We start from the raw sequence: 57,671 nt of genomic DNA, 5'->3' as shown, positions 1-57,671 counted from the left end.
CTGATAGGATAAGCAAAAGAAATTTTGTCCACTTACTTCCTGACAATGGAATCATGCAATATCGAAGGATCATTTCTTCGAAAAATGGACCATAGGTTATCGCTGACAATAGATATATCCATGAAACACTCACATTCTCATTGGTTCTGCTCCCTGTGTCAAATAACCAATTGGTTAAACAAAGTAAAAGCATTCCTATGACAACGATAACTAGAATTTCTCTCCACTTGAGCTTTTTAAAATCTTCAATCAATGATTTTCCAAACAATAGAATGACAAGAATAAGAAAGGCCGGTGTAACAAGCACTCTCAAAGCAAATAAATTTTCTGGGAGCCCTATTCCCGGAATAAACCAATCCAACATAAAATAAAGAAACGCGATTCCCCACTTCAACGCCATCTACATTCCTCCTACTATTTTCTCATCCCCCCAAAAAAAGATGACCACGCACGGTCACCTTCTTTTACGCTAAATCTTCATCTAAAATTGTTCCTTTGACAACCATATTCGTGTCACCAATTAAATAAAGGTCATCCTCGACAACATTCACTTGAAGCTGTCCACCTAAGACTTCAATTACTACTGGATCACTTTTGACCAGACCTTTTTTAGTCAATGCATATGCCGTTGAGCCGGTTCCGGTACCGCAGGCCAAAGTGAAATCTTCCACACCTCGTTCATAGGTGCGCTCTACCACCGTTTGATCAGACAATATATCATAGAAGTTCACATTAGCGCCTTTTTCGAAGGCCGAATGATTTCTCAATTTTCTAGCGAATTTAACAATTGTTTCTAATTCAGTCATAGCTAAATCCGGTACGTGAACAACTAAATGAGGAATCCCTGGATTCCCCAATTCAACATAATCCACGGTTACCTCTTTTCCATCAACCTGAATCACTTTATCTCCTTCAAAAACGGTTGGTGAGTTCAACTGTACGCGATAGGCCCTCTTGTCCAAACGTTCTGCTGGCACATCACCTGCAATTGTTTCAATAACCATATTCTCTTTCGCAATACCCGTATCATATGCCCAGCGCGCCACACAGCGAGCGCCATTTCCGCACATTTCTGCTTCAGAACCGTCAGCATTGAAAAAGCGAGCATAAAAATCACCGGAACCGCGGGCTGCCTCTACCGCGATCAAAGTATCTGCTCCAACGGAGACACGACGAGTACAAACACGAGCCGCAAATTTGGTCAATTGTTCACTGGCAAAGTTCAGTTCTTGATTGTCGATCAAAATAAAATCATTGCCGGCACCTTGTAGTTTATAAAAAGGAATGTTCATTCATCCGCCTCATTTCAAGAGTCTTTATTTCAAAAATTCAGGAATTTCTTCATTTTGAATCATCTGATCCAAGGTCTGTCTTTTTACGATAATTTCGGCTTGTCCTGCTTTTGTTAACGCAACGGCTGGAATCGCTAATTTGTTGTAATTGCTTGCCATAGAATAGCCATAAGCTCCCGTTGAAAAAGTAGCAAAAATATCGCCAGCTTCAACCACTGGCAGCTCAATATCTTTGACCAAAATATCCGTACTTTCACAGGCCTTACCTGAAACCGTCACTTTTTCCGTTGCTTTAACATCTGCTTTGTTGGCTAAAATTCCTGTATACTCCGCATCATAAAGTCCCGGACGAATATTATCGGTCATCCCACCATCGATACTGACATATTTTCGCAATCCAGGAAGCTCTTTGATCGCACCAATTTTGTGTAGGCTGATCCCTGCTTCAGCAACGATACTCCGGCCTGGCTCAATCACAACTGCAGGCTGCGGTAAGTTTTCTGTTTCGCAAAAAGCCAATACTTTTTCCATCATAGGATCTGTAAAATAACTAAAAGGCTTTGGCTGATCTGCATCTGTGTAGCGAACACCGAAACCGCCGCCAAAGTTCAATTCCTTGATTGTATAGTCAAAACGGTCTTTTACCATTTTAACCAAATCTAAAGCAATTTCTACCGCTGCTAGATGGGCATGATTATCAAATAATTGACTACCTACATGGAAATGAAAACCTAAAAAATTCACTTCTGGTGTTTCAATCGCATGTTCGATTTGCGGGAACAAGATTGCCTCATCGATCGGAATCCCAAATTTTGAATCCTTTTGTCCTGTCGAAATAAATGAATGAGTTTGAACATTGACTTCAGGTGTGATACGGAACAAAATATCCACCACTTTTTGTTTTTCTTTGGCGATTGCCGCAATCAGATCAACCTCCTGCAGACTGTCGATGATGATTCGACCAACGCCATAATCAATCGCCATTTCTAGCTCTTCGATTGATTTATTGTTGCCGTTCATTTCAATATGCTCTGCGGGAAAATCAGCTTTGATCGCCGTGTACAATTCACCATCAGAAACAACATCTAAAGAAAAGCATTGCTTTTCAATAATTTTTAGCATCGCAAGCGTTGAGAAAGCTTTGCTGGCAAAAGCCACACGAACATTCTCATATTTTTCGACAAAATCTCGCTGCAGTTCTTGGCACTTCTTTTCAATCATGGTTTGCGAAAACACATATAACGGAGTTCCAAATTTCTCTGCTAAAGCAACAGTATCGCAACCATCCCACATTAAATGACCATTTTTAGTTTCAAATTCCATCGTAAGCCCCCTCAATTAATTCTCGTTCAATCCAGCAATTAAGTTTACATAGGTTTGAATCCCTAGTAACAGATTTACCTCATCAAATTTCATCTTTCCACTATGCAGCGGATACGTATAGCCCTTTTCTTCATCACGAATCCCTAAGAAGAAAAACATCCCAGGAATCTCCTGCTGATACCAAGAAAAATCTTCTGCGATTAAATATGGTGGAGTTTCCACGTAATAATCAGCCGCAACCTTTTCCAATTTCTTCACCATTTCCGGATCGTTATCAACGACTCGATACATATGATTGAAATCAACCACTGCCTCACAGCCATAGCCTTTAGCAATTTCCCCGGCTACTAATTCCGTCCTTCGAACGACTTCCTCATATACGGCATCATCAAAGGCCCGCATTGTTCCGTGTAAAACAACTTCCTTAGCGACAATATTCATCGCCTCGCCACCGTGAATTGTTCCAAAGGTCAACACCACGTTATCCAATGGTCCGATATTTCGTGCTAAAATACTATTCAAACCAGTAATCACACCGCCAGCAGCAACAATTGCATCTTCTCCGAGCTGCGGCTGTGCGCCATGTGTGCTGACGCCCTTGATTGTGATCGTCACCTCAGCATTACGCGCCATCATTGGCCCTGGTCGACAAGAAATTTTTCCTGCTGGAAGATCTGGAAAGACATGCAATCCCACGATTTCTTCTACACCTAGCTTTTGTAAAATACCGGACTTCATAATTAATTCCGCACCACCTGGTCCTTCTTCCGCCGGCTGAAAGACAAAGACAAGCGTTCCTTGAATTTTTTCTGGATACTTGTGTAAATAGGCAATGAAACCTAGCAGCGTTGCCATATGTCCGTCGTGACCGCAGGCATGCATTTTTCCAGGTGTTTTTGAAGCAAAATCATAGCCCGTTTGTTCTTCTACAGGCAACGCATCAATGTCTGAACGAAAGGCTAACGTTTTACCTGGTTTGGTGCCGTGTAAGACCGCGATCGTACCTGTCTCAATGACTTCATAAGTCTCTGTGACACCAAAGGATGCCAACTTCTTTCGAATATACGCTGCCGTTTGCTTTTCCTCCAATCCTAATTCGGGGATTTGGTGCAATTCGCGGCGCATAGTAGTGACTAACTCTTCTAACTCTTTGACTTCCGTATCGATCATCGTCTCACTCATTTCCATAAAAATTCTCAGAATCCTATTTTTTGATTAGAAAATCATTGATAGTTTCTCATATTATAGTACAGATTGCATCAGCGGTCATTAATTTGTTTTTGAAATTTTTCAAAATTAATACATGATTCTCTTTCGTTTAAACGAGTAATTGTGATTTTAAAGTCTAAAAATTTACAATTCATTTGATCTCCTCTCATTGTTCTCTTGAGCTTTACTCAATTTTTTAGTACCTATCCCTTAATTACTTGATACACTTAGTAAAAAGAAATTTGGAGGAACAAAATTGGAAAAAGAAAAAAAGATTATACCTGTCGACTTTTTATGGTTGGCACTTTATGCTTTTGCAGGGTTTAGTTTGGAATTGCTTCTTGGGTTGGTTAGCAGTGGTTTGAGTCTAGCTGTAAATGCCGGATTGACGGCAATTTTATGGTCAGCTGTTGCTCTTTTCTTAATTCATTATGCGAAGAGCCGCTTTAATTTTGATGTTTTTAGCATTTCTCGGTCTCTGGAAAATAAAAAACTTATACTAATTATTTGCTTAGTATTTTCTGTGATCGTAGTTTCTACAATCGGCTTTGGAGGATTCAAACCAGTCGTCGAGTTTAATGGGGAACTGGAGAAAAGTATTATTGCCTTTATTTTTCGTCTATTTTATTATTTTGCAGAATGTAGTTTGATTGTATTAGTCATCGCGTTTGGTCAGAAATTTTTCGAGTCTCAATTTGGATTGTCTGAGCGATTTCCTAGTGGAGGATTACTACTTGCGATCACTTGGGGCCTAATTCATTTTCTTCTTCAAGGGTTCAGTGGCGGTTTATATACGATCTTTTTTTCAGTAGTTGCCGGATGTATCTATCTTCTCTGCCAAAAAGATATTCGCTGGACTTATCTTTTTGTAGCGATCGCATTTATTCTTTAAAACGTCCATACATTGATTGCTTTTTCCTGATGATTTAGAATTTTCTACTACTTATAATGATAGAAATTTTTGTGGAGGTGCACCTTTTTGGCTAGTATTGTCTTAGGTATTCGATTTTTACTTGAAGTCGCAACAGTTGGCGGGCTTTTTAGTGGTATCTTTATCAAAAAAGGTATTTTACAACGAATTCTCTTCGCTGTTTTAACAATTACTGTCACACTAGTTTGGGCGAGATATGGTGCGCCAAAATCCCCAGCTGTTCTGACTGGCAACGGGAAACTTTGCTTAGAACTGCTCGTTTATTTCCTTGGTAGCCTTACCTATTTTTTCCTATTCGGTACCAAGATTGGTACGACTTATCTAGTGATTACCAGTCTTGATTTATGGCTGATGTATCAACTAAACTTACAAGGACATTAGACGTCCTTGTTTTTTTGACTTTCTTTGATTAAAAATTTCATGAGATTTTCGTTGGCAGGCACTCATAATTAAGATATAATTCTACTATTAAAGACCTTTTTACAAAGGCTTTGAAAAAAATGAAGAAGGAGTTGTTTCCCTTGAGAATATTTGAAGGATCTGGTGTTGCTCTAGTTACGCCCATGAAAGCCGATGGTGCTGTTGATTACAAGAAGTTAGAGGAGCTAGTCGAGTGGCAGATCAGTGAAGGAACCGATGCAATCATCGCTTGCGGAACTACTGGCGAAGCTTCCACTTTAGCCAATGACGAACATATTGCTGTAATCGAGACAGTCGTCAAAAAGGTGAACGGACGAATCCCAGTTATTGCCGGAACTGGTGTAAACGATACCCAGCATGCCATCGAATTATCGACAGGTGCTGAGAAAGTTGGCGCCGATGCTCTATTGATCGTGACTCCTTATTATAATAAAGCATCAGATGAAGGCCTCTTTTTGCATTATCAAAAAATTGCTGAAAGCGTGAAATTACCGATTATTCTATATTCTGTTGCTTCACGTACTAATATGAATATCACACCACAAATGGTGAAACGCCTAGGTGAAATTCCTAATGTGGTAGCAATTAAGGAAGCCAGTGGGAATATCTCACAAATTGCTGATATTGCACGAATCATGCCAGACGATTTTACGATCTATTCTGGAAATGATGATCAAGTCTTACCGATCATGGCCCTTGGTGGAAAAGGCTCTATTTCAACAATCGCCAATATTGCCCCACGGCAAACCCATGAATTAACACAAGCCTTATTAGATGGCGACTTTTCAAAAGCCAAAGAACTTCAGTTAGCACAAATTCCATTGATTCATGCGATCTTCTGCGAAGTAAATCCTATTCCAGTCAAAACAGGTGTGAGTTTATTAGGAAAAATCGAACCAAACTTCCGTCTCCCACTTTCTGCAGCGAAAGACGAAACCGTTGAAGGATTGAAAAAGGAAATGGCTGCTTATGGATTGGAGGTTGCTAAATGATCGATATTATCTTAAATGGTGCCAATGGCCGCATGGGCCAGGTTCTACAGACAATGATCGCGCATCAATCCAATATGCAAGTCGTTGCCGGAATTGATCGTGAAGCCTTCGAAGCGGACTTTCCTACTTTTCAAGCAATCAACGATTGTCAGGTAAATGCAGATGTAGTCATTGATTTTTCTCACTATACCGCAGTCCCTGCTGTTTTGGATTATTGTGCAGAAAAGAAAATCCCTGTTGTTGTAGCCACAACCGGTCTGACTGATGAAGTAAAAGAACAAATAGCTAAAACGGCAGAACAAACGGCCGTCTTCTTCTCAGCCAATATGTCTCTAGGGATCAATCTCTTAGCAAAAGCGATTCGCGAAATCACACCCGTCTTAGAGGAAGAATTCAATATTGAAATCGTGGAAAAACACCACAATCAGAAAAAGGATTCTCCTAGCGGAACTGCGTTATTATTAGCTGATGCGGTAAATGACGCGGTAGAGGAAAAGAAAACTTATATTTATGGCCGCCATGGTAATGATTTAGAAAATCCGTTATCAGAATTAGGTATTCACGCCGTTCGCGGCGGTACGATTCCTGGTGAACACACCGTAATCTATGCCGGTCCTGATGAAGTGATCGAGTTGAACCACTTGGCTTTATCCCGAAATATCTTTGCTAGTGGCGCAGTAAAAGCCGCAAAATATATCAGTGATAAAGCGACTGGTTTGTACGATATGGAAAAATTGATTGATGAGAAATAACAAACGAGACAAAATAATTACCTTAGTATGAGATAGGATGTCAGTCCAACTTTTGGCAGTTATACTTGAATTGCTATTAAGACATAAATCATTGTCTATTTTAATTCTAAATCTTTAGTTGGATGATATACGTGGCGAAAATAAAACTTATTTTTCGCCTTTTGAAAAATAATTACTTCAATATGAGATAGGATGTCAGTCCGACTTTTGGCAGTTATACTTGAATTGCTATTAAGACATGAATCATTGACTAATTTTAATTCGAGATCTTTAGTTGGATGATATACGTGGCGAAAATAAAACTTATTTTTTCGCTTTTTGAAAAAATAATTACTTCAATATGAGATAGGAGCAGATTCAATGACTTTAACCGATCCTTATGAAATTGCTAAATTTATTAAAAATGCCGAAAAAACGACCCCTGTAAAAGCCTATGTTCAAGGAAATTTAGCGGGAATCACCAAAGAAAAAGTTCAGTTTTTCGGTCAAGAACAAACCTGGATCTTGATTGGTGAAAGTCAAGCGGTACAAGAAGTATTAAACGAACAACAAACAAAAATTAGTGATGTTCATGTAGAGAACGATCGCAGAAATTCAGCAATTCCAATGCTGGATATCTCAAGTGTCAATGCGCGAATCGAGCCTGGTGCATTGATTCGTGATCGTGTAGAGATTGGTGATAAAGCAGTCATCATGATGGGGGCCATTATCAATATTGGCGCTTCCATCGGCGAAAGCACGATGATCGACATGGGAGCTATTTTAGGTGCACGTGCAACTGTTGGAAAACATGCCCATATTGGTGCAGGAGCGGTGTTGGCTGGCGTACTTGAGCCGCCTAGTGCTTCACCTGTTGTCGTAGAAGACAATGTTTTAGTCGGAGCTAATGCCGTTGTTTTAGAGGGAGTCCATATCGGAAAAGATGCCGTTGTTGCAGCCGGTGCTGTCGTTACCAAAGACGTTCCAGCTGGAGCCGTTGTCGCTGGCACCCCTGCCAAGATCATCAAGATGAAGGATGAAATCGATCCTGGTAAAACTGAATTTTTAGATGATTTAAGATAAGTAAGAAATCTCAGCTGTCTTCAGGTAAAAGCGGCTGAGATTTTTTTAACCTCCGTTCTTTCCCCTTTTCCCACACTAACAGTCATCGTATGCTAAAAAATTAAGCATTTTTAAGTTGAATTACTCAATATTTTATTTGAAAGTCGCTTTTTTTGAATCAAATAACCTATTTTATCGTATTCCTACTGCATTTTTCACGAAGTATGCTATAATACTAACGGATTAGTACAACTCTTAAAAGAAAGCGACTGAATTATACTCGTGAATTTAAAAAGTATCAAAAAATCACTCAAAATTCGTAACAAACAAATCAACAAAACCTTTGCTCAAGTGGAAAAAACACTGAGTGAGCACATCCACAGTGATGTAAAAATCTATTTTGATAAAGTGAACACACATCAAATCCACCTTGATGAGACAACTCCTGATGGAAAAACTCGCCATATTCAAAGTGCGGAGCATGACCATTCCTTTAGAGAATTAGTCAATGCTCATATTCAAAAACCACAAACAAATACCCTAAATCAATTGACCAACAGCATCTATAATTTATGGTCAGAAAGTTTTAAAACATCAGAACCTGTTGTTGAAAGTGAGGATACTGACAAAGCAGCGGAGCTTGCTCAAGATATCTTGGCTGATGTAGTCAAGGAACCTGTTAGTACTGATGTAACCGTAGACCAAGCAGAAGCATTGAATCAATCTTTAAAATCAAAAGCAAATTACTCTGCTGAATGGTCTGATGCTGATAAAGCGATCGAGGTATTTTATAACCCACCGAAGAAAGACCGTCAATTATTGGCAACCATCGCAGCAGATCAAACTGTTACTTATACAGATGCACTAAATACCAAACGTGTCATGAAAAAAGAATTGCCAGACATGATCGCAGCTGTCTTAGCTTAAGCAAAATCCCACTGTCGAAGATGGCAGTGGGATTTTTTTCGTTATTTTAATACACCATGGAAAAAAAGTTGAATTGCATTCTCCAAATTTTCTTGCCGCACATTCACAGGTAAATCCAAGTAAGCGGATATCAAGATAAACAATTGACTCACAGCAAAATTCGGATCAACCGTCTCCCTTATTTGAGATTCATTGTTAAATACCTTAAGAAAAGGATGTTTATAAGAGCTCTGCCAAAGTACAAATAACTTTTGAGCTGTTTCAGGACTCAGCGTATGCTGAATATCATGCATCATCATAAAAAGGCTGAAAGGATGCCTTTGTTGTAAATAGAAAGCCATTGCCAAGATTTTTTCCTCAAAACTGATATCTTGAGCTGAAAGCTCCGATAGGTTTTTCCCAACTTCATTTGCCAATCGCTGCATTACTTGAAAATAGATTTCTTCTTTATTTTTGAAATGGTAATAAATATTTGGTTGCGTAATCTCAAGTATTTTCGCGATTTGCCTAGTAGATGTGTCATTATAGCCTTGCTTCATAAATAATTCTTCAGCAACATCTAAAATCTCTTCATACATCCAATCGCCTCTTTTTTATTTGATACCATCATTATACGCGATAAGGTTATTCGTTCGCTTCTGAAATGTCTTTTTCTGTTAATTCTCCATCCTTCATCTCTAAAATTCGGTCACAGAATTTCACCAGCCGAGTATCATGAGTGACCATGATTGTCGCCTTATTTTTTTCTTTGGTTTCCTTGGCTAAAATTTTTACAACTTCATAAGCCTTCTCAGAGTCCAGACTGGCTGTCGGTTCATCGGCTAAAATAATCGTTGGGTCATGATACAACGCCCGAGCGATCGCGACTCGTTGACGTTCCCCGCCAGAAAGCTCTTCAGGATATTTATTTTCTAAACTGGCGATATCCAATTGCTCGAATAATTTTTCCGCCATTTCCGAATTATCACTTTTACTAACTTTGTCGACTAGCTTTAATTGCTTTTTGACGGTTAAAAATGGAACTAAGTTTGACGCCTGCAAAATAAAACCAATTTCCTTGAAGCGTAATTTTGCCCGTTCTTTTTCCTTCTTCTCGCTGAAATCATCATCGTTGATCAGAACTTCTCCTTCTGATGGGGCCTGTAAACCGCCTGCAATCGTCAGAAATGTACTCTTTCCCGAACCAGACGGACCAATAATGGCAACGAACTCCCCTTTTTCCACTGAAAAATTTGTTTCCTTCAACGCTTCAATCGTTGAATCGCCATCTTTAAATGATTTTTCTACTTGTTTAAATTCAATTGCACTCATTTTTCTTCCCCCTATCCGATTGCCTTCAATGGATCAATTTTTACAATGGTTCGCACTGAGAAGAACGCACCAATTAAAGCAACTAAGATCATCAATATGCTGATTCCGCCAAAGAACAACATATTAACCTGAAATGGCACTGCATCTGGTAATATCAGAGCTGTTCCTAACGTAGCTGCTAATCCAATCACTACCCCAACAGTCGCTAATAGGAATGTTTGCGCAATTACAGAATTTGAAATATAGCGACTTGAAATTCCCTGAGCCTTCATCACACCAAATATTTCTGCCTTTTGCATCGTTAACACATAGATGAAAATTCCTATGACGATTGCAGCAATTACGATCAAGAAACCGATCATAAATCCAAAGGTCAAGACCTGTGCACTGTAACCTGGTAGATCATTGATAAAACTCTTGATGTCCGTCTCCTCTAAATCATCTGGAACTGATTGAACATCTCCTCTAGTAATGATCGCGTTGATTCGAGTATTTTCACTAGTTCCTTGTGTTTCAAAGCGAATTTCCTGATACGCACCAATCGTTGTGTACAACACTGGTGCTACATTGAATTTTGCATTATCCGTGAACCCAACGATTTTTAATGTTTTATCGTTTCCTGCCATTTTAACAGTTTCACCGAGCTTCAGATTGTATTCATCCTTTAGCGAACGATCCGCTACTGCTTCATCATCAGAAGAAAACATCTTTCCGCTAGTCAGCTTTGGAGCCAGAAATTGATCCTTATCGATACCAAAAAAGCTGACATCAATTTTTTCTCCCCCATCACTTTTGATTACTCCCGCTGTTTGAGCAAGATAGGCTTTTTCATCTGCCTTTACATCATCAAAAGTTTTCAGCGGTATCATTGACATATTGAGATTATTATTCGCTTCCTCTGTTAAAAGAATGGAATCTGCATTCCATTTATCTACTGCTGTTCGATTATCTTGCGCCAGCCCATAAGCCAACCCCGTTAAAAAAAATACCAGATAGGCAATCAAAAACATGACTCCCATTACTAACGTGTAACGCAATTTCGAATGTTTGATTTCATTAATCGCTAAAAACATAAAAAGACCTCCACTTATCAGTTGATAAAATTACCCTAACACGATTATTTTATGAAGGAAAATAATCTGCTTAGCAGCCGATAAGTTCATTGTGATTAAAATCGGGCATCGCTCAATTATTTTGGCAATCAATCTAAACTGGACACTCACTGTCAAGATTTCTTTTGTATACTAAACTAAAGGAGGTCACAAAATGAATATCAAACAAGAAATTGAGAAATACGTAGATGAAAATGACCAGATTTATTTAAACGATATTAATATCGATCCAAAATCAATAAAGGCGATTATGATTAACGAAGTGGTTCCTGCTGATCCAAACAATGATTTCTACGGTTTAGAAGATGCTGCTTACATGGAAACTACAATACCATTATTTCAAAAAGCCGGTATCGAGGTTACAAACATTCAAGACATATTGTCTTACGGTATTTATCTAACTAACGCGATAAAAATTCCAAAATTAGAAACGACAATCTCTAATGACAGCATCGAAAAAAGTTTGCCTTATTTAGAAAAGGAATTGACCCTTTTTCCAAATGTTCAAGTAATTATGTTGATGGGCGATGTCGCAAAAAAATGCTTTAATCGGATCACCAAAAAGTCTACAAAAAGAAATATTGTCCCAGCAATCTCCACCTATAAATTGCGAAACACTGAACTTTACTATCAAAATATCCGAATCATGCCCTCTTACATCATGACTGACTGGTAAAAATATTTTGATTGAAAAATCAAAGGTTCGAATGGCGGCGGAAGATCTTGCCATTATGTATGAAATCATTTCTGATTAGTATCTCCATACAAGTTTTTCATTTACTAAAAATGACTATTCCAAAGAAGGAATAGTCATTTTAGGCTTATCTAGCTGTTTTATAATGCTTAGACAAAAAAGTCTGTGTATCCATCAATGCAAAAGCTCTTTAAATCCTGCTTCCAAACTCATTAGTGGTCTGCCTAATGCTTTTTCGAAATCCGTAGAAGTAACATCTAGTTGATTATTTTTAATATCATATTGGAAGGATAAAAATAGTTCTGCGACCGATTGAGGCATTCCGTTGGCAACTAAATGATTAATAAAACCTGAATCATCTGAACTTATTACTTCAAACTCTTTTCCTGTCGCTTTTTTTAGCGCGTTCGCCAAAGTGTTATAGTTTACTGGTTTTCCAGAAAGTTCTAAAATGGCTGGATAGTCAGCTCCTAGTAGAGCCTTTGCAGCCACCTCTGCGTATTCTCTTTTCATCGCCCAACCTGTTTTTCCATTTCCAGCCGCATAAACAAATTTCCCACTATTCATAGCCGCTTCGACTAACGGCAATTCATTCTCTAAATACCAATTATTACGCAAAAATGTATGCGAGATGCCTGCTTTTTCAATCAATCGTTCTGTAAAAAGATGATCCTCAGCTAAAGGACTAGTTGCTTTGTCCGCTTCAGCAAAACTTGTATAAGCAATGTAAGATACTCCTGCTTTTATCGCTGATTCAACCACATTTGCGTGCTCCTTCTGTCGATTGCCTGGAGCACCAGACACAAACAGCACACGATCAATTCCTTCAAATACTCTTTCCATAGCCTCCTTATCCCCATAATCACCGATTCGAACATGTATACCAGCCCTTTTTAAAGCTTCAGCTTTTGCTTCACTTCGAACCAAAGCAAAAATCTCCGAGGTTGAAATACTTTTTTTCAAGAAGTCCAATGCATGATTTCCGAATCCTCCAGTTGCACCTGTTACCAAATAATTCATATAATCCGCTCCTTTTCTTTTGCTGTACATTTATAATTTACACCTATAATCATAAGTAGTATGATAAGATATGTCAAGAAAGAAAATTACAAAAGGAGCTGAGGTCATGAAATACTCGATACAATTCAGTGATGCCATCCACATCCTTGCTTATATTGAAATCTGCAAAGGAACTGATGCGCTATCTAGTGAAATGATTGCTAAAAGTGTGGAAACGAATCCAGCAAATGTTCGAAAAATCATGAGCCAACTAAAAAAATCTGGGCTGATCCTCACACGAATCGGAAAACCAAACCCCACTCTCGCAAAACGACCGGAAAATATCACGCTATTAGAAATTTATAAAAGTATTGAGGGAAATACGAACTTGATTCAAGTAGATCCTAAAACAAATCCGAATTGTATCGTTGGCGCAAATATTCAAGAAGTGCTTAGCGAAAAATACGATGCGCTGCAGAAAAAAGTAGAAGAAGAAATGAATGAGATTACGCTTGATATGTTAATCCACAAAATCGCCAAACTGGAAATTGATAAAAGACCGGAAAATAAGAAGCTGATTCAAGATTTTTTATAAAAATCAAAAAAAGAGCTGTGACAAAAATTTCGTCACAGCTCCTTACTTGTTTCTAAATCCGTCGACTCATTTGAAGAACAGCGATCTTTCGACGAATATCCTCTCTTATCATAATTAAATAAGAAAAAAATATCAGTAGTCTTTATCTTTTTATAAAATCCCATCAAAATTTGCGGATACTCCTCTGCTTAGTTTTGAGTTTCTCGTGAATAGTCAATTACGTCAAATTCAGAGTTAGCAAGTTCTGTTAATAAATTTCAACATTACTCTTGAAAAGTGATATTGTCTGAGATTACGACTCTAATAGATTTCCTCCATACATTCTTTCATATTCGAGTAAAGCTATATACGAACAAATATATTATCTTTGAATAATCGTAAAAATCAACAGAGGCGAAAATCTTTCTTCTCCTCTGTCAATTATTTTCCGCGTTCTAATAAGCTCATTAATTCAAACCCGGTATTTACTTTTGAATAAATCGAGCACACAACAAACATCCGTTTTCCAGCAAATTCAACATTTTTGAAGCGTCTTGAAGATGCTGGGATATGATGATGTCCATGAATAGCGCCAATAATATTGTATCTTTCAAATAGTTTTTCTATCTGTGGTTCCGAACAAACATAATCTTTATTATATGCATCGCTTGTTTCTGGCAGTAGGCTCAGTTCATTGAACAATGGTGCGTGAGAAACAATTACAGTGGGTGTATCCACGTCCTCGCCTAAGATTTTTTCCAGCGCGTTTAAAATGAATCGTTGCAGCGCTTCTTTTCGTCTCACTAACGCAACAGGAATTGTCAAACCGACATAACGAATACCTTCATAAATAAGATACTCATTGTTCAAAAGCTTCATTTTTGGAAAGCGACTAGTGATTTCCGTTTTGACCACTTCATAAAATTCATGCTCACCAGTCGGTAATAAATACCACGCTTCATCCGTTTCTTGCATTAGTTCCTTAAACCATTCATAGTTGAAAAACGGTCGCCACTTATCCCATTGCTCATCAGATACATCGGTCGTTTCAGGTAGAACATCCATTAGTTCATGTCCTCCTATCACATAGATCCCTTCAATTTCTTCATCTTGAACATGAGAATCCGACACATCACCGACCAGCACATTAAAATGTCGATTAACAAATGGCAACTTTCCATCCTGCGCATGGATATCTGAAACCACATTGATCAGATTACGATTTTCAGTGGAATGGACGTTTTTGAAATACTTCTCTGCTTCATCGGGATGGACACTGTGAGCAACATAGTTTTCCCGCGTTCGGGAGAGTTCTTCCCCATATTGAGAGCGTAGAAGCGGTTGAGTATTGACCATTTGAGCTGAATCAGTAACAGCTAGAGCCTGTTCAACACCTTGCTTCACCTCTTGAGGCAATAAGGAAAGTGCCGATTCAATATCCGAATATATCGTCAGGCCTTTGTCGATCAGCAGTTGATCTTGCTCCACTGCATCTAACAACTGAACATCTTTTCCATCGATCATCAATGGCAATGAATTAGCCAGCTGAACAACGAAATTCAAATACTCAGAAATATAGCCTGCAATTCCGGTTTTTATATTTTCACTAAAAAGAAATTTTCCGGCCAGATTCGCTGATAACGGTCCGGTTTCATCGTGTTGCATCAATCGTCCAGCAACCTGAATTTCTAATAACGGATTTTGCAGGATCGCTTTATAAGCCTGCTTTACTTCAAATGATTTTTCATCCACACGATTTCCAGACACCTGAAAAATGCTCAACATCAAATATTTCTCTATTGTTGTCTGATGAAGCTCGATATAGCGTCGAATTTCTTCTGGATGAAGCAAGTATTGGATCGCGGCACGTTGGATATAGTTTCGAGCTGTATCATAAGGAATCGCTGAATAGACTAAATCGCCTTTTGAGGAAATTGCCATAGAATGATTTCTTGTATTGTAGGTCAATTGAAAATAATCATTTTTAAAAACCGTTTTGTTAACAGGTCGCCGTTTATTTTCTGGATAACGTTCTATTCTTTCAGCTAGAGCTGGTGGCAGCACAACCTTTGAGGTAGTTTGCAGGGAAGCTGCTCGTTTTTCAATCAACGAATTTGTCGTCTCTTTTTCTGATTTCATGGACTCACCTCTCATTCTGTTAATCATTCTTTTATTAAACCCATTATAGCGTGTATCGTCAAATCGGGTGAAGGATTTCTCAAAAGTCTTTAGCTTCATTGCTTTCTAAATGAGTAACAATCCCCAGATGCGTTTCATTCTTAAATCACTCTTTCATTTAGTTACACTCTGAGTATACCAATCAGTCAATGACTAAGGAGGTGTGTAATTGTATTTTTCTTTACTAGATTTTAGTTTCGGATGAATCATCTAAAAAAGTAAAATAACAAATGATACGCACTATTAATAATTTCGTTTCATAATAAATAATTGAAGAGAATGATTCCTTAATCAGTGGTAGGATGTCAGGTGAAAGGGATGGATGATTAATGGAATATGTTATTGGTAATGAAATTACTACCGTAGACTGCCATGGAGAAAAAGTAACAGGAATCATCGAACAAATCTATGTAAATACGATAATTGTCGGGACTACGACAATGAAATATGTCTGTCCCAAAAAATAGCTTAGTGCATAAAAAGCAGGCAGCGTATCTAAATTCTGACACACTGCCTGTTTTTTTACTCGATTACGATTTCTTCAACTTTTTCAGCAGAAACTTTTCGCTGAAAAAACTTTACAAATTCAACAATCGGAATAATCGAGAAGGACGCTCCAGCAACTACGCCCCATTGGACACCATTCAAAGAAGCTACACGGAAAATATCGTTTAGTCCCGGAACCAAAATAATTACACCCATCAAAGCAAAGGAAAGCAAAATCGCCCAGTTGAAGGTTTTGTTACGAAACAGCCCTACTTTGAAAATTGATTGCTTCACTGACTTCACGTTAAAGGCGTGGAATAGCTGCATAAATCCAAGTGTCGCAAAGCACATCGTCAAGGCATCTGCATGTTGCAAATTATAAAGTGCCTGAGTGGATAATTCCGGCATATTTAACGCTGTATGCGCTGGATTTTGAATCGCAAACCAATAAACAAACAACGTAATCCCGCCTTCTAAAATTCCTTGATAAATAATACTGCTGAACACTCCACCAGAGAATAGATTTGAACTGCGCCCTCTTGGCTTATGACTCATTAAGTCTTTTTCAGCTGGCTCCATTCCTAATGCGATTGCTGGAAAAGTATCAGTTACTAAATTGATCCATAATAAGTGAATCGGCAACAAAGTATCCCAAGCAAACAAGGTCGCAATAAATAAAGTCAAGACTTCACCTAAATTCGCTGCTAACAAGTATTGAACAGTCTTTTGAATATTCGAAAATACTTTCCGACCTTCTTCGACTGCAACGACAATCGTAGCAAAATTATCATCAGCCAGTACCATATCGGAGGCGCCTTTAGAAACTTCTGTACCAGTAATCCCCATACCAATTCCGATATCGGCTTGTTTTAATGACGGAGCATCATTGACACCATCGCCGGTCATCGCTACTACTTTTCCTTCTTGCTGCCAGGCCTTCACGATCCGGACCTTATGCTCTGGCGATACGCGCGCATACACAGAATAGTTATACACTTTTTTAGCAAACTCTTCATCACTCAGCTCGTTCAGCTCTGCACCAGTTAAGACAGCGTTGGAATTTCCAGCATGAATAATTCCTAGACGAACCGCGATGGCTTCAGCAGTATCTTTGTGATCTCCTGTGATCATAATAGGTCGAATCCCAGCTTCTTTTGCCATTCTCACCGCTTCGGCAGCTTCTTCTCTTTCGGGATCAATCATCCCGACTAATCCAGCAAAGCACAAATCATTTTCAAGTATGCCTGACGTCAATTCTTGTGGGAGTTCGTCTAAATACTTGAAGCCCATCGCCAACACCCGTAATGCTTGCTTCGCCATATCAGCATTGTTAAACAGAATTTCATTCTTTTCTTTTTCCGTCATGGAATGTTCTTGGCCAGCTACAAATACACGTTTTGTTCGTTGAATTAAGACATCTGGAGCTCCCTTTACCGCAACTAGATATCTTCCGTCAGCAAGTTGATGAACCGTGCTCATGAGTTTCCGATCTGAATCAAAAGGGAGCTCTCCGACACGAGGCTCTTTTTTCAGACTTTGGTGAATATCAAAATTCTGATCAATCCCAAATTGAACTAAAGCCGTTTCCGTGGGATCACCAATCAATGTTCCATCTTGAGCAAATTTTGTATCATTAGCGTAATTCATGATTTTTATCGCTAAGTTGTCTGTTCCAATAGTAGATTTAGCCGATTTTTGCTGAAACTCATCATACAGTTTTTCTACAGTCATTTGATTCAGTGTCAAAGTCCCTGTTTTATCCGAAGCAATGATATCCGTGCTTCCTAACGTTTCCACAGCTGGCAATTTGCGAATAACAGAATTACGTTTTGCCATTACTTGGGTTCCTAAAGCTAAAATGATTGTCACAATTGCTGGTAATCCTTCAGGAATTGCTGCAACGGCTAAGGAAATCGAAGTCAACAGCATATCTACGAAAGAAGTCCCATTGATCAATGTTCCAACGATAAACATAATCACTGCGATGGCAATAATCGCTATAGTCAAGAATTTACCCAGATCATTCAAATTATTCTTCAGCGGCGTTTCTGTTTCGTCTGCTTGAGCCAGCATATCAGCGATTTTTCCGACTTCGGTACTCATTCCAGTGTTCACTACAACACCTTTACCCCGGCCATAGGTTACATTGCTATTTGAAAAAGCCATGTTTACACGATCCCCAATACCAATATCACCAGCTGGTAATACGCCCGTTTCTTTTTCCACTGGTACCGATTCACCCGTCAAGGCCGCTTCTTCAATTTTTAATGAAGCCGCTTCTAATAATCGAATATCTGCTGGAACAACATCTCCCGCTTCTAGTAATACAATATCTCCAGGAACTAGCTCATCACTTTTGATTGATAAGGTATGCCCGTCCCTCAAGACGGTAGCATTTGGTGTCGACATTTGCTTCAACGCTTCAATCGCCTGCTCCGCTTTGGCTTCTTGAAAAACACCCATGATCGCATTAATGATCACAACGAGTAAAATGATGATTGAATCAACAACCTCATGAGACACAATTGATGAGATGATTGCAGCAGCAAGTAAAACCAGAATCATAAAATCCTTGAACTGTTCCGCAAATTTCATCAATAGACTCTTTTTCTTACCTTCAGCCAGTTCATTTTTTCCATATGCTGCTAAACGTTTTTTTGCCTCGTTATTACTTAATCCATCGCTTGATGTCTGCATTTCAGCCAAAACAAGTTCTGTAGCTTCCGCATAAAATGCTGTTGTACTTTGTTTCTTATTCGTTTCTGTCATAACTTCCTCCTAATTTTTCTTAAAAAAAGAGACTTGTGTATGTCTAAAAAGGCATACACAAGTCTCACCATTCAAGACAGCACCAGAAAAATTTTTTCGTTATTGGTGATACTGTCACAGCTGTTACACTGCTGGTTACTCCCTTATGTGGAAATTAAAATTCTAATGTAGAACGGTCAATCCAAACAAAACAATTACTTTATTTAAAATGGAAAGACTACGACTGATCCGATTGTCAGTGCAACGATTCGAATCAGATACATAGGCACTGAATATTTCCAGAACTCCGGCAGCTTGTATTTTCCCATCCCCATGATCATGGCTGGCATTCCATCTACAGGCATATACCCACCATTCCAACCAGAGATCACAACTGCTGTTGCCGCTGCAACTGGGCTTAAACCTAAACTAATCGTTGTCGCTATCGCGATTGGAGCGAAAATATAAACAGATCCCATGTTTGAACCCGTAAATGTTGCACAGGTACTAGTTAATAAAGCGAAGATCAACACTAAGAAGAATGGATGGAAATTCGTTCCGATCGTATCTGCCACTAAATCACCGATCATCGCTGTAAATCCAGTATTTGCTAAGGCATCTGCCACTCCGATAACACCAGCCATCATCAAGATTACTGGTGCTCCCATACTGTCACGCACTTCTTTGAAATCTAACACATTGATTACTAAGAGGATAGCACCTGCTAATCCCGGAATCACATAAGAAGCATCACCTAATGTATTCATCATCATCATGCCAGCAACACTTAACATGAATAAAGCAATCGTAAGATTTTCTTTCCACGCCGGCAATACTACTGCCTCAGCTTCTTCTTTTTTATCCTCTTCTCCTGGTTCTGTAATTGGATGATCTGGTAATAAACGATAAGCAATCAAACTCCAAACTAGGAAACCCATTGCTAAAATGAAGTTAACGATTGCAAATTTCGGCATTGAGATCGTCTCTTTATATCCCGCCGTTTCTAACACACTAACAGTTACGCCATAAAATAACGCGCAGTTAAAGGGCAGTAACGGATGGTTCGTCGCAAAACCTAAAGGCATCATTAATTTTGATGTAGGCATTTTTTTATTATAAGGAATCATCGATACTAACGATAAAATAAGAACATAATACCCAGTAGATCCAGAACCTGTCAGACTTGCACCAAGCATCACCACGATCAGCAGTAACACATAACTTTTATAGCCGCCACGATTAACCAATGAGATCATCGTGGATTGGACTCTGCCAATCAAACTGGTCTTCATTAAACCTGCCATTACAACCATAAATCCTGCTACCATAATTACACTTGAATTTACAAATCCTGCAAAAGCCTCTTGAACTGTTGATAAACCAGTAACAACCAATAACAAGCAGGCCAACAAAGGTGGAGCGCCAAAGGCCAATTTGTCAGACATGATCAAAACGATCATGAAAACCAAAATACCCAGGGCGAGAATCATTTCTATTGTCATTTTTGTATTCTCCTTTTTTGTTAAAATGAATTAATTTTTTACTTTCTGTTGATACATAAGGAAGATCAACGTCTTATGTATCAGCAGTAAATGTAATTCTAAGTCCTGAGCAGCGGTCGCTCTGCAGCGCAACACACTGATGCTGGAAACTTCAAATAGTTATTTTTTTCTGTTAGACGCCTTCACCCGAAGTTGGATTATAGACACCCTCTGCTTCTCTTTTTTCGCCAAATAAATCTTCCACTGTAAAACGAACGTACTTCACGCACAAACGATTCTTGTAGGCATAAACCAAATGCAACACCCCATTGCTGTCTTGATAAAGTGTCGGATATTCGTGCTGCGAGTTATTCGTTTTATTTTCGATTCCAATATAACCTTCTGCTGGTTCAAAGACTCTGCCGATTGGCCAAGTTTTACCATGATCTTCTGTAACTGAAACAGCAACTGGATTTCGTAAGCCAGGCCACGCCACTTTTCCGAATTCCGCACGATTGGCAGCGTTCACATTATAAGCTAAAGCGATTTCACCCGATTGCAGCTTAATTGCACTGACACTCGCATTATTATTCGGTAGCACCGTCGCTTCTGGAACTGACCAAGTATCACCGAAATCATGCGATTCACTCTTATAAACATGATCCGCAAATCGACTACGCATAAAGGCAACTAAATGTCCTTCTTCTACTTCAATTAGATTTGCATGTACTCGCCCATTGCTATCAGGCATCCGAACCGCTATCCACGTTTTTCCTTGGTCGTCTGAAACTTGAAATTCCGTTGGATCATTGGTCAATCCATCTGGTGAATCTTCACATAGCCATGTACTAAAAATCCAACGGCCGTTACTTAAAACTTGAATTGCTTGTCTAGAGAAGGTCCCTTCATTATCGAACAATACCTCTGGTTCTTTCCAAGTCTCTCCCTCATCCTCTGATTTTTGAACCATAATAATAGAAGTAAATTGCATATTATCTTTGCCTTCTTGACGGCTCAATTGAGACGTATAAATTAACCAAATCTCGTCGTCCGGTGCTCTGAAAAAGGCTGGATTCTGTTCACTGCGATCTTCACCCTTAGAAACAATTTTTGCCTCCGACCAAACCTGTGTCTTAGGGTCTAACTTGGAAACAGCGATGGAAATATCTCCGCTTCCTTCAAAACTTCCAGCAAACCACGCACACAACATCCCACCATCCTTCGTTTCAATTAATGCGGGTGCATGAGCAGTTGCTTTTCCGCCAGTGGGAATCAATCCAAAATCTACATTCATAAAATCATCCCGATAAACCACGCCATTTGGTTCAGATTGTCTTACTTTCGGTAACTCTGTCATACTTTTTCCTCCTTATTCTTCCTATTAATGTGTTAATTTTTTCTTCTAGAAAAACTAAGTAAATGATTCATGCCGCATACCATCCAACTAGTTTTTACCGGCAGTCGCTCACTTATTTTTCCAGAGTGCTTCCTTTTTAATTAAGTGCTAACTTAATGACTGCTTTCTTAAAGTGCAGCGGCTGATCGACATGAAAAACCGCCTTATGACCATCCCACGGAAAACAAATGTACGCCATGCCTTCTGACATCTTCATCTTATGCGCATCTTTACCCGTAAACTTTTGAACATCTTTTTCTGCGTTGTATGGGATCGCTTCGGTTAAATCATCAATTTTATTCCAAGCGATGTATTCTTCCCCTTCTAAGACAATCTGAAGATCTACGAAGTTTCGATGCGCTTCGAATTGTGTCTCTTCAATGGGTTTGGTCGCTCCTTCTTGAAAGAAAAAGTAACCACCCTCGAAGAAATACTTTTTGCCAAACTCCTGTTGCTCAATCCTATTCATTGCTTCAAGCGCTTCAGGGATATTAGGAAACAATTTCGTATAATGATGTAAATTTGCTACTGCATCAATAATCATTTCTCAACCTCCTAGGAATTCTCGGCTAAACGAATCGCATAGTCGATAGCATTTTCAAGACTGAATTCACTGGCTGTCCATTTCCCTGCTTGATCGAATGCTGTGCCATGATCCACCGAGGTACGGATGATCGGTAATCCAAGAGTGATGTTCACTCCTTTGACCGCTTCCCAAGCACCTGATTTTTGATCATAGACGAAGCCTAATGTTTTCAATGGAATGTGGCCTTGGTCGTGGTACATCGCAACCACGATGTCATACATACCGCCGTTCGCCTTAGAAAAGACTGTGTCTGCCGGTAACGAACCATAAGCTTTAATACCTTTTGCTTGTGCTGCTGCTACTGCTGGATTGATTTCCTTAATTTCCTCTTGTCCAAATAACCCGTTTTCACCACAATGAGGATTCAATCCTGCCACCGCAATCCGCGGTTCTGCAATCCCTAGATTTTTACATGCTTGATCAGCAATTCGAATGACATCCAAGACCCGTTCTTTCGTCGCGCGGTCGCAGGCTTCTCTTAAAGAAACGTGAGTCGAGACGTGAACCACTCGCAGATTCCCATCTGCCAACATCATGGTGTATTTCTCTGTTCCGGTTAGATCCGCGTAGATTTCCGTATGTCCGGCGTAATGGTGCCCCGCAGCATTCATCGCTTCCTTGTTTAATGGATTGGTAACCGTCGCATCGATTTCGTTCGCCATCGCTAGCTCGATCACTTTTTTCACATATTGAAAGGCAGCATTTCCTCCAACTTTAGACACTTCGCCAATCGGCAAATCTTCCATCCTTACAATAGCTAAATCAATCAAATCGATTGTTCCAAACGTGAATGTTCCTTCGCTAGGTGTTTTCACTACATTTATAGCTAGATCCAACTCTGGATGCTTTTCTAAATAATAGAGCAGCACACTTTTATCACCGATCAAAAGCGGCTGACAACGATCGTATAACGCTTGCTTATTTAATGCTTTGATGGCAATTTCTGGTCCAATTCCAGCTGGGTCGCCCATCGTGATTCCAACGATTTTTTTCATTTTGACTCCCCCATTCTATTTCATGCCTTTTTCTTGATTTTCTGCGATCACTTTTTTCAACGCCTCTGTTGCTTGCGGAGAAACTTGATTGAACGGTGCACGACATTTTCCAACTGGGTATCCCAATAATCCTACTGTATGTTTAACGATCGTATTTGGATTGCCAAATTTAAAGCAGTCTCTGAATGAACGAATCGAGTCTTGATAGATTCTTGCTTTTTCAATCTCTCCATTTAGGAATTGTTCGTAAATCTGCGCCATGACAAATGGATAGATATTCGAACAACCGGCGATTCCACCTTGTCCGCCTGCTAACAGTGTCCACAAAATCAAGGAATCATTCCCTGAAAGAACGGCAAAGTCTTCCTGCTCACGAGTCTGTTCAATGTATTGCAGGATATTGTCAAAATTTCCGCTGCTGTCTTTTACCCCAATAATGTTGTCAATCTTGCTTAATTTACCAACAGTCGCTGGTGCAATAGCATTGCCTGTTCGCGCTGGGATATTGTATAGAACGATTGGCATATCCACGTTTTCCGCTACTGTTTTAAAATGGGTATAGAGCTCCTCTTGAGAAGCTGCCGCAAACGAAGGGGTAATGATCGAAAGTACATCAACGCCAACTTCCTTCGCCTTTTGTGACAAACGGATCGTATCTTTTGTTCCTACAAGTCCTGTTGAAGCATACACAGGCACTCGACCGTTTACTTCTTCAACTGCTACCTTCATGATTTCAACTTTTTCTTCTTCTGAAAGAATGTACCCTTCGCCGTTGGTTCCAAAAACAAAAATTCCGTGGATTCCGCCATCGATCATCCGATTGATTTGTATACGAAGCTCTTCATAATTAACACTCTCATCATTTTTCATTGGTGTTAAAATCGGAGAAATGATTCCTTTGATTTCTACCATATTATTCTGCCCCATTCCTTTTTATAAAATTTCTAAATAGATGCTTCTTGCATCTTCAGGTGTCACTTCGCGCTTATTATTGACTAATAAGCGTGTTACTTCCATCCCCGCAGCTACTAAACCGTCCAAATCTTCGGCTGGCACATTAAACGTTTTCAAGCTAGTAGGAATTTCCAATACTTTGACGATTTCTTCTAGCTGATTGATCATGTAACTAGATTTTTGATCTACCGTTAAATTTTTATCGCTATTTTTTACTACTCGGTCGTATGCCACCGCTAGCAATTCTTTGATCGCTGGTTCATTGAATTTCATAACTGGTGTCAACAGCATCGCATTTGAAACGCCATGAGCGATATGATATTTCCCGCCTAGTGGATACGATAATGCATGAACGGCGGTCGTTCCTGAAGAAGTAATCGCAACTCCTGCGTAGAACGAGCCTAATAGCATGTTGCTTTTCGCTTCTAAGGCCTCAGAATTTGTGCAGGCTTCAATGATGTTGTTCATGATTAGATCAAGAGCCTCTAGAGCAAACGTATTGCTGATTGGATTTGCTTTAGCAGATGTGAAGCATTCAATTGCGTGACACAAAGCATCGACTCCGGTTGCAGCAGCGATTGGCTGCGGTAAATTTTTGATCATTCGACTGTCCAAAATTACGTAATCTGCGATCATTTCAGGATTAACGATCCCGATTTTTAATTCTTTTTCCGGTACGCCTACGATGCTGTTTGGTGTTGCCTCAGAACCGGTACCAGCAGTCGTAGGAATCATTAAGCTGGTGATTTGTTTTTTTGCTAATAATGGATCATCTAATAAATCTTTCACCGTGTAGTCATCCGTCGCAAGGATCGATGCGAGCTTCGCAACATCCATCACGCTGCCGCCGCCGATGGCGATAATGAAATCTGCGCCCTCTTTTTTAAATTCTTCTACCATCGCTTGCGCTTCATGATAATTTGGTTCTGCTGGAATTTCAGAAATAATCGTGTACGCCACACCGGCTTTTTCAATCACTGCTTTAGGTAAGTCGACAAGTCCCGCACCTAAAATTCCTTTATCGGTAAAAATCACGATCTTTTGAACACCTTTTGCAATGATATCTGCAAGTTGTTCAATCGCATGTTCGCCAGCAATAATATTCTTCGGCATTTTCAAGCTGTAATCTACAAGCATTTTATTTCCTCCATTTTCTTATCTATTCTGTTAATTGGCTGATTTCTTCAAAAAGTTCAACATTTCCGAAACCGCCAGATTTAGTAATTACCTGAATTTCTCGATTCTTCCATACAACTGAGGAAAGAACTACACCTGCACTAATTTCCGCCAGCGGTTTTATTTGATCGATCCCTAATACATTCATTGATTGAAACAATGTGTCACCGCCTGTGAATAAGAAGGTATTATCAGAATCCTCAGACCAAATCGCTTGTGTTAGCTCTCCTAAGGATCGACCGATTTTAAAACGAAAGTCTGAACTATCTGCCCCTTGCTCTTCTTTGTATGTCTCAATTCCTAAGCTAGTTTCTTTACTTAGTGTTTCAAAGAGAATCAACGGGTGTTTCTCCATCAATGACAAATAGTGTTCTACGTTCTTTTTCCCTTCTGAATCAAACCAATAATTCGATCGTAACAATTGATTATGCGTCAACGAAATTCTAGGATAGTTTCGCTGCTCAACATAATCGACCTGTTTTTTTGTAATCGGGTTAACACTTCCGCATATCACCACAAGAGGTTTTTTTAAAGAATAATTTTTAGGTTCGTACTCGGGAAATAGTTTTGTGGCTAATATCTTCGCAAACCCTGCACATCCTACCGTCATTGATAACAAATTCTGCTGTTCCAGACTTTCGACATGCCGTTCCATATCCTCATTTGTTTTAGCATCAAATACTAGAACCCCGTTAAAGCTTTGCGGAAACGTTTCTTTTATTAAGTGACCATCAATGTTCGCTTCTTTTTTTAATCGTCGCAATATATTGCTTTCATTCACCGGTTCATAGGGATCTTCTCCGAAAACACTCTCAGAAACTAGTACTTGATCAATATATAAATCCCCATTGATTAATACTCGATTCATTTCAGGATAAGCTGGTAAAAACGGTATCGCAAACTCTCGAGTTGCATCTAAAACTGCTTTAATCTCAGCACTGATATTCCCTCGCAGAGCAGAATCAACTTTTTTGTAAATGAAGGGCACGTTAGCATTTTTAGCGCTTACAATTATCCGATGAATTAAGTAGTATGCCTCTTCAAAGCTTAAGTAACGACTTTCCGTATCAATTACTAAAACGTCGACTTCTTCATTCATTTCATCGAAGTTAAGAGTTGTATCGGTCGAAACAATCGTTGGAATGCCTTGTTTAGAAAACTGAACACCTGTATCTAATGCTCCAGTAAAATCATCTGCGATAACTAATAGCTTTATCATCCGTTCACCACCTTAGATTTCATGGTTTCATTTTAGCTTGCATCTTCCTCTTTGGATATTTAAAAAAAGAAAAAAACGTTTATTATTGAAACGTTTTCTTTGTTTTAATGCTCTATCCTGACTAAAAGGTGTATAATTGTTTCAATATGAAACGAGAGGTGAAAAGAGTTGTCAGCAAAAATCAAAATTTTAGGTATTGCTCCTTATGAAGAACTAAATAATTCTATGAATATCGTTAGTAAACAATTTGCTGAAGTAGAATCCGATATCTATACAGCTGATTTGAAAGAAGGACAGAAAATTGCTTCGGAGCTTTTTGAAAATAATTATGACGCAATTATTTCTCGCGGAGGAACAGCTGATTTAATTCGTCAGGTAGTCTCTATTCCGGTGATTGATGTCTCTATTTCCATCTACGATATTCTTGGTACGATTCGTTTAGCTAAAAACTATACAGAAAACTTCGCGATCGTCGGCTATGCTAGTATTACTGAAACAGCTCATTTACTTTGTGATATTTTAGGATATACGATTAAAATCATCACATTAGATGAAACAACAGACACTAGTATGACCTTAGATATCTTAATCGAGGAACAATACGAAATGATTCTATGCGATGCGATCACGAATCGACTTGCATTGACGAAATCAATTAATACTATTTTGATCACCTCAGGATTTGAAAGTATCAAACATGCTTACCAAGAGGCCTTGACGATTGCTAAGCAATTAAAAAGAGTCATCCATGAGAAATCAGTCTTGGAAGAAAGTCTTCACCAGCAAAAACAGGATTTCGTCATTATTAATGATGCCTTTCAAGTGCATTATGCAAATACTCCAAATGATCTATCCAACTCGATCGCCAAATTTTTGAACACAAAAAAAGATATGACAGACGAAAACCAATACTATCATACCTTTAAAAATAAGGTCTATATGCTTAGTGTGAAAAAAATAATGGTTGATGAGCAAACCTACTATAGCTGTATCCTAAAAATTTCGACACCGCCAATCATTAATAATCGCTTTGGCATTTTTTACCAAAAACGCTCTGAAGTGGAAGAAATTTTTACAACAAAGCTTTTATTTACTCAATTTATTCAAGAGGAAACAAAAAGAAATCTGCAAAGAATCAAGAATTTCTACAATTCTGTCATCATTGTTGGCGAGACGGGAACCGCTAAATCCAGTATTGCGTATCAAACCTTTTTGAATCAAGAAATGCATAATAATCAACTAATCTCAATTGATGCCAAGCTGATGAATGAAAAAATGTGGAAATTTCTCGTGAATCCCACTAATGGTCCGTTAGTCGATGAGAATAATACCCTGCTCTTTCAAAACATTGAACAGCTTTCTGTAAGAGACGCTGAACAGCTAATTACAATTGTAAAAAACACCAAGCTCCTGCAACGGAATAATTTGTTGTTCACCTATAATACCAATAATGCTAGTGAAGAAAAAATCTATAATCGTTTATTATTTGAGTTAAATTGCGCCAGCATCTACGCACCACCTCTCAAGGAACGAAAACATGAATTGAGTGTGATTACTACATTATTGTTGAATAAAATAAACATCGAATGCAATAAAGATGTACTTGGTTTTGAGCCTAATGCCTTAAAAGAATTTCTAGCCTTCGAATGGCCAGGAAATTTCAATCAGCTGCAATCTGCTCTTAAGGAATTAGTCATCAATGCAACCACTCATTATATTTCCGAACATCAAGTGATTCAGTTGCTAAAAAAAGAACGGTTGATTCAACATTTCTCTGACTCGCACCTAGGAAGCTTTAACTTACAAACAAAAGTTGAGAATCCGACACTTTTTGATTATTCAAAAGAAATCATCTTGAAGGTACTAGAACAAAACAATGGCAACCAAACAAAAACTGCGGAACAACTAGGGATCAGCCGCACAACATTGTGGCGATATTTGAAGACAGACTAAGAATCTTCATTAATCGCCTCGATCTGAAAAACACTATAAAAGAAGCCGAACGAGCATAATCCTTCTATTAAAGAAGCTTATGCTCATTCGGTTTTTAATCGATGGGTTCAAGCCAATTACAGAATTTTAGTCTAATTGACTATTCACAAGTAAAAACTGAAGACCTACTAATGAGAAGAAACTAGCGGCATTTCCAACTAAAAATAAATCATCCGACCATTGAAGAACCGTTTTGCTTAGGATCGTGAAAAGCAACTGGATAACGCCGAGAATAAAAGATGAATATTTGGTAGCTACTTGCGCTTTTTTCCAATTCGTTGGATTTCTGACTGCTTTAGTTGAACGAATCCATAAACGGAGTTTGTTCGAAATCGATCCTCCTTTGCAAATCTTGTTTCCAGAATAGGTATAACAAACAAAAAAACAAATGACGCAGCAGACCAATCAGCCAAGCCAATTCCATTGTCCTCCTTTTCAATAAAGCAGTAATATTGAGGCAGCAAATTTATTCCAATCATCTATATGTAATTAAAGAAAAAAGAGAGAGTGACCTATTATAATTCCATTAGGATTGGTGCCTTTCGCTTTTCCCGTTTTTTTAATGAAGGCTAAAAAAAACGACAGTAAAATATGTATAAACCCCATCAAGTTCGCATGTTGATTTCGTATAATAAAAGGAGAAACTAAATAATTAAAGGAATCAGGTGATCATTTTGGAAAAATATGTCTACGCTGTCGTGTTAACTTCTTCCATTTTTCTGAAGCTTACGTCCACCATCAGCCTTTCACTGTTTCTACTATTATTCGGAATTGTTGCTGGGATTGTTGCAGGTCGCGTCTTCCTTTTTCATAAATATGATTTATTCATCCCTGTTTTCAAAGCCAATATTCTTAACGAAAACGGAAAATTAATCATCCTTTGCACCAGTGTCCTCGTCTATATCATTGCTTTATCTTTTATCGCCATTGGATCGTGGCTTTATTTTCAATAATATAAAACATCTTTGAATCAATAAGAAAGAGGAACTCTACCTATAGATTTTCCTCTTTCTTATTGATTTTTTCGTCCAGAAAGGTATCTGCAAAGTCGACCACAAGTACATTCTCTTCTGCTAAACACAACTCTTTTGTTAACAGTCTTTTCATTTCTTCTTTTGTTAAAATAGACTTTCCTTTGTAAACACCTTCACCATAAATTTCCCAATCCGCAACGTCTTTTATCTTCTCATGTTGAATGAAATTTGGTGCGGGGTCTACTTTTATCGAGACAATCAGTTCATATACGATTGCCTCAGCTCCTGCTTTCTTCGCTTGTATACCGAAATTACTAAGAAATGACTTCAAATATCGCGAGGCCTTCACCATCTTTTCCACCCCCATATCCCTTTCTTCATTCGTTGAAAAATCACTTGATTATATTTGCTCACTTAATTATACCAAAGTGTGAACAAAAGTAATAAAGACGCATTAATTATCTCATAAAAGTTTACTATTTCGTTTTCTTTAATTTGTAAGGTTACTTTAAGGTTAAGTCCAGTTCCATGCAAGTTTCCCTCTCTATACTGTAATCATAAGAAACAGGAGTTCAGTTCAACATCAAGATCAGCTTAGTTATTATTTATCTACGTTGATTGAATGGTGACCAACATTTGAACCGACCTACTTTAAAACAAATGAGGAGGAAAAATCATGACTACAACTATTTTAGAAATTAATGATTTGCGAAAAAGTTACGGACGAAATGAGATCTTAAAAGGAATTGACCTGCAACTGCTGCCAGGGAAAATTACTGGATTGCTGGGGAGAAATGGCGCTGGAAAAACAACCTTGATGAAATGTATTTTAGGATTAACAGCAAATTATCAGGGGGAAATGACTTTTAACGGACAATACTTAAATACAACAGATACACAGACAAAAATGAAAATTGGTTCATTAGTGGATGTTCAGTTTTATGAGGATTTAAATGCTTATGACAACTTGATGCTTTCCATTCGTTTAATTGATTCAATTCCGCGTAAAAAACGAAAACAAATGATTATGGAAAGTTTAGAGTTTGTGGAACTGAGCAACGCGGCTAAGAAAAAGGTCAAAAATTTTTCTTTTGGGATGAAGCAACGTTTAGCTTTGGCACTATCACTGATTACAAAGCCAGAATTATTGATTTTAGATGAACCATTTGTTGGCTTGGACCCAATTGGTGTGGAAGAAGTTAAAGAACTATTGCAAAAGCTCTGTTGGGAGCATGGTACGGCAATTCTCTTCTCCAGTCATCAAATGCAGGAGGTTTGCGATTTAACTGACAATATTTTGGTATTGAGTAACGGGGTCATCAGCTATTCCGATCAAAACACACATTTTAAAAACCAGCAAGCTCAACTAATTGAGTTAATGAGATAGGAGGAATTATCATGGAAATATGGACAATTTATAAAATGGAAATTATCAAAACATTGAAACGAAAAAACAGTTTAATTCTGTTGATCCCATCAATTTTAATCGTGGTCATGGCATTTGGTATTTCGACAGGTGGATTAACATTTACTGGTGAAGGGTTATCTAATGATGGAACATTTGCTTGCCTTGATTTTGTTACAGCTATGTGGGGATTTTTCAGTACTCTGGGAATTTGGGGGATTTTACTGATTTTAGTCACAGCTTTTCAATTTTCTGGTGAAATTACTAGCGGACAGATTAAGATGACCTTGCTTCGAATTGGCAAACGAGGTCCGATCATCATCGCCAAATTTTTAGCACTCATAACTACAGAAATTGGAGCTTTTGTTCTTTTTACACTCACTGCAGCCGGCAGTTATTATCTCTTTGTTGCCAAATCATCCGTTGGAAATGGTGACTTCTCCTCTGCGACGATTGATTTTCCTAACTTAGCAGCAATGATTGGGTTTATCTTTTTACACCTGGCACTATTTATGGCGATTACTTTACTTGCTGGATTATTTTTATCTCCTTTTATCGCCTTCATCCTTTCTCTGGTTAGTTTGTTTGCGGTCAATTATTTAATTAACAGTAACTCATTTGAACTAGCGAAATATACAGCACTGTCGGTTAGTAATCATTTGCTTAGCGGAAATGCGGAGAATTTAGTCCCTGCACTTCTCACTTCAATCTTACTCATCGCTTGTCTATTAATACTGACCTCTCTGCTTTTTAAAAGAGTAGATATAAAATAGCTTCTTTGAACGGTATAATAGAGAATAATAAATGAGCAAAGGAGTGTTGTTCAATGGGATTCTCAATTTTAATAGCAGATGACGAACAAGGAATCATTGATTTCGTCACTTTATATTTAGAAAAGGACGGCTACACCGTTTTTACTGCAACAGATGGTGAAAATGCATGGGCGTGTATTCAGCAAGAAAAAATCGATCTGGCGATTTTAGATATTATGATGCCAAAAATGAATGGCTATCAACTAATCAAAAAAATCCGGACAGAAAAAAATATGCCGATCATTTTCTTAACTGCTAAAGACGCAAGCGCAGATAAAGTCTTAGGATTGGATATTGGTGCAGATGATTATGTAACGAAGCCTTTTGATCCTTTAGAATTGGTAGCTCGCGTCAGCGCCCAGCTTCGCCGCTTCTACTCTTTGGGTTCACAAGAAATAAATATTCCAGAAAAAATCGAACTTCATGATCTGATTCTCGATCTCGAGCAATGCCTCCTTTTCAAAGGAAATGAACAAATCGCATTAACCTCGATTGAATTCAAAATCTTACGGTTACTAATGAGCTCCCCTGGTCGTGTTTTTACTAAAAAGCAAATTTATGAAGCCGTCTGGGAAGATACCTATATTGTTGATGACAACAACATCATGGTTTATATAAGCCGTCTTAGAGAGAAATTGGGAACCAGAGAGGAGGAATCTTATATCCAAACAATCCGCGGATTAGGATATAAGATACTGCCATGAAGAAGAAGCCTAAAACAATCGGACGTTTTTTGACTAAAAAATATATTACGACTTCGCTTCTTTTATTAGGATTATTATATATTTTAGTCTTCATTGCCCAATTTTTCTCGATAGGTACAAGTAAGATTACACTTGATTTATGTGCCGAAAAAATCGTCCGAACAGATTATACAAAAATTGATACTTCTACATTAGAAGACGTAGGAGGCTGGTTGGAGATTTTAGACGAGAACAATAATGTTGTTTACACCAAAGGCACAGTAGCGGAGAAAAAGACTCATTATACTCAAAAACAGTTACTGGAAATGGATGGACTTCAATCAGTAATCCAAAGAAAAATTTATAAAATAGGGCCTTCAACATTGAGTATCAATAAAAAAGGACCTCCTTATATTGCTACTTTTGCCTCCTTTAAAGGATTAGACAACCGTGAATATATTTGCATTGCCAAGTTTCCTCAAGGAAGTGTCCTAGGAAAACTTGAGCCTACATTTAGAAACTTTCGTTCATCTACTCTCTTTCTCATTTTTAAAGACCTTTTATTAATTCTCATTCCTGTATTATTAATTTTTGTCTTCTGTCTGAACCGCTACTCTAAATCGGTCAAGGATCATCTCATCGCCCCGAATACTGTTCTAATCAATGGGTTACGTACGATTAAAAATGGCGATTACTCAAAGAATATCCACATGAACGCAGAATATGAGTACGTAGAAATTGAAGACTCCTTCAATCACATGGCGAAACAGTTGGAAGAAGCGGAACAGCAGAGAACTTCCTATGAAAAAGAACGACAACTGCTTTTTGCTAACATGGCACATGATTTGCGAACCCCCATCACTACCATTCATGGGTCCGCAAAAGCAGTGGCTGATGGATTGGTCAGCAAGTACAAGCTGAATCAAACAATGGAAACGATTATTACAAAAACTAATCATATGAATGAACTAGTCAATCGCTTATTAGTTTTTTCAAAATTAGAGAGTCCTGACTATCAGCTTCAGCAACAAAAAATCGATATTTCTGAGTTGCTTCGCGAAGTTTTGTTGGAACATCTGGATTTAGCTGAAAAAAATCAGATTGACATGATTATTGATTTACCAGATGAATCGTTGGAAATCATTGGTGATCCAATTGAACTGCGACGAGTATTTGATAATCTGATTGGTAACAGTATTCAGCATAATTCAGCAAATACGACTGTTAAAATTCGACTCTACCCATTAAATAATCAAGTGATTTTTGAAATCAAGGATAATGGCGACCCTATTCCAAAAGAATTACAAGAACATTTATTTGACCCCTTTGTCAGCGGAGACAGTTCTCGCACTACAAAAAATGGCAGCGGCTTAGGGCTAGCAATTAGCAAGAAGCTCGTTGAGAAACACGGTGGAAAAATTTCTTTTATTGAATTAAACAAGCACGAGAAAATGTTTCGAGTAATTTTGTAAAATAAGTGAATAAGGCTGAACAAAAAAGATAATTTACGATAAAGACTAGATCAGAAAAATAAATTCATTTTCTGCTATCAACTCAATAGGCTTTTGAATTATCCCTTATGGTTGAAAGACCCAAAAATCAAAATTTACTCTGTCGCTTTATGACAAACTAAAACGCTAGCGAACTTCTTCCAATCAAGGAGAAGCTCACTAGCGTTTTATCATTATCGACCTTGTGAAAGGCACCCAACCATTCACAAATATGCTGAAAAATCGACATATAGGATTGACTTTTCTCGGTCAGCGAATATTCTATTTATGGAATTAATTAGTGACTATTCTTTTGGAAAGTAGAGAAACTATCCTTCAAAAACATGAGGTTCTTGACTCCGCATATCTGCAAACGCCGCATACTCTGTCACACCCATGTATGGCATCAACCACAGTAAAGAGAGACCCAAGGTCAAAATCGACAGTGTGATCCAGCCTAACCAAGACAACTGTAAAACGAATAGATGAGACTTTCTTCCATTACTTAAAGATTTCCAGATCGAGCGACATCCAAAAAGAAAACATAATCATGTTTTTTTCTACTACATTCGAACCATTTTCAATAAGGGGAAGCAAAAAAAGCCGACAAGATTCCTCAATCTCATCAGCTAGTCCTTCAAAGTTAATTTCAACAAATATGATGGATGCTCCAATCCAGTTGGTTCATAATATTCCTTCCTTTGAAATTCGAACCCTAATTTTTGCAATAATTTCTTAGAGGCATGATTCTCCGGATGATGTCCCGCAAATAATGCCTTCAAATCTGTTTGAGCCTTCGCATAAGAAATCACTGCTCTAGCAGCTTCGTCAGCCAACCCTTTTCCCCATGCTTCAGGAACTAAATGAAAGCCAAGTTCAGCAATTCGATTTTCTAAATCATAATGATGCAAGCCACAACAGCCAACAAACATATCGGTTTGTTTAAGAAAAAGTGGCCAATACTGAAAACCAAACTCCTCTTGACTCTGAATTTCTAAAGATAATCGTTGAATCACCTGATCTTTTGAAAGGCAGCCGTTCTTCGCAATAAAATGCGTTACTTTTTTGTCACCCCATAGCTGTTCCGCTAAAGCCGTATCGGTTTCTAACCAGACAGAAAAGAAAATACGCTCTGTTTCGAAAAAACTTTTTCGCATGATGTGTTTCCTCCATTTTTAAAAATGCCCTTTCTTAATTTTAAAGGATATTATTTCTACTAATCAATAAAAAATATCCAAGGAGGCTAACGAAGATTAAGCCTCCTTGGATATTATTTTTAAGTTAATTTTAGTATACGCGAACACCGAAGTCTGGTGCGTAGTATTGAGTTGAACCGTACTTCACGTTTTCACCTGGTTGAGGTGCGTGAATGTATGAGTCGCCTCCAGCTGAAATGGCTACGTGGTAGCTAGATCCCTGATCGCCCCAGAATAATAAATCTCCTTGTTGCGCTTGGCTAACATCGATTGTTGTACCTGATGATTCTTGTGCAACTGTCCAAACGCCGATATCTTTGCCAGTTACTTGTTTGTAAACATATTGAGTAAGACCTGAACAGTCAAAACCGCTAGTATCCTTTCCACCCCATACGTAAGGTGTGCCGATATATTTTTCAGCTTCATTAACGATTTGTTGTCCGCGAGAATCAGTCGTTTGCTCTGGAGCTGTTTGTTGTTGTTCATCTGAAGTTACTGGTGCTTCAGGTGTCGTTTGTTCTTGTTGTGCTTGGTCAGTTTGTGTTTGATCTGGTTGTACTTGATCAGTTTGTGTTTGGTCTGGCTTTTGTTCCGGTGTTTGTGCCTCAGCCGGTGCTTGTTCCTCTTGAGTTGGTACTTCTGGTGTTGGCTTTACTGCATCCGGTGTCACAACTGATGAATCTGGTACTTTATTCGTTTCCTCTTGTACTTGTGTATTATCTTGTATTGGTGTATTATCAACAATCGGTTCGTCTACTACTTGAGTTGTATTTTCGATTGGTGTCACTGGTTCTACTGGAGTGGTCGGAACAGCAGGAGCTGTTTCTTCACTTACCGTACCATTGCCAACAACTACATTTTGTCCTTCATAAATGATATTATTGTCAATGTTGTTCCATTGAGTAAACTCATCAACACCAATTCCGAATTGATCCGTGATAGAATTAATCGTATCACCAGATTGAACCGTATATTCTTGTGGTTGAGCAGGTGTCTCTACAGCAGGCTGTGCTACTGGTGGTGTCACTGGTTCAGTGGCATCATAGCTAGCCAAATCATTTTCTTGAATTACTGAAACCAATTTTTGAACATAACTTTGGTCGTCATTGAAGCGTCCTTTTAATGCTTCAGCAGCTGTTTGGTAATCTTTCGCATTACTGCGCCATGTTCCACTGAAGTAATTTTCGTTACCATCACGAGAAGTTGTCTTGATGATTTCGATATAATCTTGAATTGCTTCCTTATAAGAACCATAGTGCTTCATTTCTTTCTTTTCAGTCGCACCAGTATCTTGGTTCTTTTTGTCTAACATTGCAGATTGACCTTTGTATTGACCTTCTAAACCAAATAGATTGTAATAAGGGGCTTTAGCAAATTCGTTTTGTCCCCAATCACTTTCAACAATGGCTTGTGCGATCATAATTGAAGCATAAAGATCGTGTTTTTCAGCTAACGGTTTGATTTCATTTGAAATCTCATTAATGAACGCTTTCTTATCAACATTTGACGTGGTGGCAGTTGTTTTTCCTTCGACAGCTTCAACTTCATTTGTGTTTAGTAGTGGTGCCGCTACTGAAACCGCTACTAGTGCCGTACCTACTACAGCAGACCCTTTTTTAATGTTACGATAGTTGATGGTCTTCTGTCGTTTCTGTTGACGTAATTCACGTCTGGTCAAAACCTTATTTGACATTTAACATCTCTCCATTTCTCTCTCTCATTGCTTTCTTAACGTAATTAATTATAACACAATAGAAATGGATGGTCATTGTTTAACAACTGCATTTCTTGATATTTTAGATTATTTTTTCAGAGAATAGACCAAAAACACCTATTTTTCAATTATTTTCAAATTTCTTAAAAAATTGATTCTGGAATAGACTTTTAAATAGTTTGTTAAAAGTCTTTTTTGTCAAATTGAACAATCGGAGTGAGTATATGCTAAAAGAGAAAATTAAGGATTTACCAAAATCCCCTGGAATTTATAAGATGAAAAACATGAACGGAGATATTATATATGTAGGGAAAGCAAAAAATTTGAAGCAGAGAGTCAGTTCTTACTTCGTTCAGAATAAGCAACATTCACGGAAAGTTTTAGAAATGATTCGTTGGATCGATGATTTTGATTACGAAACGGTTGATACAGAATTCGATGCTCTCTTATTAGAATGCCATTTAATTCATCTAATTCGCCCCCGCTATAATCGAATGATGAATTATTATGAAGGATACGGTTATTTTCAGTTTATTGATAAAGCCCCGTATCTAAGGGTCTTAGGTGAATGGTCTGAGGATGGCTTAGTTATCGGTCCTTTTTTCAAACAAAGCAAAATCCAAGAATTAAAGCAAATTATTAACAGTACCTATCGTTTAGATGGCCCGTTAAAATACGTAGCAGGAATCGTTAAAAATTACGATGAAATCACACCAGAAGCAGAATTTGAATTGCGTATTCAGGAAATTAAACAGACCCTTTTAGGTCAATCTACTGCTTTACTGACACGCATTGATCAGCGAGTGCAAGCTGCTAGTGAACGACATGATTATGAAGCTTCTGCTCAATGGTGGAATTATTATCTAACTGTACAACGCTTTTTGCGGCGTAATAAGCAACTGATCCAGATTATGCAGAACCAGACTTTTGTCGGAATTTTACATGAAAATAAAACCTACTATTGTTATCTCTATGCTAAAGGAGAATTGCTGAATCGGGTGGTCTATCAGCGCAAACCTTCTTTCCAACAGGCAAAAAAAAGATTAGAGAAGGATATCTCAGCACAGACCTGGCAACGACTTGAATCTAAAGAACGATTAGAAAAGGCAGATGTAGACCTATTCCCTATCTTCTTTAATTACCTAAACCAGCATGGCCAAGTTTTAGGTTTTGAGTCACAGAATGAATAGTTCCCATTTGTATTCGATTTCAATCCTTGTTACAATCATCGTAAGTGTTATGAAACGGGGGATAAGAATGCAAATTGAGAAGATCACCAAACCAGCGAAAACAATCGTTTCGATGTCTACGCACATTTCACATGAACATCTGCCAAATTACATCGGAACTTCTTTTGTAGATCTATTAGAGTACATCAAAAAAAATGGAGCCGAACTGGTAGGCACACCGTTTATCTCCTATCTAAATCTCGACAGCAATGGACAACCAAAAGACGAGTTATTAGATGTAGAAATCGGCTTTCCAATAAATAAGGAGATTCCTTCTACAGAGAAATTCCAAAGCTATGAACTACCTAGCTATCAAGCTGTTCGGACATTATATGTGGGAGACTATGATGACCTGACGGATTCGTACAAAGAACTGATCGAAGCAATCAAACAGGAAAACGGCATCTTTACCTTCCGTAGTTATGAATATTTTTTGACGGATGCTTCCGTTCCATTAGAAGATCAGGAAACGATGATCGAGTTGACCTATCGTCTAAAAAGGAAGGACCTATTAACAAACTAAATTCTATACATTAAAATAAAATGAGAGGCCCTTCGAAAGAAATTTCGAAGGGATTTTTTACTTTTTTCTTTTCATTCTACTTTCTTCACTGTTCAATAGAATGGCTTTTTTGAAGTCAGCTAAAAGGATTTATGTAAAATAAAAAAACACTCTAGCATATACCGCTAAAGAGTTTTTTAAAAGTTATTTGTAATGTCCATTCTTCAAAACAGAAGGTTCTAGACCATTCTTTGTCTTAGTTATCGTTGGTTTGATCATTTGTAATTGAAAATTAAGTATTTTATCACGAAATCGCCTTAAAATGCTAGGTTATTTTTTTGTGTTTTATGACAATAAAAAAATCAACAAATAACTGTTTTTATCATTTAGACTTTTAACGACCACATTTACCAGTAATTAACAGGTTCTTTTTAATAAATTCCTTAAATAAACTAAATATTATAAAATTTGCATCGGTTAAATTAGAATTACTCCGACAACAAGCATTTATTCATTATTTATTCATTTAAAATGATTGTCCCCACGTCTCAAAAAAAACATCCTTATTCGAATAATTTAGAATGGTCAAGCTGGAGTTATCTACGATTCCACTCTCACGGATTTTTGCTAACGGAACCCCTTTTAACGTATTTAGTAAAGCCATCAATAAAATTCCGTGGCTCACTACTAAAATATTTCCACTTGGCTGTGCATTTTTCGTTTCTTCAATTACCCTTGTACTTCGCTCAATCAAATCAACATAAGATTCTGCATGGAATTTTTCAGCATTGAACAAATCGGGACGGGTTCGATAATTTTTTAAATCTTCTGGATAAGCAGCAGTAATCTCATCAATCTTTTTACCATCCCACTCTCCCAGACGCATTTCTCGCAGACCCTCAACGATCTTCAGCTGTGGTGGATTTTGATTTTCCTCAAGAATAAGCTTCGCTGTCGTTTGTGCACGTTTTTGTGGAGATGCCAAGGCCAAATCAAATTGGACAGTCTTCAGATGCTGACCCATCCGCTTTGTAGCTTCCACTCCAGACGGAATCAAGGGAGAATCAACGGTTCCTCCGTTAAAAAGCCCTTGCTCATTGTTTTCAGTTTTCCCATGTCTTACAAAATAAAAAGTTGTCACACGCTCACATCCCATTCATTAATAACTCTCCATTAATATGTCCAGTTCTATTTTACCCATCAAGTATACACTACTATTCAGTATTTGATACCAAAAACTTATTCGTCGTCAATAAAATCAAAAAACAACTTTTTTATTAAATAGTAAATTCTTAAACACGTGACATTGTAATCGGCTTCAATTATAATAAAAAGAACAATACTCATGATTTCGTCTCAATTTCACTTTATTTAAGCTCGAGAAAACTAAAATAAACTAGAAATTTAACTCGAAAATAACGGCTAAATTAATTTGATAGATGAATCCTATAGATTGGAGGGATACGGATGGAGAAAAATCGAAAACAAACAAGTACAGATTTGGCTTTAGCAACGGCAGGAATATTCAGCATGATACTTTTTAGTATTTTATTAATGGCTCGTATTGTTGGAGATCGGGAAATAATGGATCTGGTCAGTCTTGTCACAGGAGCTGCAGCGTCATTTTGTTACGGAAAGTTTCTTTGGATCAAACAAAAATCATGGTTGACCTTATCCGTCATCCTGTTTGCTTTATGTATTTTCTTTTTCATCCGCTATCTATTTTAACTATTTGCTGTTGGTAAGATTTGCCAACAGTTTTTTTCTGCCTAATTTTTTGCTACTATTATATAAGCTATTATTCAACAAAATACTAAGGAGGTCACTATGTCTGATCTTGCTACAATCGTAGATTTTCTCACAACGATCCAAGATAATCCGCAATTTAAATCGGATACTCTCATTATTGCCGGCAATAGTTTGCCTTATTTAATTGTCTCAGCTGCTAAGTTTTGCGAAGAGGAGCTTACGATTCAACGTGTCGTTTTTGTAGGTGGTATCGGTCACGGAACCGCGCCCTTGATCGAAAATTGTAAAAAGATGTATCCGCAATTTGTTCGACCAGAGTGGAACCAACTTTCTGAGGCAGAAATCACTCAAGAAATTTTTTCACACTATTGCTCACGTGATCTCGAGTTATTATTAGAAAAGAACTCAACAAATACGGGAGAAAATGCTCGTTTTTCTTATGAGCTATTTGAGCGAGGTACCCCGAAAAACTTTTGGCTCGTACAAGACCCTATGGTACAAAAGCGTAGCCATATCACCTTTTGTAAGGAATGGGGATTACGATTGTCTGCGATTCAACCACTTTTCTTTGAACAACCAAAGCTGATAGACTTTGATAATCGTCCCCATTTTGAAAATCCACAAATGGACACATGGTGGAAGCCAGATTATTTCTTGTCTCTAGTCATTGGTGAAATTCGTCGTTTAAATGATGATGAACAGGGATACGGTCCGAATGGTACGAATTTTATCCCTCATGTTGATATACCTGAAACTGTTTTAGCAAGTTATCGAAGATGTCAAAAGTATTTAATTCACGTGGATAGAAAATAAGTTAGAGCGAGTCTCTACTTTCATTAGGAAGCAGAAACTCGTTCTAGCTTTTTTAGCGATTTTTTCTAAAAAATATTCTGCAATTCATGATTCTTTATTCTGAAAAACTCATTTCTTCAAAAAGTTTAGGTTTTCGAACAAAAAAAGAAGCCCTCACCTTGAGAACTTCTTTCAGTCTATTCAATTACTGTGCTTACAAATCCTGCAACTTTATCAAACAAATCTCCGAAGAAACTTGAGACACTCTGCCATAATCCGCCAAAATTGGGGTCAGCGATAAAATTCTGAACCTGCGAGATGACTTGATCTTTATACACATAAATGATAAATAGCAAAAACAATACGCCAGCGATGCGCCACAAAACTGATCCAACTTTTACAACAAAGAAAACCAATAATGCGATAAATGCAATAGCTATTAATTGATCCATCTCTGATCACTCCTTCTGTTCTATGTATACTTTAATATCCATCAATTTGCACGACAATTAACTTATAGGAACAGTATGCCTCTTTTTCCACCATTTTACATGGGTCGAAAGACCGATATCTGATCGGGAAGACCAGAAAAATCATTCTAAGAATTTTGTAAGCGTTAACTTAGTTGCTATATCAGTCTTAAAGGATAATTCGAAGAAAAAACACCCTTTATTTCTTTGTGTTTTAACAGAAACTTTCTCATAAACTCTAAGCGTATTTACGCTGTATTAAAAACAATTCTCGTTACTATAGAATCAAAATACAGTGTAGAAGGAGTCGTATTTGTGTCAACAATTACTGAACAAGCCTTAGAAGAATTAAGTCCCTTTGAATTAAGTCTCTTTTTGGAACAAAAGATTCATGAAAATAAAAATGTTACCAACCTACTAAATGCTGGACGAGGAAATCCTAACTGGACCGCTCCTACTCCGCGAGAAGCCTTCTTTTTACTTGGTCAATTTGCCACACAGGAAACACTATATGGTACTGGCGAATTAACAGCTGGAATGATTCAATCAGATACTGGACGTGGTCAGCGGTTTACTGACTTCTTGGAGTCTCATCCGGGAAAAGGTGCCAACTTCTTAAAAAAAATCTGGTTTTCTGACAACAATTATTTAGGAATGCCAAAAGAAGCCTGGTTAACAGATATGTTGGATCATATCATCGGCGATAACTACCCGAATCCAGTACGCTGTTTGAGTGCCTGCGAAGGACCGATAAAGGCCTATCTAAATCAAGAACTATTCTCTGATAGCACTATTCCCTTTGATATTTTCGCGGTGGAAGGCGGAACAGCGGGAATCTGTTATATTTTTGATACTTTATTTAATAATTTTTTATTGAATCATGGTGATAAGATCGCATTGATGTTACCGACTTTCGCACCTTATTTAGAAATTCCCGAATTGCCAAAATATGCGTTTGAGATTGTTAAAGTTCAAGCCAAACAAACGATGATTGATGGCAAAATGACGTATCAATACCCAGACGAAGAAATCAATAAACTGCGTGATTTCGATATCAAAGCAGTCTTTGTAGTAAATCCAAGCAACCCGACAGCAAATGCCCTAGCTCAACCGACCATTGATTTGCTAAAAGAAATTGTTGAAACAGATAATCCTGAATTAATGATTTTAACTGATGATGTATATGGTACATTCGTCCCTGTCTTCACTTCCCTGTTTTCGGAGATTCCATACAATACGGCCTGCATTTATTCTTATTCGAAATATTTTGGCGCAACAGGCTGGCGTGTAGGAACAATCGCCGTTGCTAAACATAATTTATTTGACGAACTGATTGCTAACTTACCACAAGAAAAGCTTGAAAAATTAAGTGAACGTTATGCTTCACTGACCGCTGATCCGACAACAATCACCTTTATTGATCGAATTGTAGCTGACAGCCGTGACGTTGCTTTAAATCATGCTGCTGGTTTATCCGCTCCTCAACAAGTGATGATGGTGATGTTCAGTTTGTACAGCTTATTAGACGAAGGTAAAGCTTATAAAGCCGAAGTAATGGATATTTGCCGCCAACGAGAAAAACTACTGTTTCATACTTTAGGTTTGCAAGAACCACTTGAAGATCTAGACACCGCTTATTACTGCGAGATCAATTACGAAGATTGGACCCGTAAGCGTTACGGTAATGCCTTTGCTGATTATCTAAAAAATAAGTGGACCGTCACAAAAGTTCTAACTTCTCTGGCTGAAAAAGAACAATTGATGTTACTGAAGGCTAACGCCTTTGGCAGCAGCGAGTGGGCGGTACGCGTTTCCTTAGCAAACCTAGCAACGAATCAATACCCCGAAGTTGGAAAACGAATCATCCGCTTGACCGATGAAATCCGTGACCAATGGATGAAAACAAAATAGACAAAAAGTTCAACACTCTTTTTAGAATGTTGAACTTTTTTGCTATTTATTGATCCGTCGATAGGTTTCATCAAAATATTTGCCATTACGGATATCATCCGGCATTCCTTCATAAGGCGTTTCGCTGATAACATCTTCGTTGTCTTCCCCTGCTTCACCAATATAAGTGATGTTCGCAAATTCTGGAACAACTAGCTTAGGATAGGTTTCATATTTTTCTCTAGCTTCAAGCATTTCATCAATGTGTTCATTTTGGAATGTAACAGTAATTTCTGGATGTTCCTCTACCCATTTTGGGAAGAAAATGGTGCCATGAAGTTTCTTTTCATTTGGAAGAAAATCTAGTGCAACGTCGGTTCCAGTTGGTTCTGTCCAAGTAATTTTATAAACACCTTCAGTTAAAAGATCCATTTGTACTTCTTGATCTTTCACCCAGCGTCCTGCGACCATTCCTCCATGAATCCGATAATCCACAGTATGATCATTTTTAGCGTACCATTCGTATTCCCAACCATTATCATACGTATAAATAAAGTGTGTACCGACAAAATCTTCCATTGTTTTAAATTGTTTCAATTTAATCCCTCCAAATAATTAATTAACAACATGTAATTATTTACATGTTTTAGATTACGTGATTATGATAAAATGATTTTATTCAATTGTCAAGGGAGATGTTTAACATCGCACAAAAAAATACATTACAATACATTATTCTAGGAATGCTGCAAGATGATAAAAAAACTGGATACGATATAAAAACGGCGTTTACTACAGAAATTGGCGAATTTTGGCAAGCGAAGCACAGTCAAATTTATCCTGAGTTATCGAAACTTACAAAAAAGGGCTGGATTGATTTTCAAACAGAGATTGTTGGGACGAAACTTGAAAAAAAAGTTTATTCTCTGACAAAAGCGGGAAGAATCGCCTTACATGAATGGATTAATGAACCCTTAACGGAATTACCAACCAATAAGGATGAGTTTGTTTTGAAATTATACTTTATAAGAAGTATTGATGATGAGCGCCTACCGGAAATGATTCAACAGCAAATCGACTTGCATCAAAAAAAATTGGAACATCTAGAAGACAGAAAAATAGCTGTTTTTCCTGATAAAAAGATTAAAGAAAACTATGGCCATTACCTTATCCTGATGCATGCGATTCATCGCGAGGAGGAATATTTAAGCTGGCTGGAAAGCTTGACAAAGAGAGCCTGAGTATTCAATCTCCAAATAAAAATTGGATGAGGAAAAACAAATCCAATTGGCTGTTTTCATAGGTACGACAAAAAGATATGCTATTAAAAAACAAATGGAGTATTACTATATGAAAAAAGTTGCAACAATCGCTGGTTCAGATGCGACCGGCGGCGGTGGATTAGAAGCTGATTTGAAAACTTTTCAAGAATTCGGAACGTTTGGTTTTGCCGCAATTACTTCGATTGTTAATTTAGATCCGAATAATGGCTCACACCATTTACAGATACTTCCTTTGGAAATGCTGCAAGAACAGCTTGTGTCGATCTTCGCAGGAACAATCGATACCTTAAAAACAGGACTGTTACCTTCTCAAGAAATGATCGAACTAGTTAGTACGCAGATTCCTAAAGATATCCCATTAATCGTTGATCCTGTGATTGGCGGCAAAGGAACGCAGGATTTCATTAAAAATGATCAGGTTCAAGCTTTACGAGAAAAATTAATCCCTCGCGCGGTGATTGTAACGCCGAATCTACGAGAAGCTGGTATTTTATCTGAACTGGGAGAGTTGACTTCTAAGAAACAAATGCAAGAGGCCGCTAAAAAGATCACTCTACTTGGTGTAAAGCACGTAGTAATCAAAGGTGGCGCACGGTTAGATACGAAGCAAACGCTTGATCTTCATTACGACGGGAAAAACTTCCACAGCTACCCGCATCCTGTGATTGATACTCCTTATAACCATGGGGCTGGATGTACATTCGCAGCTGCCATTACCGCAGCCGTCGCAAAAAATTATCCGGTGGAACAAGCTATCAAATTAGCGATTGATTTTGTTCAGGCAGCCATTTCAATGGGAGAACAAATCAACCCGTATGTTGGTCATGTCTGGCACGGTGCCTACACCCACGGAGAAAAACGATTGGAGTATTCAGATGAAAAGTAATAAACGAATTCAAAACCTGGTGTTGATTGCCTTATTTGCGGCACTTACCTTAATGGGGACGATGATCAAAATTCCTTTGCCTACCGGTGCTTTTCTACATTTTGGAAATGCGGTTGTTCTCTTAGCAGTGCTATTGATTGGTTATTGGCAAGGAGCCTTAGCTGGTGGAATTGGCTTTTTTATTTTTGACATCCTAAATGGCTTTGCTGCTGAAGCACCCTATTTTTTAGTCGAAAGCTTTGTTGTGGGTGCCGCAGCCTATCTCGCCTTCTCATTTTTCAAACGCAAGCCAACTCGGATTCGTCAAATCATCATTATCGGAATCTGTGCTGGCATTGCCAAGTTTATTATGTCTGTAATCAAAGCAACCGTTATGTCAATGATCGCTGGTGCTCAATTGAAACCCGCTTTCTTCGCAGCTTTAGCTACAATGCCCGCAACGGTAATCAATATTTTTTCAACAATTTTAATCGTCAGCCTGGTCTATTTTCCACTAAGACATGCAATGCAGGTGATTTTTCACAATCAACCTGTGTAAATTATGCTATAATAAACGTCCTTGGCAGGGGCGAAAGCTTATAAAAGAGAGACTAACAAATCAATTGATTTGTTAGTCTCTCTTTTACTCTTTCATCAATGGTACTTCAAAATAGTCTTTACTCATAATGTCACGATAAACCCCTGGAATGGATTTCCATGAAATGAATGAGATTCTTCTTACATAGGTTCCTTTGTGCTGCACCAACGCATAATTCTTGCCTTCTGGAGCCTGTCCACCTTGAAAATCCAGCAGCATCCCCTCTCCAAATGGATCATCTGCCACCCAAATATTCTTATATGGATCAGGATACTGTTCTTTCTTCCCATCTTCTTTGTATTTTTTTCCATTGTTATAAGTAACTGAAGTTGGCAGCGTTGCATAGCCGATCTTCATCTCCATAAACGGATTAAAGCGATCTACCCATTGATTTTTGTTCTGATATTGGGTAAAGAATATGATTCCTGAAAAAACGATTAGTAAAGTCGCGATCAATCCATACTTGTAAACCTTTTTTAATTTAACATCTTTATCGATCCTTTTCACAACCTCTTCATCTCCTTTCAGAAGCTCATCAAGCGACGTATCGAACAGCTCGCTTAAATCCACCAGAAGTGACAATTCAGGATAGGTCCTTCCTGTTTCCCAACTTGATATGGTCTTGTCAGAAACATTGAGTTTTTCTGCCAGTCCCTTTTGTGTCCAGTCCATTCTTTTTCGGTGTTCTTTGATTTGTTTTCCTATCTCCACTTCATGTCCTCCCTTTAATTTCATCTTAAATAAAATGGACGATTTTTCTACCTAAACTTTGTAGAATCCCTCTATATTAAGGTCTATGTTTTGTAGAATCGCTATTTCAATGAATCTAGCTGCTTTTTTGAATCGCAGAAAACCTGCCAAGTCGCTATCTGCCGCCCTTGCCCGACAACTACTTTCCAAGCAGCTGGAATTTCCCAATGCTTGTCCATTTTTCCTAAATAAGATCCACTTGCTTTGCCAATAATCATCGTAAAATCATCATTTCCAATCCATTCTTCAACTTCAACAAGATAATCAGGAAACCAATCAAAATACCCTTGCCAACCAGTCTTCATCGCTTCTTTATTTTCACAGTTGCCATACGTATCAATGAACTGGAAATCCTCTGACATCATTTGGATAATCATTGGTAAATTTTGCTGATTAATAGCTCTTACAAATTGTTTGATGATTTCATCATTCATTCTTTATTACTCCTAAAAGTTCGTTTCTTTAAGTATAACAAGAGAAAATCGTAGTACCCCAAATTTTAAATAATTAGAATACTTTATGAATGCAAATTTATTTTATTATTTTGTTTTAATGTGTTATACTTTTATTTGTAAGTGTGTTATTAAATGAAAGGAGGAAACTGAATGACTTTTTTTGAGCAAGAAAAACCATATCGTGTAACTTTTGATTTAGAACAAAATGTTTTTGTTGTTTACTCAACAATCACTGGTCAACAAGGAACTGGAATCACCATTGAACAAGCGATCTATGACCTAAAAAAATCTGCCTAAGGAGCGCGCATCTCAATGAATGAAGCCTATAATTAAAAGCCTCTGCTTAAAATTAGAAAGCAGAGGCTTTTTTGTATACTCAGCTTACATATTTGTTCGTTAAAGATAAGGTGAATCTATGTCTTCTTCTGTTTACTTCACGTTATACTGAGGTAACGAAAATTACGGAGGGAGAATACTCATGAAACAAATGTTATTTCCATTCTTCGCGATAAGTTATTTGCTGGCACATATTACCTTACATCTGTCTCTTTATCCAATCGACTGGTTGTCTGGTTTATTTAAATAGGTGGAGGGAAAAAATGCTTGAAATGATCATTCAATTCTTAAAAAATCTAGCAGATTTATTTTGTCAGGTCGTTGATGTGATTTCTGATATTGTTCTTTATTTGTTCTCTGCTCAACTATAATAAATTGAAGAGTCCTGAAAAAGGGCTCTTTTTTTCTTGACTATCTGCTTCTTTTATTAGATGATGGGGATTTGAGTAAGAAAGTAGGAGAAACATGAGTATCTTAGATTTAACAGGAATCGCGCAACAATTTGGCGATAAAATCCTGTACGAGGATTTAGAATTACATTTGAACAAAGGGGAACATCTAGGCCTGATCGGACAAAATGGCGCCGGAAAAAGTACCCTAATAAAAATTATCACTGGCGAACAATTACCGGATGAAGGTACGATTGCTTGGCAGAAGAATATCCATGTGGGCTATTTGGATCAATATGTCGAAGTCGATCCAACCTTATCTATCAAAGATTTTCTAAAAACTGCCTATGCCGCAGATTTTGTTAAAGAAGCGAAAATTGGCGAACTGTATATGGAATACAGTGAATCGATGGATGATAAATTGCTAGATAAGGCTGGAAAGCTGCAGACAGAATTAGATCAAGGTGATTTTTATCAGATTGATACGTTAATTGCTGAAATGAGCAGCGGTTTGGGATTAGATGTTTTGGGTATGGATACGCCATTGGAGGATTTAAGCGGTGGCCAGCGATCAAAATTAATTTTGGCAAAATTATTATTAGAAAAACCGGACGTGCTGATTTTGGATGAGCCAACGAATCACTTGGATGATGAACACGTAGCCTGGCTGAGTCAATTTTTGCAGGGTTTTTCCGGTACTTTCGTAGTCATTTCTCATGATCGCGATTTTTTGAACCAAATTACCACCCATATCGCTGATATCGAGTTTGGGAAATTGACCAAATATACTGGTAATTTAACGAAGGCCTTGAAACAAAAGGAACAATTCCAGGAAACATACATGAAGCAATATGCTGCTCAAAAACGTCAGATTGAGAAAACAGAAGTCTACATTCGTAAATACAAAGCAGGCTCACGTTCGACTATGGCGAAAAGTCGCCAAAAGCAGCTAGACAAAGTAGAACGCTTAACGCCGCCTTCTTCTAATGCAGTCGCTCACTTTGAGTTTCCGTATGCACCGATCGTTACAACATTAGCAATGGAAACAACGGATTTGGAAATTGGTTATCAACGACCGCTGCTGCCGCCAATCAATATCACGCTGCGTTATGGCGAAAAAGTCGCTATTCGTGGGTTCAACGGTATTGGTAAATCAACCTTGCTGAAGACCTTGATCGAGGCGATTCCTAAACTTGCAGGTGAATTTCACTTTCCTGCAAATACGAAAATTAATTATTTCGAGCAAGATCTGCAATGGGAAAATCCTTACCAGACTCCCCTACAGTATTTGAGTGAACATTTCCCTAAAGAAACTGTTAAGGAGTTGCGGAAACATCTCGCCAAAGCAGGTTTGCCGAATCAATTAGCTCAAGAACCACTTAGCACCTTAAGCGGTGGTGAACAAACCAAAGTCAAGCTTTGTCAAATGACGATGCAAAAGGGCAATTTGCTAATTCTCGATGAACCAACAAATCACATCGATCAAGCAACAAAAGACAGCTTGCGTGACAGCTTAGCTACTTTCGCAGGTACTGTCATCGTCGTTTCCCACGAAGAAAGCTTTTATCAAGACTGGACTGATCGGGTTATTGAGATTAGTCAATAAATTGAATAACAATAAAAAGTCACATGGTCATCTACTTTACATTAGAAAAGTAAATGACTTTGTGGCTTTTTAAGTATTTTCTACTTTACTAACTACTTCCTTTTATCTCTACTTCCATTGAAGTGTCTCTATTTCTGCAACGGTCAAACCAAAACTTTCGTAGTGTTCTAAAACGCGTTCGCGCAAATTGGGAGTCCGAGAACCCCTTCTTATTAAAATATCTACTCCAGCTGGTGTGATGAATGATTTTTCAAAACGAATTACTAATACATCCCCTTTGATCGTCACTACTTGCCAACGACTGCTCAGAATTCTCATTATTCCTATTCCACGCCAAACAAACTGGTCACCGACTAAACGATCAATTCCTTTAATTTGCTTGGTTTTGCCATTTACTTCATATTCTACCAAATCGAGTAACTCTACAGCGTTTTTCTCTGCTCTCTTGTAGGTAATTCGGGGATTTTTTCTTTTATCTGTTAACCACATTGGAAAATTTGTTCCTTTGATTTCCCATGTACTATCTAATTGTGTATGCCAATCTGCCATACGCTCACCTCTTTTTCTTCTGTTTAGTGTAAAATAAAACCAGATTATGCCAAATAAATATGCTTTTCAGAAATTTTAGGCATGCCGAATCTTTTTCTTTTCATTTCCTGATTTTGGGTGTATGATTGCATCGTAGAAAAGTTTAGAGAAAGGTGGGAGCGTCTTGAGTACGAATAAACATCCCATTTTAGAACATACAAACGGACTTTCTTTAGAGGAAGTCAACGGTACGATTAAAGTACCAAAAGGAAAAAGCTTTTGGCGGACACTACTCGCCTATTCAGGTCCGGGAGCATTAGTCGCTGTCGGATATATGGACCCAGGAAACTGGTCGACCTCCATCACCGGTGGACAAAATTTCCAATATTTATTAATGTCCGTCATCTTAATTTCCAGCTTAGTGGCTATGCTTTTACAATATATGGCAGCAAAGCTGGGGATCGTTACTCGAATGGATTTGGCACAAGCCATTCGGGCGAGGACAAGTAAATCGTTGGGGATCGTTCTTTGGATCTTGACTGAATTAGCCATTATGGCAACCGATATCGCGGAAGTTATCGGCGCCGCCATTGCTTTGTATTTATTGTTTAATATTCCATTGGTTATCGCTGTTTTTATTACTGTCTTCGATGTCTTTCTACTATTATTATTAACCAAAGTCGGATTCCGTAAAATCGAAGCCATCGTTGTTTGTTTGATTTTTGTGATTCTCTTTGTTTTTATTTACCAAGTTGCTTTGTCCGATCCTAATTGGGGGGACGTTTTAAAAGGATTTGTTCCAACTAGCGAAACATTTTCCAATGATAAGATGATCGGCGGACAAACACCACTAACTGGAGCATTAGGAATTATCGGAGCGACTGTGATGCCTCACAACCTTTACCTTCATTCAGCGGTTTCTCAAACTCGCGAAGTTGATCATGATGATGAAGAGGATGTCGCAAATGCCGTCCGCTTCACCACTTGGGATTCAAATATTCAATTATCATTAGCTTTCCTTGTTAATGCACTACTTTTGATTATGGGTGTTGCTGTGTTCAAAACGGGGACTGTCAAAGATCCATCCTTCTTTGGATTGTATGAAGCCTTATCGAACCCAGCCACGATGAGCAACGGAATCCTAATGAGTGTCGCAAAAACTGGTGCTTTATCAACCTTATTCGCTGTGGCGCTTCTAGCTTCTGGTCAAAACTCTACAATTACTGGTACTTTGACTGGGCAAGTAATTATGGAAGGGTTCGTTCATATGCGTATGCCGATCTGGTTGCGTCGTCTAGTCACTCGTTTGATTTCGGTTGTTCCAGTATTGATTTGCGTCCTGCTTACTCGCGGTGATACAGTCGTTGAAGAACATGAAGCATTGAATAATTTGATGAATAATTCGCAAGTTTTCTTGGCCTTTGCCCTACCATTTTCTATGCTGCCCTTGTTAATGATGACAAATAGCAGCGCGGAAATGGGGGAACGATTCAAAAATAAACGAATCATCCAACTGTTGGGTTGGATCTCAGTCATTGGCCTGACTTATTTGAACTTAATAGGTCTGCCTAGTCAAATCGAAGGCTTTTTTGGAGACAATCCTTCAGCTTGGGAAATCACAACAGCCGATAGTATCGCTTATGTTTTGATTGTTGCGGTTCTTGCTTTGTTAGTCTGGACAGTCGTTGAACTGCATAAAGGAAATAAACGTGTCGCACTCGCTGCGAAAGAACTAAATGAAGATTTATCTGAATAAATAAAGAAGCAGAAATCCGAGTGATTTCTGCTTCTTTATTTACTTGGGTACCAATTGATATCCGCTTTTTTTGCTTGTGAAAACAATTGGCGGTAACTCAATTGATACTCCTGTTGATCCTTAATAAAGTGCGTCCCGCATTGCCGAAACTCAAAAGCAACGCCTTGCGCAATCGCCTCTTTTCGCAGTTTCAAGATCCAATCATAATTTAATTGTCGGGCATTTTTATGGTATTCCCCACCTGCAACGACTAACTCGATATCCGTCAGATACTTAGCTATGGAAATTTCTTCAATCAGTGGCTGACAAGCGATATTTTTATGTTTGATTGGCAGCTCTTGTAACAACGACAATCGTTGATCTGCTCGGGCTTGATTTTCGACTGAAACACCAATCGTGACATTATCGTACCCATCGCCCCAATCCTCAGGCACACAATCCATTAAACGCTCGATCCGCTTAGTTAAGAACATAAAATGCAAATCAGTGCGTTCCTTGATCATTTGCCAACATTCCGCACGCCATGAATCGGCCTCTTCTATAAGAAAATCACTGGAAAAACAAACAAAGACGAGCTGTCCGCCTTTCATTTTATAGCCATTCTTTGTTTTTTTAATAGGCGCATCGAACTGAGCTGTCTTTTCAATCTTGCTTGTATCTACTGCTCGCTTTTTATCTCCCTCATGAATAAAGCAATATTTACAGCCCTCACTAACACGACGGCAGCCTCGCCACGGATTCCACATTCTCATTGATTCACCTACTTTTTTTCTTTTATCTTATCAAATTTACTAAGTATAACGCGAGCTATTTCGTTATCAAAGTAAAAACAGGACTCGCTTCACGAATGAATGAAGCGAGTCCTCCTTTAGTAAACCGAATGAATTTCTGATAAATACTCTTTGATGCTAGAAATTCCTCCCTCATTAAATCTTTTGATAAATTCAGAACCAATAATAACGCCATCCGCACCGTTTGCTAAAATACTGGCAATATCGGTTGGATTTTTAACTCCGAAACCAACAAACACTGGAAGCTGTGTATTAGCTTGCAAATAAGGAACTAAATCTACATAGTCTTCAGGAAGCTGTGCAAACTCACCAGTTTTTCCTTCTCCAGAAACCAAATAAATGAACTGAGAACTTTCAGCTAATTGACTATCTATCAAGTCCTTGTCCATATTTTTCGTAAAAGTATGAACAAGACCAGAAAAGTCACCTTTAGGAAGTATTTTATCAACACATAAAATAGCATCGTAAAGCATTTGAGAAAGTTGTCCTAATTTGAATTCTTCGACACCTTCGTTGTAAGTCATTAGAATCACTTTAAAGGAATAACGTTTGCGTATTTCGTGTAACGCTGATTCAATTTCCTTAATACTCATTGTTGAAAAAACTTTTTCTTGTGATTTTCTAACTGTTGATCCATCAACATATGGATCAGAAACTGGAATACCAATTTCAACGTACCCTATTTGGAATTCTTCGACAATATCTAAAATCTCAAAAAATCTTTCTCTTGTTGGATAGTTGATAGTCAAATACAGAACTAGATTTTTCATTAAACACCTCCAAGTAATTGTAAAATCCAACCTAAAATGGGACCGTATACGGTATAATCTGTTTCACTTAGGATTCGCATAATAGGAGCATAGCTTCCAACCATTGGAAGCAGTAATGCTTGACCAAAAATCAATAGAAAACCATTTGTCAATGATCCCAATATTGCTCCTCTACGCCCACCATGTGCATTACCGAAAATAGCAGTAGCGGCTCCAGTGAAGAAAGTCGGAATTAATGCTGGAAAAACAACAACTGGATAATTTAACGCACCAAGAATCAACATACCTGCCAAACCAGCAACTAAACTACATAGGAAACCGACGATCACTGAAGTAGGATAATTCGGAAATAGTAACGGGATATCCAAACCAGGTTTCGAATTAGGAATAATTTTGTTTGCAATTCCATGAAATGCTGGTATGATCTCTGACAGCATCATTCGAACACCGGTAATAATTACTGTGATCCACATTCCGAACTCAACACCTCGTAATAGTGAAAAGACGATAATATCCTGACCACCAGTAATATTCTCCATTGTCCAAGTAGGTGTCGCAAAAAGACTCACTAGTAAAAATAGAACAGTCATCACTAAAGTCAATGCGATCGTCATTTCTCTAAGAAAATTCAATTTCTTAGGAATCTCCATATTCTCAAGATCATGTTCTTTATTTCCAAAAACTTTTGCTAACAGTGTCGCTACCAATAATCCCGAGGAGCTGGAGTGCGCTAAAGTAAATCCTTCGCCTCCTTTAACTCCTTTTATACAAACCGCTACATAGGCACAACTAAGCGTCATATATAGCCCTAACATAACTGAACCCACCGTAACAATTCCTGTAAATGGCAGTGTTGTATTGAACTTTAGCAATGCAGCGATCAATCCTGCAAAGAAAAACGAAACATGCGCCGATAAATGAACATATTTAAAGCGGGTAAAACGTGCTAACAACAAATTAATTAAAAAACCAAAAGCAAAAATCAACGCCATTTCTGTTCCAATATCTGCAAAGCTTTCAGCCTGAGCAGCTCCAATATCTGAAGAAAATGCCTTCATATCAAATATTTTAGAGATCATTTGTTGAAGCGGCAATAAAGCTCCACCTAATGTTTGACCACCAACATTGATCATGGTAAAACCAATCATTGTTTTAAGTGTACTAGGCAAAATTTGATCCCAGCTTTTCTTTTGAGCAACCATCCCAACAACGACTACCATTCCAATAATAAATACTGCCTGACTCAGTACATTATTTACAATATATAAAAAGACTGACATGTTTTTGCCCCCTATTCATTGATCGTCCTTAATAGCTGTTCTTTCAAATATTCTTTATCCATCATGTTGTCAATCCGAATGATATTAGCTGATGAATCACGCAGTGTGTCGGCAAAATCTGATGTCGTGATTAAAATGTCAAAACTATTTGGATCAACAGAACCAATATCCGCCGCATCAACAGTTGCTTCAATGTGCTCATCATCCAAAATTTGTTGCGTGAATAATCGCATCATCATGCTGCTACCAACCCCTGCACCACAAACCGTTACAATTTTTAACATGATTCATTTCCTCCTTTTACCATTGCTAATATTTCCGAAGCATTTGTTGCATTCAAAAAACTATCCACATTTTGTTTATGAGAGAGGATTTCTACTAATTCGGCTAATGCCTTTAAATGTGTTTGATGATCCACCGCACATAATCCGATCACAATGTTTACCGGATCATTCTTAGGATGACCGAATACAACTGGTTCTTCTAAGGTAACAATGCTGAATCCAATAGCCAAAGCACCTTCTTCAGGTCGTGCATGTGGCATAGCGATTCCAGGTGCAATCACAATATAAGTGCCATTAATCTCAACATTCCTAATCATCCCCTCAATATAATTCGCTGAAGCTAGACCTTTTTTTACTAATAGTTCCCCACTACGTTTAACGGCTTCATCACGATTTTCAGCATGATAGTGAAGATCAATTAATTCTTCTGATAATATTTCCTTAAGCATAGGCTGATACTCCCTTTTTAAATTTTCACTCGATCTAATATTCAAATACTCTTTAAATTCTTCTGTTAAGCTGTGAATTTGCTGCGCAGATAACTTCACATACTTATTTACCATTCGCAACAAATCATCTACATTAATTTCATGAAAAACTGGTTTAATGAATTCACTAATAATTTGAATGTCTTCTTCTGATAAATAAGGATTTACTTGAACAAACGGTACTCGCTTTAAATCTAAGGGTATTGTAGTAATTACTAAATCTACTTTATGCTCTGCTATCCAACGAATTCCTTCTCTAGCTCCAAAGGTTCCGATAACATCTACACTAAAAATACTTTTTATTTTACTTTTTAAAATTTCAGAAGTGCTAATTCCTGCATTGCATATAATAACAATTTTTGCTTTATGGGGAACATAAAACTTACTTCGTTCAACTGAAGCCGCAAAGAAAAGTGTAAAAAAACTTGTTTCATGATCAGTAAATTCAATCTCAAGTATTCTTTCAATCACCGAAATTTGTTTCTGAACAATCAAATGTAACTCATGATAATGCTCTAAAACATGCTCATACATAGGATTTTCCAACGTCTCATTCGCTAAGGTTCGTTTATATGCTGGCCGTAAATGATTGATTAATCCTTCATATAGCTTTTTGTCCCCTTTAAAATCCAATTCTGGAAGTTGTATATTCACCGCTGAAATAAATCTTTCAATAACTAAATTAAAAGTTACCCATTTATCTGAAAGTAATTCTTGGTATTTAGTAATAGAAGCCTCAGATATTTTATTTGCCAAGTATAATTGTTCCGACGAGTTAATTGACTGCCTGAATAAATCAGTCAATTCTCTATGCTGCTCATGTAGAGCTTTTTCCTCTTTGCTCAAAATATCCTTTTTATTTGAAGCAGCGAGTGTCTTTCCTAGTGCGCTCCTTTTTTTAGTGATCCAAAAGTGCAATATTATCTTTTGGAAGGATTCATCACTCAATTGAATCCCCAACTGTCCACAGATTTTTTCAATGAATGACTCAATTTCTGCTAATAACGGCTGTTCCATTTCATAATGCTCCGTCTCAAATAATAACGGGTCCTGTTCAAGTGTAGCGGCTAATAAATTACGAATCTCTATTTCATCCCCGATCACTCTATAACCGCGAAATGGTAAAGATTCTAGCGTAATTCTATTTTTCTGTAGAATTTTACGTACTTCTTGCAGGTCACTCAATAATGTATTTTTTGAAACAAGCGTTTTTCTTAATAGCTCTTCTGAACTGAAATAATCAGGTAACAATAAAATTGTCTCTAATAGACGAATTCTTCTGATGCTTTTGTCACCACTAATAAAATCACTATTTTTGAGCAATAGTTTTTCAATATCTACAGGATTATCAACGCTATAATAGACACGCCCCTTTTCAATAGCGATTATCTCTTTAGATGACGCTTTGAGTGTTTCATTCAGTTTTTTTATATCGTTATAAATTGTTCGGGTACTCACTTGAAATCTTTTGGCCAAAAAGGGGATTTCAAAAGTTTTTCCTTGTTTTGCCAGCAAAGAATATAAATTTGATAATCGATTATCCATAAGTATTCCTCCTAAATTTAGTATAAGGTATCACAAGCATCATGAAAAAGAACAGTTCACTTCAGAATTTTTGAAGCAAACTGTTCTGGAGTGAACTAAAAAATGCTTTTGGCTCTCTCTGCTTTTAATCATTTCCCAAATTTCAAGTGCAAGTTAGCCACTTATTGAAATTCATGTGTTATTCAATTTTATTCTCTATTTAGCAGCCAACGATAACTTTGATAATTCTGCTAATAAACACTCGCGTGGAGTG

General features: G+C 37.9%; 58 protein-coding genes (1 of these 58 running past the window's edge). 26 read left to right on the top strand and 32 right to left on the bottom strand.

The window, feature by feature from the left end:
- From KQI58_RS03345 to KQI58_RS03330, 4 genes are all read right to left on the bottom strand, one after another.
- Nucleotides 1-400 carry the 5' portion of a CPBP family intramembrane glutamic endopeptidase gene (locus tag KQI58_RS03345; RefSeq protein WP_216406467.1) on the bottom strand. It extends 170 nt beyond the left edge of the window, so 400 of the gene's 570 nt are visible here — the first part of the coding sequence; its start codon is at nt 398-400; its stop codon lies off the left edge, out of view.
- 64 nt (nt 401-464) lie between these two features.
- Nucleotides 465-1,292, bottom strand: coding sequence for a diaminopimelate epimerase (dapF, locus tag KQI58_RS03340; RefSeq protein ID WP_216406465.1), 828 nt, complete (start codon nt 1,290-1,292; stop codon nt 465-467).
- Between the two features lie 24 nt (nt 1,293-1,316).
- Nucleotides 1,317-2,615 (bottom strand): diaminopimelate decarboxylase, encoded by a 1,299-nt coding sequence (gene lysA, locus KQI58_RS03335; protein WP_216406463.1) that lies wholly within the window; start codon nt 2,613-2,615, stop codon nt 1,317-1,319.
- A gap of 15 nt (nt 2,616-2,630) precedes the next feature.
- Nucleotides 2,631-3,803, bottom strand: coding sequence for a M20 metallopeptidase family protein (locus KQI58_RS03330; protein WP_016178229.1), 1,173 nt, complete (start codon nt 3,801-3,803; stop codon nt 2,631-2,633).
- A 277-nt stretch (nt 3,804-4,080) separates the two neighbouring features.
- Here KQI58_RS03330 and KQI58_RS03325 point away from each other — a divergent pair, with 277 nt between their 5' ends.
- From KQI58_RS03325 to KQI58_RS03300, 6 genes are all read left to right on the top strand, one after another.
- The gene (locus KQI58_RS03325; protein WP_216406461.1) at nt 4,081-4,716 is read left to right on the top strand and encodes a hypothetical protein; all 636 of its coding nucleotides are present in this window, start codon (nt 4,081-4,083) and stop codon (nt 4,714-4,716) included.
- Between the two features lie 87 nt (nt 4,717-4,803).
- Nucleotides 4,804-5,136, top strand: a complete 333-nt coding sequence (locus tag KQI58_RS03320; RefSeq protein ID WP_216406459.1) for a YrdB family protein — start codon at nt 4,804-4,806, stop codon at nt 5,134-5,136.
- Nucleotides 5,137-5,276: 140 nt separating this feature from the next.
- Nucleotides 5,277-6,167 (top strand): 4-hydroxy-tetrahydrodipicolinate synthase, encoded by an 891-nt coding sequence (gene dapA, locus KQI58_RS03315; RefSeq protein ID WP_016178225.1) that lies wholly within the window; start codon nt 5,277-5,279, stop codon nt 6,165-6,167.
- The gene (gene dapB / locus KQI58_RS03310; RefSeq protein ID WP_016178224.1) at nt 6,164-6,919 is read left to right on the top strand and encodes a 4-hydroxy-tetrahydrodipicolinate reductase; all 756 of its coding nucleotides are present in this window, start codon (nt 6,164-6,166) and stop codon (nt 6,917-6,919) included. The genes dapA (KQI58_RS03315) and dapB overlap by 4 nt, the downstream gene beginning before the upstream one ends.
- A gap of 360 nt (nt 6,920-7,279) precedes the next feature.
- The gene (dapD, locus tag KQI58_RS03305; protein ID WP_216406457.1) at nt 7,280-7,981 is read left to right on the top strand and encodes a 2,3,4,5-tetrahydropyridine-2,6-dicarboxylate N-acetyltransferase; all 702 of its coding nucleotides are present in this window, start codon (nt 7,280-7,282) and stop codon (nt 7,979-7,981) included.
- A gap of 261 nt (nt 7,982-8,242) precedes the next feature.
- Nucleotides 8,243-8,887 (top strand): hypothetical protein, encoded by a 645-nt coding sequence (locus KQI58_RS03300; protein ID WP_216406455.1) that lies wholly within the window; start codon nt 8,243-8,245, stop codon nt 8,885-8,887.
- A gap of 41 nt (nt 8,888-8,928) precedes the next feature.
- Here KQI58_RS03300 and KQI58_RS03295 read toward each other — a convergent pair whose 3' ends face one another.
- From KQI58_RS03295 to KQI58_RS03285, 3 genes are read right to left on the bottom strand one after another with little or no spacing between them, the layout of a single operon-like run.
- Entirely contained in the window at nt 8,929-9,465 is a 537-nt protein-coding gene (locus KQI58_RS03295; RefSeq protein WP_216406453.1) for a TetR/AcrR family transcriptional regulator, read from the bottom strand.
- 46 nt (nt 9,466-9,511) lie between these two features.
- Complete coding sequence (locus tag KQI58_RS03290; RefSeq protein ID WP_216406451.1) at nt 9,512-10,198, bottom strand: ABC transporter ATP-binding protein; 687 nt, start codon at nt 10,196-10,198, stop codon at nt 9,512-9,514.
- Between the two features lie 11 nt (nt 10,199-10,209).
- Nucleotides 10,210-11,271, bottom strand: a complete 1,062-nt coding sequence (locus KQI58_RS03285; RefSeq protein WP_048720977.1) for an ABC transporter permease — start codon at nt 11,269-11,271, stop codon at nt 10,210-10,212.
- Nucleotides 11,272-11,464: 193 nt separating this feature from the next.
- On the opposite strand from KQI58_RS03285, the gene KQI58_RS03280 reads away from it, so the two are divergent.
- Nucleotides 11,465-11,986, top strand: coding sequence for a uracil-DNA glycosylase family protein (locus tag KQI58_RS03280; RefSeq protein ID WP_253295758.1), 522 nt, complete (start codon nt 11,465-11,467; stop codon nt 11,984-11,986).
- Between the two features lie 192 nt (nt 11,987-12,178).
- Here KQI58_RS03280 and KQI58_RS03275 read toward each other — a convergent pair whose 3' ends face one another.
- Nucleotides 12,179-13,024: an SDR family oxidoreductase gene (locus KQI58_RS03275; RefSeq protein ID WP_176675414.1), complete on the bottom strand. Its 846-nt coding sequence runs from the start codon at nt 13,022-13,024 to the stop codon at nt 12,179-12,181.
- Between the two features lie 106 nt (nt 13,025-13,130).
- Between KQI58_RS03275 and KQI58_RS03270 the strand changes: the two genes are divergently transcribed.
- The gene (locus KQI58_RS03270) at nt 13,131-13,598 is read left to right on the top strand and encodes an Rrf2 family transcriptional regulator (protein WP_154059909.1); all 468 of its coding nucleotides are present in this window, start codon (nt 13,131-13,133) and stop codon (nt 13,596-13,598) included.
- 420 nt (nt 13,599-14,018) lie between these two features.
- Here the strand turns inward: KQI58_RS03270 and KQI58_RS03265 are convergent, their stop codons facing one another.
- Nucleotides 14,019-15,716: a metallophosphoesterase family protein gene (locus KQI58_RS03265; protein WP_216406449.1), complete on the bottom strand. Its 1,698-nt coding sequence runs from the start codon at nt 15,714-15,716 to the stop codon at nt 14,019-14,021.
- 368 nt (nt 15,717-16,084) lie between these two features.
- Here KQI58_RS03265 and KQI58_RS03260 point away from each other — a divergent pair, with 368 nt between their 5' ends.
- On the top strand, nt 16,085-16,222 hold the full coding sequence (locus KQI58_RS03260) for a hypothetical protein (RefSeq protein WP_176675412.1): 138 nt from the start codon (nt 16,085-16,087) through the stop codon (nt 16,220-16,222).
- Between the two features lie 55 nt (nt 16,223-16,277).
- On the opposite strand, the gene KQI58_RS03255 is transcribed toward KQI58_RS03260, so the two are convergent.
- From KQI58_RS03255 to KQI58_RS03220, 8 genes are all read right to left on the bottom strand, one after another.
- The gene (locus tag KQI58_RS03255) at nt 16,278-19,010 is read right to left on the bottom strand and encodes a cation-translocating P-type ATPase (RefSeq protein ID WP_216406447.1); all 2,733 of its coding nucleotides are present in this window, start codon (nt 19,008-19,010) and stop codon (nt 16,278-16,280) included.
- Nucleotides 19,011-19,213: 203 nt separating this feature from the next.
- Nucleotides 19,214-20,491 carry an SLC13 family permease gene (locus tag KQI58_RS03250; protein WP_016178212.1) on the bottom strand — a complete coding sequence of 426 codons (1,278 nt, stop codon included), beginning with the start codon at nt 20,489-20,491 and terminating at the stop codon, nt 19,214-19,216.
- Nucleotides 20,492-20,663: 172 nt separating this feature from the next.
- Nucleotides 20,664-21,827 (bottom strand): sialidase family protein, encoded by a 1,164-nt coding sequence (locus KQI58_RS03245; RefSeq protein WP_216406445.1) that lies wholly within the window; start codon nt 21,825-21,827, stop codon nt 20,664-20,666.
- Nucleotides 21,828-21,963: 136 nt separating this feature from the next.
- Complete coding sequence (locus KQI58_RS03240; RefSeq protein WP_216406443.1) at nt 21,964-22,410, bottom strand: YhcH/YjgK/YiaL family protein; 447 nt, start codon at nt 22,408-22,410, stop codon at nt 21,964-21,966.
- Nucleotides 22,411-22,421: 11 nt separating this feature from the next.
- On the bottom strand, nt 22,422-23,447 hold the full coding sequence (gene pdxA, locus KQI58_RS03235) for a 4-hydroxythreonine-4-phosphate dehydrogenase PdxA (protein WP_216406441.1): 1,026 nt from the start codon (nt 23,445-23,447) through the stop codon (nt 22,422-22,424).
- Between the two features lie 15 nt (nt 23,448-23,462).
- Entirely contained in the window at nt 23,463-24,359 is an 897-nt protein-coding gene (gene dapA / locus KQI58_RS03230) for a 4-hydroxy-tetrahydrodipicolinate synthase (RefSeq protein WP_216406439.1), read from the bottom strand.
- A 21-nt stretch (nt 24,360-24,380) separates the two neighbouring features.
- Nucleotides 24,381-25,538, bottom strand: a complete 1,158-nt coding sequence (locus KQI58_RS03225) for an iron-containing alcohol dehydrogenase (protein WP_216406437.1) — start codon at nt 25,536-25,538, stop codon at nt 24,381-24,383.
- 22 nt (nt 25,539-25,560) lie between these two features.
- The gene (locus KQI58_RS03220) at nt 25,561-26,796 is read right to left on the bottom strand and encodes a four-carbon acid sugar kinase family protein (RefSeq protein WP_216406435.1); all 1,236 of its coding nucleotides are present in this window, start codon (nt 26,794-26,796) and stop codon (nt 25,561-25,563) included.
- Between the two features lie 168 nt (nt 26,797-26,964).
- Here KQI58_RS03220 and KQI58_RS03215 point away from each other — a divergent pair, with 168 nt between their 5' ends.
- Entirely contained in the window at nt 26,965-28,749 is a 1,785-nt protein-coding gene (locus KQI58_RS03215; RefSeq protein WP_216406433.1) for a sigma-54-dependent Fis family transcriptional regulator, read from the top strand.
- Nucleotides 28,750-29,453: 704 nt separating this feature from the next.
- Entirely contained in the window at nt 29,454-29,741 is a 288-nt protein-coding gene (locus KQI58_RS03210) for a porin (protein ID WP_216406432.1), read from the top strand.
- A 40-nt stretch (nt 29,742-29,781) separates the two neighbouring features.
- Here the strand turns inward: KQI58_RS03210 and KQI58_RS03205 are convergent, their stop codons facing one another.
- The gene (locus tag KQI58_RS03205) at nt 29,782-30,129 is read right to left on the bottom strand and encodes a hypothetical protein (RefSeq protein ID WP_253295756.1); all 348 of its coding nucleotides are present in this window, start codon (nt 30,127-30,129) and stop codon (nt 29,782-29,784) included.
- A 309-nt stretch (nt 30,130-30,438) separates the two neighbouring features.
- On the opposite strand from KQI58_RS03205, the gene KQI58_RS03200 reads away from it, so the two are divergent.
- The 4 genes from KQI58_RS03200 to KQI58_RS03185 are packed head-to-tail and all read left to right on the top strand — an operon-like array spanning nt 30,439 to nt 34,134.
- Nucleotides 30,439-31,149 (top strand): ABC transporter ATP-binding protein, encoded by a 711-nt coding sequence (locus KQI58_RS03200; RefSeq protein WP_216406430.1) that lies wholly within the window; start codon nt 30,439-30,441, stop codon nt 31,147-31,149.
- A gap of 11 nt (nt 31,150-31,160) precedes the next feature.
- On the top strand, nt 31,161-31,940 hold the full coding sequence (locus tag KQI58_RS03195) for an ABC transporter permease (protein WP_216406428.1): 780 nt from the start codon (nt 31,161-31,163) through the stop codon (nt 31,938-31,940).
- A 53-nt stretch (nt 31,941-31,993) separates the two neighbouring features.
- Nucleotides 31,994-32,683 carry a response regulator transcription factor gene (locus KQI58_RS03190; RefSeq protein WP_216406426.1) on the top strand — a complete coding sequence of 230 codons (690 nt, stop codon included), beginning with the start codon at nt 31,994-31,996 and terminating at the stop codon, nt 32,681-32,683.
- Nucleotides 32,680-34,134, top strand: a complete 1,455-nt coding sequence (locus tag KQI58_RS03185) for a sensor histidine kinase (protein WP_216406424.1) — start codon at nt 32,680-32,682, stop codon at nt 34,132-34,134. Before KQI58_RS03190 ends, KQI58_RS03185 begins: the two co-directional genes overlap by 4 nt.
- A gap of 347 nt (nt 34,135-34,481) precedes the next feature.
- On the opposite strand, the gene KQI58_RS03180 is transcribed toward KQI58_RS03185, so the two are convergent.
- The 3 genes from KQI58_RS03180 to KQI58_RS22940 all read right to left on the bottom strand — a co-directional run bounded on the left by KQI58_RS03180 (nt 34,482) and on the right by KQI58_RS22940 (nt 37,041).
- Nucleotides 34,482-34,673 carry a DUF975 family protein gene (locus tag KQI58_RS03180; RefSeq protein ID WP_367397914.1) on the bottom strand — a complete coding sequence of 64 codons (192 nt, stop codon included), beginning with the start codon at nt 34,671-34,673 and terminating at the stop codon, nt 34,482-34,484.
- A gap of 108 nt (nt 34,674-34,781) precedes the next feature.
- Complete coding sequence (locus tag KQI58_RS03175; protein ID WP_216406422.1) at nt 34,782-35,309, bottom strand: GNAT family N-acetyltransferase; 528 nt, start codon at nt 35,307-35,309, stop codon at nt 34,782-34,784.
- 130 nt (nt 35,310-35,439) lie between these two features.
- Nucleotides 35,440-37,041: a C40 family peptidase gene (locus KQI58_RS22940; RefSeq protein ID WP_216406420.1), complete on the bottom strand. Its 1,602-nt coding sequence runs from the start codon at nt 37,039-37,041 to the stop codon at nt 35,440-35,442.
- A gap of 245 nt (nt 37,042-37,286) precedes the next feature.
- On the opposite strand from KQI58_RS22940, the gene KQI58_RS03165 reads away from it, so the two are divergent.
- Both KQI58_RS03165 and KQI58_RS03160 read left to right on the top strand, forming a co-directional pair.
- Nucleotides 37,287-38,252: a GIY-YIG nuclease family protein gene (locus KQI58_RS03165; RefSeq protein ID WP_216406418.1), complete on the top strand. Its 966-nt coding sequence runs from the start codon at nt 37,287-37,289 to the stop codon at nt 38,250-38,252.
- A 67-nt stretch (nt 38,253-38,319) separates the two neighbouring features.
- Entirely contained in the window at nt 38,320-38,814 is a 495-nt protein-coding gene (locus KQI58_RS03160; protein ID WP_196004174.1) for a GyrI-like domain-containing protein, read from the top strand.
- Between the two features lie 505 nt (nt 38,815-39,319).
- Here the strand turns inward: KQI58_RS03160 and KQI58_RS03155 are convergent.
- Nucleotides 39,320-39,934, bottom strand: coding sequence for a histidine phosphatase family protein (locus KQI58_RS03155; RefSeq protein WP_367397911.1), 615 nt, complete (start codon nt 39,932-39,934; stop codon nt 39,320-39,322).
- A 326-nt stretch (nt 39,935-40,260) separates the two neighbouring features.
- Here KQI58_RS03155 and KQI58_RS03150 point away from each other — a divergent pair, with 326 nt between their 5' ends.
- Nucleotides 40,261-40,521 (top strand): DUF6442 family protein, encoded by a 261-nt coding sequence (locus tag KQI58_RS03150; protein ID WP_216406413.1) that lies wholly within the window; start codon nt 40,261-40,263, stop codon nt 40,519-40,521.
- A gap of 99 nt (nt 40,522-40,620) precedes the next feature.
- Nucleotides 40,621-41,355: an ElyC/SanA/YdcF family protein gene (locus KQI58_RS03145; protein ID WP_216406411.1), complete on the top strand. Its 735-nt coding sequence runs from the start codon at nt 40,621-40,623 to the stop codon at nt 41,353-41,355.
- Between the two features lie 176 nt (nt 41,356-41,531).
- Here KQI58_RS03145 and KQI58_RS03140 read toward each other — a convergent pair whose 3' ends face one another.
- A complete protein-coding gene (locus KQI58_RS03140; RefSeq protein ID WP_216406409.1) occupies nt 41,532-41,786 on the bottom strand; it encodes a hypothetical protein in 255 nt (84 codons plus the stop codon).
- A 333-nt stretch (nt 41,787-42,119) separates the two neighbouring features.
- Here KQI58_RS03140 and aspD point away from each other — a divergent pair, with 333 nt between their 5' ends.
- Entirely contained in the window at nt 42,120-43,715 is a 1,596-nt protein-coding gene (gene aspD, locus KQI58_RS03135) for an aspartate 4-decarboxylase (RefSeq protein ID WP_216406407.1), read from the top strand.
- A gap of 42 nt (nt 43,716-43,757) precedes the next feature.
- Here aspD and KQI58_RS03130 read toward each other — a convergent pair whose 3' ends face one another.
- The gene (locus KQI58_RS03130) at nt 43,758-44,291 is read right to left on the bottom strand and encodes a phenolic acid decarboxylase (protein ID WP_301282186.1); all 534 of its coding nucleotides are present in this window, start codon (nt 44,289-44,291) and stop codon (nt 43,758-43,760) included.
- A gap of 107 nt (nt 44,292-44,398) precedes the next feature.
- Between KQI58_RS03130 and KQI58_RS03125 the strand changes: the two genes are divergently transcribed.
- The 3 genes from KQI58_RS03125 (at nt 44,399) to KQI58_RS03115 (ending at nt 46,401) form a co-directional block, all read left to right on the top strand.
- Entirely contained in the window at nt 44,399-44,935 is a 537-nt protein-coding gene (locus KQI58_RS03125; protein WP_216406691.1) for a PadR family transcriptional regulator, read from the top strand.
- Between the two features lie 109 nt (nt 44,936-45,044).
- Nucleotides 45,045-45,863 (top strand): bifunctional hydroxymethylpyrimidine kinase/phosphomethylpyrimidine kinase, encoded by an 819-nt coding sequence (gene thiD / locus KQI58_RS03120; RefSeq protein WP_216406405.1) that lies wholly within the window; start codon nt 45,045-45,047, stop codon nt 45,861-45,863.
- Entirely contained in the window at nt 45,853-46,401 is a 549-nt protein-coding gene (locus tag KQI58_RS03115; protein WP_216406403.1) for an ECF transporter S component, read from the top strand. Before thiD ends, KQI58_RS03115 begins: the two co-directional genes overlap by 11 nt.
- 84 nt (nt 46,402-46,485) lie before the next feature.
- Here KQI58_RS03115 and KQI58_RS03110 read toward each other — a convergent pair whose 3' ends face one another.
- On the bottom strand, nt 46,486-47,151 hold the full coding sequence (locus tag KQI58_RS03110) for a helix-turn-helix domain-containing protein (protein ID WP_216406402.1): 666 nt from the start codon (nt 47,149-47,151) through the stop codon (nt 46,486-46,488).
- Between the two features lie 101 nt (nt 47,152-47,252).
- Nucleotides 47,253-47,624 carry a nuclear transport factor 2 family protein gene (locus KQI58_RS03105; RefSeq protein WP_253295753.1) on the bottom strand — a complete coding sequence of 124 codons (372 nt, stop codon included), beginning with the start codon at nt 47,622-47,624 and terminating at the stop codon, nt 47,253-47,255.
- 171 nt (nt 47,625-47,795) lie between these two features.
- Between KQI58_RS03105 and KQI58_RS03100 the strand changes: the two genes are divergently transcribed.
- Together KQI58_RS03100 and KQI58_RS03095 are read left to right on the top strand one after the other, a co-directional pair.
- Nucleotides 47,796-47,942, top strand: coding sequence for a hypothetical protein (locus KQI58_RS03100; RefSeq protein ID WP_216406400.1), 147 nt, complete (start codon nt 47,796-47,798; stop codon nt 47,940-47,942).
- Between the two features lie 504 nt (nt 47,943-48,446).
- A complete protein-coding gene (locus KQI58_RS03095; RefSeq protein WP_216406398.1) occupies nt 48,447-49,976 on the top strand; it encodes an ABC-F family ATP-binding cassette domain-containing protein in 1,530 nt (509 codons plus the stop codon).
- A 108-nt stretch (nt 49,977-50,084) separates the two neighbouring features.
- Here KQI58_RS03095 and KQI58_RS03090 read toward each other — a convergent pair whose 3' ends face one another.
- The gene (locus KQI58_RS03090; protein ID WP_216406396.1) at nt 50,085-50,525 is read right to left on the bottom strand and encodes a hypothetical protein; all 441 of its coding nucleotides are present in this window, start codon (nt 50,523-50,525) and stop codon (nt 50,085-50,087) included.
- Nucleotides 50,526-50,688: 163 nt separating this feature from the next.
- On the opposite strand from KQI58_RS03090, the gene KQI58_RS03085 reads away from it, so the two are divergent.
- The gene (locus KQI58_RS03085) at nt 50,689-52,260 is read left to right on the top strand and encodes an Nramp family divalent metal transporter (protein WP_216406394.1); all 1,572 of its coding nucleotides are present in this window, start codon (nt 50,689-50,691) and stop codon (nt 52,258-52,260) included.
- 35 nt (nt 52,261-52,295) lie between these two features.
- Here the strand turns inward: KQI58_RS03085 and KQI58_RS03080 are convergent, their stop codons facing one another.
- The 5 genes from KQI58_RS03080 to KQI58_RS03060 form a co-directional block, all read right to left on the bottom strand.
- Nucleotides 52,296-53,012, bottom strand: a complete 717-nt coding sequence (locus tag KQI58_RS03080; RefSeq protein ID WP_216406392.1) for a DUF5131 family protein — start codon at nt 53,010-53,012, stop codon at nt 52,296-52,298.
- A 116-nt stretch (nt 53,013-53,128) separates the two neighbouring features.
- Nucleotides 53,129-53,821, bottom strand: a complete 693-nt coding sequence (locus tag KQI58_RS03075) for a tryptophan synthase subunit alpha (RefSeq protein WP_216406391.1) — start codon at nt 53,819-53,821, stop codon at nt 53,129-53,131.
- Nucleotides 53,821-55,101: a PTS ascorbate transporter subunit IIC gene (locus KQI58_RS03070; RefSeq protein ID WP_216406389.1), complete on the bottom strand. Its 1,281-nt coding sequence runs from the start codon at nt 55,099-55,101 to the stop codon at nt 53,821-53,823. The genes KQI58_RS03075 and KQI58_RS03070 overlap by 1 nt, the downstream gene beginning before the upstream one ends.
- Before the next feature lie 11 nt (nt 55,102-55,112).
- Nucleotides 55,113-55,385: a PTS sugar transporter subunit IIB gene (locus KQI58_RS03065; protein ID WP_216406387.1), complete on the bottom strand. Its 273-nt coding sequence runs from the start codon at nt 55,383-55,385 to the stop codon at nt 55,113-55,115.
- Complete coding sequence (locus KQI58_RS03060; RefSeq protein ID WP_216406385.1) at nt 55,379-57,418, bottom strand: BglG family transcription antiterminator; 2,040 nt, start codon at nt 57,416-57,418, stop codon at nt 55,379-55,381. The genes KQI58_RS03065 and KQI58_RS03060 overlap by 7 nt, the downstream gene beginning before the upstream one ends.
- Between the last annotated feature and the right edge of the window lie 253 nt (nt 57,419-57,671).

Source organism: Enterococcus raffinosus, from assembly GCF_018917525.1.
Taxonomy (GTDB): Bacteria; Bacillota; Bacilli; order Lactobacillales; family Enterococcaceae; genus Enterococcus_A; species Enterococcus_A raffinosus_A.
The sequence above is the reverse complement of the archived record's forward strand: the minus strand, read 5'-3'. Positions and strand labels throughout refer to the sequence as shown.

Excerpts from the sequence above, each read along its gene's own strand:
- KQI58_RS03175 (WP_216406422.1), bottom strand. The coding sequence starts at position 35,309 with ATGCGAAAAAGTTTTTTCGAAACAGAGCGTATTTTCTTTTCTGTCTGG.
- KQI58_RS03295 (WP_216406453.1), bottom strand. The coding sequence starts at position 9,465 with ATGTATGAAGAGATTTTAGATGTTGCTGAAGAATTATTTATGAAGCAA.
- KQI58_RS03250 (WP_016178212.1), bottom strand. The coding sequence starts at position 20,491 with ATGACAATAGAAATGATTCTCGCCCTGGGTATTTTGGTTTTCATGATC.
- KQI58_RS03245 (WP_216406445.1), bottom strand. The coding sequence starts at position 21,827 with ATGACAGAGTTACCGAAAGTAAGACAATCTGAACCAAATGGCGTGGTT.
- KQI58_RS03115 (WP_216406403.1), top strand. The coding sequence starts at position 45,853 with ATGAAAAGTAATAAACGAATTCAAAACCTGGTGTTGATTGCCTTATTT.
- KQI58_RS03070 (WP_216406389.1), bottom strand. The coding sequence starts at position 55,101 with ATGTCAGTCTTTTTATATATTGTAAATAATGTACTGAGTCAGGCAGTA.
- KQI58_RS03260 (WP_176675412.1), top strand. The coding sequence starts at position 16,085 with ATGGAATATGTTATTGGTAATGAAATTACTACCGTAGACTGCCATGGA.
- KQI58_RS03150 (WP_216406413.1), top strand. The coding sequence starts at position 40,261 with ATGGAGAAAAATCGAAAACAAACAAGTACAGATTTGGCTTTAGCAACG.
- KQI58_RS03095 (WP_216406398.1), top strand. The coding sequence starts at position 48,447 with ATGAGTATCTTAGATTTAACAGGAATCGCGCAACAATTTGGCGATAAA.
- KQI58_RS03090 (WP_216406396.1), bottom strand. The coding sequence starts at position 50,525 with ATGGCAGATTGGCATACACAATTAGATAGTACATGGGAAATCAAAGGA.
- KQI58_RS03080 (WP_216406392.1), bottom strand. The coding sequence starts at position 53,012 with ATGAGAATGTGGAATCCGTGGCGAGGCTGCCGTCGTGTTAGTGAGGGC.
- KQI58_RS03205 (WP_253295756.1), bottom strand. The coding sequence starts at position 30,129 with ATGGGGGTGGAAAAGATGGTGAAGGCCTCGCGATATTTGAAGTCATTT.
- KQI58_RS03145 (WP_216406411.1), top strand. The coding sequence starts at position 40,621 with ATGTCTGATCTTGCTACAATCGTAGATTTTCTCACAACGATCCAAGAT.
- lysA (WP_216406463.1), bottom strand. The coding sequence starts at position 2,615 with ATGGAATTTGAAACTAAAAATGGTCATTTAATGTGGGATGGTTGCGAT.
- KQI58_RS03165 (WP_216406418.1), top strand. The coding sequence starts at position 37,287 with ATGCTAAAAGAGAAAATTAAGGATTTACCAAAATCCCCTGGAATTTAT.
- KQI58_RS03280 (WP_253295758.1), top strand. The coding sequence starts at position 11,465 with ATGAATATCAAACAAGAAATTGAGAAATACGTAGATGAAAATGACCAG.
- KQI58_RS03240 (WP_216406443.1), bottom strand. The coding sequence starts at position 22,410 with ATGATTATTGATGCAGTAGCAAATTTACATCATTATACGAAATTGTTT.
- KQI58_RS03065 (WP_216406387.1), bottom strand. The coding sequence starts at position 55,385 with ATGTTAAAAATTGTAACGGTTTGTGGTGCAGGGGTTGGTAGCAGCATG.
- dapB (WP_016178224.1), top strand. The coding sequence starts at position 6,164 with ATGATCGATATTATCTTAAATGGTGCCAATGGCCGCATGGGCCAGGTT.
- KQI58_RS03195 (WP_216406428.1), top strand. The coding sequence starts at position 31,161 with ATGGAAATATGGACAATTTATAAAATGGAAATTATCAAAACATTGAAA.
- dapD (WP_216406457.1), top strand. The coding sequence starts at position 7,280 with ATGACTTTAACCGATCCTTATGAAATTGCTAAATTTATTAAAAATGCC.
- pdxA (WP_216406441.1), bottom strand. The coding sequence starts at position 23,447 with ATGAAAAAAATCGTTGGAATCACGATGGGCGACCCAGCTGGAATTGGA.
- KQI58_RS03255 (WP_216406447.1), bottom strand. The coding sequence starts at position 19,010 with ATGACAGAAACGAATAAGAAACAAAGTACAACAGCATTTTATGCGGAA.
- KQI58_RS03075 (WP_216406391.1), bottom strand. The coding sequence starts at position 53,821 with ATGAAAAATCTAGTTCTGTATTTGACTATCAACTATCCAACAAGAGAA.
- KQI58_RS03185 (WP_216406424.1), top strand. The coding sequence starts at position 32,680 with ATGAAGAAGAAGCCTAAAACAATCGGACGTTTTTTGACTAAAAAATAT.
- KQI58_RS22940 (WP_216406420.1), bottom strand. The coding sequence starts at position 37,041 with ATGTCAAATAAGGTTTTGACCAGACGTGAATTACGTCAACAGAAACGA.
- KQI58_RS03160 (WP_196004174.1), top strand. The coding sequence starts at position 38,320 with ATGCAAATTGAGAAGATCACCAAACCAGCGAAAACAATCGTTTCGATG.
- KQI58_RS03105 (WP_253295753.1), bottom strand. The coding sequence starts at position 47,624 with ATGAATGATGAAATCATCAAACAATTTGTAAGAGCTATTAATCAGCAA.
- KQI58_RS03060 (WP_216406385.1), bottom strand. The coding sequence starts at position 57,418 with ATGGATAATCGATTATCAAATTTATATTCTTTGCTGGCAAAACAAGGA.
- KQI58_RS03225 (WP_216406437.1), bottom strand. The coding sequence starts at position 25,538 with ATGCTTGTAGATTACAGCTTGAAAATGCCGAAGAATATTATTGCTGGC.
- KQI58_RS03290 (WP_216406451.1), bottom strand. The coding sequence starts at position 10,198 with ATGAGTGCAATTGAATTTAAACAAGTAGAAAAATCATTTAAAGATGGC.
- KQI58_RS03200 (WP_216406430.1), top strand. The coding sequence starts at position 30,439 with ATGACTACAACTATTTTAGAAATTAATGATTTGCGAAAAAGTTACGGA.
- KQI58_RS03190 (WP_216406426.1), top strand. The coding sequence starts at position 31,994 with ATGGGATTCTCAATTTTAATAGCAGATGACGAACAAGGAATCATTGAT.
- dapA (WP_216406439.1), bottom strand. The coding sequence starts at position 24,359 with ATGGTAGAAATCAAAGGAATCATTTCTCCGATTTTAACACCAATGAAA.
- thiD (WP_216406405.1), top strand. The coding sequence starts at position 45,045 with ATGAAAAAAGTTGCAACAATCGCTGGTTCAGATGCGACCGGCGGCGGT.
- KQI58_RS03140 (WP_216406409.1), bottom strand. The coding sequence starts at position 41,786 with ATGGATCAATTAATAGCTATTGCATTTATCGCATTATTGGTTTTCTTT.
- KQI58_RS03275 (WP_176675414.1), bottom strand. The coding sequence starts at position 13,024 with ATGAATTATTTGGTAACAGGTGCAACTGGAGGATTCGGAAATCATGCA.
- KQI58_RS03330 (WP_016178229.1), bottom strand. The coding sequence starts at position 3,803 with ATGGAAATGAGTGAGACGATGATCGATACGGAAGTCAAAGAGTTAGAA.
- KQI58_RS03100 (WP_216406400.1), top strand. The coding sequence starts at position 47,796 with ATGACTTTTTTTGAGCAAGAAAAACCATATCGTGTAACTTTTGATTTA.
- KQI58_RS03220 (WP_216406435.1), bottom strand. The coding sequence starts at position 26,796 with ATGATAAAGCTATTAGTTATCGCAGATGATTTTACTGGAGCATTAGAT.
- dapF (WP_216406465.1), bottom strand. The coding sequence starts at position 1,292 with ATGAACATTCCTTTTTATAAACTACAAGGTGCCGGCAATGATTTTATT.
- KQI58_RS03270 (WP_154059909.1), top strand. The coding sequence starts at position 13,131 with ATGAAATACTCGATACAATTCAGTGATGCCATCCACATCCTTGCTTAT.
- KQI58_RS03265 (WP_216406449.1), bottom strand. The coding sequence starts at position 15,716 with ATGAAATCAGAAAAAGAGACGACAAATTCGTTGATTGAAAAACGAGCA.
- KQI58_RS03285 (WP_048720977.1), bottom strand. The coding sequence starts at position 11,271 with ATGTTTTTAGCGATTAATGAAATCAAACATTCGAAATTGCGTTACACG.